This is a genomic window from Dermacoccus sp. MPR-E5 (genome assembly GCF_058809565.1).
The window spans coordinates 115,344-173,014 of record NZ_JBXASS010000001.1 but is presented as its reverse complement, the minus strand read 5'-3'; the positions used below and the strand labels follow the sequence as shown (position 1 = coordinate 173,014).

At 70.0% G+C, this 57,671-nt stretch carries 48 protein-coding genes and 2 riboswitches (2 of these 50 cut by a window edge); of the genes, 20 read left to right on the top strand and 28 right to left on the bottom strand.

Features of this window, described 5'->3' with window-relative positions:
- From tpiA to uvrA, 9 genes are all read right to left on the bottom strand, one after another.
- Positions 1-122: the 5' portion of a triose-phosphate isomerase gene (gene tpiA / locus AC1RS9_RS00705; RefSeq protein WP_006945363.1), read on the bottom strand. The gene continues 673 nt to the left of window position 1, outside the view; the window shows 122 of its 795 coding nt (coding positions 1-122); the start codon lies at positions 120-122; its stop codon lies off the left edge, out of view.
- Positions 123-211: 89 nt separating this feature from the next.
- A complete protein-coding gene (locus AC1RS9_RS00700) occupies positions 212-1,408 on the bottom strand; it encodes a phosphoglycerate kinase (RefSeq protein ID WP_006945461.1) in 1,197 nt (398 codons plus the stop codon).
- 12 nt (positions 1,409-1,420) lie between these two features.
- Positions 1,421-2,428, bottom strand: a complete 1,008-nt coding sequence (gene gap, locus AC1RS9_RS00695) for a type I glyceraldehyde-3-phosphate dehydrogenase (protein ID WP_136788391.1) — start codon at positions 2,426-2,428, stop codon at positions 1,421-1,423.
- Positions 2,429-2,583: 155 nt separating this feature from the next.
- Entirely contained in the window at positions 2,584-3,561 is a 978-nt protein-coding gene (gene whiA, locus AC1RS9_RS00690; protein WP_038570925.1) for a DNA-binding protein WhiA, read from the bottom strand.
- A gap of 85 nt (positions 3,562-3,646) precedes the next feature.
- A complete protein-coding gene (locus AC1RS9_RS00685) occupies positions 3,647-4,630 on the bottom strand; it encodes a gluconeogenesis factor YvcK family protein (RefSeq protein WP_006945440.1) in 984 nt (327 codons plus the stop codon).
- On the bottom strand, positions 4,627-5,499 hold the full coding sequence (gene rapZ, locus AC1RS9_RS00680; protein ID WP_240742494.1) for an RNase adapter RapZ: 873 nt from the start codon (positions 5,497-5,499) through the stop codon (positions 4,627-4,629). Before rapZ ends, AC1RS9_RS00685 begins: the two co-directional genes overlap by 4 nt.
- A gap of 17 nt (positions 5,500-5,516) precedes the next feature.
- On the bottom strand, positions 5,517-7,520 hold the full coding sequence (uvrC, locus tag AC1RS9_RS00675; RefSeq protein WP_136788393.1) for an excinuclease ABC subunit UvrC: 2,004 nt from the start codon (positions 7,518-7,520) through the stop codon (positions 5,517-5,519).
- The gene (locus tag AC1RS9_RS00670) at positions 7,520-7,930 is read right to left on the bottom strand and encodes a Rieske (2Fe-2S) protein (RefSeq protein WP_040014672.1); all 411 of its coding nucleotides are present in this window, start codon (positions 7,928-7,930) and stop codon (positions 7,520-7,522) included. The genes uvrC and AC1RS9_RS00670 overlap by 1 nt, the downstream gene beginning before the upstream one ends.
- Positions 7,930-11,028 (bottom strand): excinuclease ABC subunit UvrA, encoded by a 3,099-nt coding sequence (uvrA, locus tag AC1RS9_RS00665; RefSeq protein ID WP_222122261.1) that lies wholly within the window; start codon positions 11,026-11,028, stop codon positions 7,930-7,932. Before uvrA ends, AC1RS9_RS00670 begins: the two co-directional genes overlap by 1 nt.
- A 119-nt stretch (positions 11,029-11,147) precedes the next feature.
- On the opposite strand from uvrA, the gene AC1RS9_RS00660 reads away from it, so the two are divergent.
- Both AC1RS9_RS00660 and AC1RS9_RS00655 read left to right on the top strand, forming a co-directional pair.
- Positions 11,148-12,980 (top strand): glycoside hydrolase family 15 protein, encoded by a 1,833-nt coding sequence (locus AC1RS9_RS00660; protein ID WP_074039359.1) that lies wholly within the window; start codon positions 11,148-11,150, stop codon positions 12,978-12,980.
- Positions 12,981-13,156: 176 nt separating this feature from the next.
- Complete coding sequence (locus AC1RS9_RS00655; RefSeq protein ID WP_074039360.1) at positions 13,157-13,840, top strand: MBL fold metallo-hydrolase; 684 nt, start codon at positions 13,157-13,159, stop codon at positions 13,838-13,840.
- A gap of 463 nt (positions 13,841-14,303) precedes the next feature.
- On the opposite strand, the gene AC1RS9_RS00650 is transcribed toward AC1RS9_RS00655, so the two are convergent.
- A complete protein-coding gene (locus AC1RS9_RS00650) occupies positions 14,304-14,621 on the bottom strand; it encodes a DUF3817 domain-containing protein (RefSeq protein ID WP_006945470.1) in 318 nt (105 codons plus the stop codon).
- Positions 14,622-14,679: 58 nt separating this feature from the next.
- Entirely contained in the window at positions 14,680-16,284 is a 1,605-nt protein-coding gene (locus AC1RS9_RS00645; RefSeq protein WP_144707768.1) for an HNH endonuclease signature motif containing protein, read from the bottom strand.
- A gap of 215 nt (positions 16,285-16,499) precedes the next feature.
- On the opposite strand from AC1RS9_RS00645, the gene AC1RS9_RS00640 reads away from it, so the two are divergent.
- Positions 16,500-16,910, top strand: coding sequence for an NUDIX hydrolase (locus AC1RS9_RS00640; RefSeq protein WP_492920182.1), 411 nt, complete (start codon positions 16,500-16,502; stop codon positions 16,908-16,910).
- Between the two features lie 69 nt (positions 16,911-16,979).
- Positions 16,980-17,201: a hypothetical protein gene (locus AC1RS9_RS00635; RefSeq protein ID WP_038570941.1), complete on the top strand. Its 222-nt coding sequence runs from the start codon at positions 16,980-16,982 to the stop codon at positions 17,199-17,201.
- 48 nt (positions 17,202-17,249) lie between these two features.
- Here AC1RS9_RS00635 and uvrB read toward each other — a convergent pair whose 3' ends face one another.
- From uvrB to AC1RS9_RS00615, 4 genes are all read right to left on the bottom strand, one after another.
- Positions 17,250-19,355 (bottom strand): excinuclease ABC subunit UvrB, encoded by a 2,106-nt coding sequence (uvrB, locus tag AC1RS9_RS00630; protein ID WP_074039365.1) that lies wholly within the window; start codon positions 19,353-19,355, stop codon positions 17,250-17,252.
- A gap of 48 nt (positions 19,356-19,403) precedes the next feature.
- Complete coding sequence (gene coaE, locus AC1RS9_RS00625) at positions 19,404-19,991, bottom strand: dephospho-CoA kinase (protein ID WP_006945478.1); 588 nt, start codon at positions 19,989-19,991, stop codon at positions 19,404-19,406.
- 10 nt (positions 19,992-20,001) lie between these two features.
- Positions 20,002-22,365, bottom strand: coding sequence for a dephospho-CoA kinase (coaE, locus tag AC1RS9_RS00620; RefSeq protein WP_492920179.1), 2,364 nt, complete (start codon positions 22,363-22,365; stop codon positions 20,002-20,004).
- A gap of 126 nt (positions 22,366-22,491) precedes the next feature.
- The gene (locus AC1RS9_RS00615; RefSeq protein ID WP_492920177.1) at positions 22,492-23,652 is read right to left on the bottom strand and encodes an aminotransferase class I/II-fold pyridoxal phosphate-dependent enzyme; all 1,161 of its coding nucleotides are present in this window, start codon (positions 23,650-23,652) and stop codon (positions 22,492-22,494) included.
- A 98-nt stretch (positions 23,653-23,750) separates the two neighbouring features.
- On the opposite strand from AC1RS9_RS00615, the gene AC1RS9_RS00610 reads away from it, so the two are divergent.
- Complete coding sequence (locus AC1RS9_RS00610; RefSeq protein ID WP_492920175.1) at positions 23,751-25,202, top strand: cobyric acid synthase; 1,452 nt, start codon at positions 23,751-23,753, stop codon at positions 25,200-25,202.
- A 3-nt stretch (positions 25,203-25,205) separates the two neighbouring features.
- Positions 25,206-25,994 (top strand): precorrin-6A synthase (deacetylating), encoded by a 789-nt coding sequence (gene cobF, locus AC1RS9_RS00605; RefSeq protein ID WP_492920173.1) that lies wholly within the window; start codon positions 25,206-25,208, stop codon positions 25,992-25,994.
- A 97-nt stretch (positions 25,995-26,091) separates the two neighbouring features.
- Here the strand turns inward: cobF and AC1RS9_RS00600 are convergent, their stop codons facing one another.
- Genes AC1RS9_RS00600 through cobN form a run of 3 tightly spaced genes read right to left on the bottom strand, consistent with a single transcriptional unit; the run spans position 26,092 to position 32,188 of the window.
- Positions 26,092-26,451, bottom strand: coding sequence for a VOC family protein (locus tag AC1RS9_RS00600; RefSeq protein ID WP_006945370.1), 360 nt, complete (start codon positions 26,449-26,451; stop codon positions 26,092-26,094).
- Entirely contained in the window at positions 26,451-28,511 is a 2,061-nt protein-coding gene (bluB, locus tag AC1RS9_RS00595; protein WP_492920171.1) for a 5,6-dimethylbenzimidazole synthase, read from the bottom strand. The genes AC1RS9_RS00600 and bluB overlap by 1 nt, the downstream gene beginning before the upstream one ends.
- Complete coding sequence (gene cobN, locus AC1RS9_RS00590; RefSeq protein ID WP_492920169.1) at positions 28,508-32,188, bottom strand: cobaltochelatase subunit CobN; 3,681 nt, start codon at positions 32,186-32,188, stop codon at positions 28,508-28,510. The genes bluB and cobN overlap by 4 nt, the downstream gene beginning before the upstream one ends.
- A 58-nt stretch (positions 32,189-32,246) precedes the next feature.
- A riboswitch (cobalamin riboswitch) is annotated at positions 32,247-32,379 on the bottom strand.
- Here cobN and AC1RS9_RS00585 point away from each other — a divergent pair.
- The 5 genes from AC1RS9_RS00585 to AC1RS9_RS00565 all read left to right on the top strand — a co-directional run bounded on the left by AC1RS9_RS00585 (position 32,379) and on the right by AC1RS9_RS00565 (position 36,934).
- A complete protein-coding gene (locus AC1RS9_RS00585) occupies positions 32,379-33,677 on the top strand; it encodes a ferredoxin-like domain-containing protein (RefSeq protein WP_492920167.1) in 1,299 nt (432 codons plus the stop codon). It overlaps the preceding riboswitch by 1 nt.
- Positions 33,674-34,345 (top strand): precorrin-8X methylmutase, encoded by a 672-nt coding sequence (locus tag AC1RS9_RS00580; RefSeq protein WP_038568351.1) that lies wholly within the window; start codon positions 33,674-33,676, stop codon positions 34,343-34,345. The genes AC1RS9_RS00585 and AC1RS9_RS00580 overlap by 4 nt, the downstream gene beginning before the upstream one ends.
- On the top strand, positions 34,345-35,922 hold the full coding sequence (locus AC1RS9_RS00575; protein ID WP_492920165.1) for a precorrin-2 C(20)-methyltransferase: 1,578 nt from the start codon (positions 34,345-34,347) through the stop codon (positions 35,920-35,922). The genes AC1RS9_RS00580 and AC1RS9_RS00575 overlap by 1 nt, the downstream gene beginning before the upstream one ends.
- A gap of 73 nt (positions 35,923-35,995) precedes the next feature.
- On the top strand, positions 35,996-36,286 hold the full coding sequence (locus tag AC1RS9_RS00570) for a hypothetical protein (protein WP_338810782.1): 291 nt from the start codon (positions 35,996-35,998) through the stop codon (positions 36,284-36,286).
- 264 nt (positions 36,287-36,550) lie between these two features.
- Positions 36,551-36,934 (top strand): phage holin family protein, encoded by a 384-nt coding sequence (locus tag AC1RS9_RS00565; protein ID WP_492920162.1) that lies wholly within the window; start codon positions 36,551-36,553, stop codon positions 36,932-36,934.
- Between the two features lie 73 nt (positions 36,935-37,007).
- Here AC1RS9_RS00565 and cobM read toward each other — a convergent pair whose 3' ends face one another.
- A complete protein-coding gene (gene cobM, locus AC1RS9_RS00560) occupies positions 37,008-37,751 on the bottom strand; it encodes a precorrin-4 C(11)-methyltransferase (RefSeq protein ID WP_492920160.1) in 744 nt (247 codons plus the stop codon).
- On the bottom strand, positions 37,748-39,109 hold the full coding sequence (gene cbiE, locus AC1RS9_RS00555) for a precorrin-6y C5,15-methyltransferase (decarboxylating) subunit CbiE (protein ID WP_492920158.1): 1,362 nt from the start codon (positions 39,107-39,109) through the stop codon (positions 37,748-37,750). The genes cobM and cbiE overlap by 4 nt, the downstream gene beginning before the upstream one ends.
- 72 nt (positions 39,110-39,181) lie before the next feature.
- A riboswitch (cobalamin riboswitch) is annotated at positions 39,182-39,245 on the top strand.
- A 78-nt stretch (positions 39,246-39,323) separates the two neighbouring features.
- Here cbiE and AC1RS9_RS00550 point away from each other — a divergent pair.
- From AC1RS9_RS00550 to AC1RS9_RS00520, 7 genes are read left to right on the top strand one after another with little or no spacing between them, the layout of a single operon-like run.
- Positions 39,324-41,447, top strand: coding sequence for a VWA domain-containing protein (locus tag AC1RS9_RS00550; protein WP_115296184.1), 2,124 nt, complete (start codon positions 39,324-39,326; stop codon positions 41,445-41,447).
- Entirely contained in the window at positions 41,447-42,061 is a 615-nt protein-coding gene (gene cobO, locus AC1RS9_RS00545) for a cob(I)yrinic acid a,c-diamide adenosyltransferase (protein ID WP_006945423.1), read from the top strand. The genes AC1RS9_RS00550 and cobO overlap by 1 nt, the downstream gene beginning before the upstream one ends.
- A complete protein-coding gene (gene cobBC, locus AC1RS9_RS00540) occupies positions 42,058-44,574 on the top strand; it encodes a bifunctional hydrogenobyrinic acid a,c-diamide synthase/histidinol phosphate aminotransferase CobBC (RefSeq protein ID WP_492920155.1) in 2,517 nt (838 codons plus the stop codon). Before cobO ends, cobBC begins: the two co-directional genes overlap by 4 nt.
- Positions 44,571-45,656, top strand: a complete 1,086-nt coding sequence (gene cobA / locus AC1RS9_RS00535) for a uroporphyrinogen-III C-methyltransferase (protein ID WP_115296183.1) — start codon at positions 44,571-44,573, stop codon at positions 45,654-45,656. The genes cobBC and cobA overlap by 4 nt, the downstream gene beginning before the upstream one ends.
- Positions 45,656-46,477, top strand: coding sequence for an adenosylcobinamide-GDP ribazoletransferase (locus tag AC1RS9_RS00530; RefSeq protein WP_074045280.1), 822 nt, complete (start codon positions 45,656-45,658; stop codon positions 46,475-46,477). Before cobA ends, AC1RS9_RS00530 begins: the two co-directional genes overlap by 1 nt.
- On the top strand, positions 46,474-47,097 hold the full coding sequence (locus AC1RS9_RS00525; RefSeq protein ID WP_074045279.1) for a bifunctional adenosylcobinamide kinase/adenosylcobinamide-phosphate guanylyltransferase: 624 nt from the start codon (positions 46,474-46,476) through the stop codon (positions 47,095-47,097). Before AC1RS9_RS00530 ends, AC1RS9_RS00525 begins: the two co-directional genes overlap by 4 nt.
- 20 nt (positions 47,098-47,117) lie before the next feature.
- Complete coding sequence (locus tag AC1RS9_RS00520) at positions 47,118-48,167, top strand: cobalamin biosynthesis protein CobD/CbiB (RefSeq protein WP_492920152.1); 1,050 nt, start codon at positions 47,118-47,120, stop codon at positions 48,165-48,167.
- 65 nt (positions 48,168-48,232) lie between these two features.
- On the opposite strand, the gene AC1RS9_RS00515 is transcribed toward AC1RS9_RS00520, so the two are convergent.
- On the bottom strand, positions 48,233-48,976 hold the full coding sequence (locus AC1RS9_RS00515; RefSeq protein ID WP_115296181.1) for a cobalt-precorrin-6A reductase: 744 nt from the start codon (positions 48,974-48,976) through the stop codon (positions 48,233-48,235).
- 111 nt (positions 48,977-49,087) lie between these two features.
- Positions 49,088-50,587 carry a 30S ribosomal protein S1 gene (gene rpsA / locus AC1RS9_RS00510; protein ID WP_006943310.1) on the bottom strand — a complete coding sequence of 500 codons (1,500 nt, stop codon included), beginning with the start codon at positions 50,585-50,587 and terminating at the stop codon, positions 49,088-49,090.
- 220 nt (positions 50,588-50,807) lie between these two features.
- Between rpsA and AC1RS9_RS00505 the strand changes: the two genes are divergently transcribed.
- Positions 50,808-51,617, top strand: a complete 810-nt coding sequence (locus tag AC1RS9_RS00505; protein WP_492920150.1) for a class I SAM-dependent methyltransferase — start codon at positions 50,808-50,810, stop codon at positions 51,615-51,617.
- Between the two features lie 52 nt (positions 51,618-51,669).
- On the opposite strand, the gene AC1RS9_RS00500 is transcribed toward AC1RS9_RS00505, so the two are convergent.
- The 5 genes from AC1RS9_RS00500 to AC1RS9_RS00480 form a co-directional block, all read right to left on the bottom strand.
- Positions 51,670-52,653 carry a UDP-glucuronic acid decarboxylase family protein gene (locus tag AC1RS9_RS00500; RefSeq protein ID WP_006943312.1) on the bottom strand — a complete coding sequence of 328 codons (984 nt, stop codon included), beginning with the start codon at positions 52,651-52,653 and terminating at the stop codon, positions 51,670-51,672.
- Between the two features lie 2 nt (positions 52,654-52,655).
- Positions 52,656-53,729, bottom strand: coding sequence for a cell envelope lipid trafficking protein PgfA (gene pgfA, locus AC1RS9_RS00495; RefSeq protein WP_006943300.1), 1,074 nt, complete (start codon positions 53,727-53,729; stop codon positions 52,656-52,658).
- A gap of 72 nt (positions 53,730-53,801) precedes the next feature.
- Positions 53,802-54,371: a D-glycero-alpha-D-manno-heptose-1,7-bisphosphate 7-phosphatase gene (locus AC1RS9_RS00490; protein ID WP_006943304.1), complete on the bottom strand. Its 570-nt coding sequence runs from the start codon at positions 54,369-54,371 to the stop codon at positions 53,802-53,804.
- Positions 54,368-54,994, bottom strand: coding sequence for a D-sedoheptulose-7-phosphate isomerase (locus tag AC1RS9_RS00485; RefSeq protein ID WP_115296177.1), 627 nt, complete (start codon positions 54,992-54,994; stop codon positions 54,368-54,370). Before AC1RS9_RS00485 ends, AC1RS9_RS00490 begins: the two co-directional genes overlap by 4 nt.
- Entirely contained in the window at positions 54,994-56,103 is a 1,110-nt protein-coding gene (locus AC1RS9_RS00480; RefSeq protein ID WP_006943302.1) for a GHMP family kinase ATP-binding protein, read from the bottom strand. Before AC1RS9_RS00480 ends, AC1RS9_RS00485 begins: the two co-directional genes overlap by 1 nt.
- 71 nt (positions 56,104-56,174) lie before the next feature.
- Here AC1RS9_RS00480 and AC1RS9_RS00475 point away from each other — a divergent pair, with 71 nt between their 5' ends.
- Positions 56,175-57,290 carry an acyltransferase family protein gene (locus tag AC1RS9_RS00475; protein ID WP_062258378.1) on the top strand — a complete coding sequence of 372 codons (1,116 nt, stop codon included), beginning with the start codon at positions 56,175-56,177 and terminating at the stop codon, positions 57,288-57,290.
- On the opposite strand, the gene AC1RS9_RS00470 is transcribed toward AC1RS9_RS00475, so the two are convergent.
- Positions 57,229-57,671, bottom strand: the 3' end of a protein-coding gene (locus AC1RS9_RS00470; RefSeq protein WP_492920146.1) for an alpha-(1->3)-arabinofuranosyltransferase domain-containing protein. The gene runs 3,103 nt beyond the window's last position; the window shows 443 of its 3,546 coding nt (coding positions 3,104-3,546); the start codon falls outside the window, past its right edge; it ends in the stop codon at positions 57,229-57,231. The genes AC1RS9_RS00475 and AC1RS9_RS00470 overlap by 62 nt on opposite strands.

Below are 57,671 nucleotides of genomic sequence, written 5' to 3'. Positions count from 1 at the left end.
TGGCGCTTGTCCTCCAGGCCCCACGCGAGCTTCTGCACGAGGTGAGTGCCCGCGAGGTGGTCGAGGTTCATCTTCCAGTTGCCCGCCATGAGCGGCGTGCGCGTGTTCTTCGTCGAAGCCATGCCGGCTTCCCCTTTCACGTTGATCGGATACCGCGAACCCCGCCCCCGCCGAAGCGACGGAGGCGGGGCTCGCAGCTATGGAGGTCAGATCAGCCGAGCACGGAGATGCCCGGCAGTTCCTTGCCCTCGAGGTATTCGAGGCTCGCCCCACCACCGGTGGAGATGTGCCCGAACTGATCGTCGGAGAAGCCGAGCTGACGCACGGCGGCGGCCGAGTCGCCACCACCGACGACGGTGAGGGCACCGTTCTCGGTGGCCTCGACGAGCGCCTGCGCGACAGCCTTCGTCCCGGCGGCGAACGGCTCCATCTCGAACGCGCCCATCGGGCCGTTCCAGAACACCGTCTTGCAGTCCGTCAGCTTGCTCGCGTACAGCTTCGCCGACTCCGGGCCGATGTCGAGACCCATCTGGTCGGCCGGGATCGCGTCGATCGAGACGACCTCGTGGCCCTTGTCGGCCGCGAACTCCGGCGCGACGACGACGTCGCTCGGCAGCACGATCTCGACGCCCAGCTCCTTGGCCTTCGCGATGTAGCCCTTGACCGTCTCGATCTGCTCGGTGTCGAGCAGGCTCTTGCCGACCTCATGCCCCTCGGCCGCGAGGAAGGTGAACACCATCCCGCCGCCGATGAGCAGCCGATCCGCGGTCTGCATGAGGTTCTCGATGACGGCCAGCTTGTCGGCGACCTTCGCGCCACCGAGGACCACGGCGTACGGACGCTTCGGGTTCTCGGTGAGCTGCTTCAGCACCTCGACCTCGGTCTTGACGAGCCCACCCATCGCCGACGGCAGCAGCTGCGCCACGTCGTAGACGGACGCCTGCTTGCGGTGCACCACACCGAAGCCGTCGGAGACGAACACGTCCGCCAGTGACGCGAGCTGCTCGGCGAACTTCTTGCGCTCGGCCTCGTCCTTGCTCGTCTCGCCAACGTTGAAGCGCAGGTTCTCGAGCAGGGCGACGTCGCCGTCACCGAGGGATTCGACCGTGGAACGCGCCGAGTCGCCGACCGTGTCGGTGGCGAACGCCACGTCCTGACCGAGCAGTTCCGACAGGCGCCCGACGACGGGCTGCAGCGAGTACTTCGCCTCCGGCTCGCCCTTGGGGCGGCCCAGGTGCGCGACGACGACGACGCGAGCGCCGGCCTTCGTCAGCTCCTGGATCGTCGGGACCGATGCGCGGATGCGGCCGTCGTCGGTGATCGTCGAACCGTCGAGCGGGACGTTGAGGTCGCTGCGCAGCAACACTGTCTTGCCGCGCAGATCACCCAGATCGCTGATGGACTTCACGCCTGACCCCGATCAGAGGGAGGAGCCGACGAGCGTGGTCAGGTCGACGAGGCGGTTGGAGTAACCCCACTCGTTGTCGTACCAGCCGACGACCTTGACCTGGTTGCCGATGACCTTCGTCAGACCGGAGTCGAAGATGCAGGAGGCCGGGTCGGTGACGATGTCCGTCGAGACCAGCGGGTCCTCGGTGTACTGCAGGTAACCCTTGAGCGGGCCCTCGCTCGCGGCCTTCTTGACGATCTCGTTGACCTCTTCGACGGTCGTCTCGCGCGGAGCCTCGAACGTCAGGTCGGTCGCCGAGCCTGTGGGGGTCGGCACACGCAGCGCGTAACCGTCGAGCTTGCCCTTGAGCTCCGGCAGCACCAGCGCGACGGCCTTGGCGGCACCCGTCGAGGTCGGAACGATGTTGATCGCGGCGGCGCGGGCGCGACGCGGGTCGCTGTGCGGCGCGTCGTGCAGACGCTGGTCACCCGTGTAGGCGTGGATCGTCGTCATGAGGCCACGCTCGATGCCGAGGCCGTCGTTGAGAGCCTTGGCCATCGGGGCGAGGCAGTTCGTCGTGCACGAGGCGTTCGAGATGATCGTGTGCTTCGACGCGTCGTACTGGTCGTCGTTGACGCCCATGACGATCGTGATGTCCTCGTTCTTCGCCGGGGCGGAGATGATGACCTTCTTCGCGCCACCGGTGAGGTGCGCCTTGGCCTTCTCGGCGTCCGTGAAGAAACCGGTGGACTCGATGACGACGTCGGCGCCGACCGAGGCCCAGTCGAGCTTCGCCGGGTCCTTCTCGGCGAACGCGGCGATCTTCTTGCCGTCGACCGTGAGGGAGTTCTCGTCGTAGGAGACGTCGCCGGCGAAACGGCCGAGGATCGAGTCGTACTTGAGGAGGTTGGCGAGCGTCTTGTTGTCGGTGAGGTCGTTCACCGCCACGATCTCGACGTCTGCGCCCGAGGCCTTCACGGCCCGGAAGAAGTTGCGGCCGATGCGGCCAAAGCCATTGATACCAACGCGGACGGTCACTTGAGGACCCTGCCCTTCCCTAGGAATCGAGTGCTCACGCGCCCAGAAAGGCGCGAGGTCTTTCAACACCTCCACCCTATGACACGCAGGCGGGCCGCGGGGCACCGCGGGGCAGGTTACCGGTCAGTCAGGCCGCTGAACGGGGCGCGGCAGGGTCAGTCGTCCTCGAGCATGTCGGGCGTGAGGTTCGCGTCGGTGCCGGGGATGCCCTGATCGGCGGCGCGCTTGTCGGCCATCGCGAGCAGCCGGCGGATGCGTCCGGCGACGGCGTCCTTCGTCATCGGTGGGTCGGCCAGGGCGCCGAGCTCCTCGAGGCTCGCCTCCTTGTGCTCGATGCGCAACTCACCGGCCTGACGAAGATGATCGGGTACGTCCTCGCCGAGGATCTCCATCGCCCGCGCGACGCGGCTGCCCGCGGCGACGGCAGCGCGCGCCGAACGGCGCAGGTTGGCGTCGTCGAAGTTCGCGAGACGGTTCGCGGTGGCCCTCACCTCACGGCGCATGCGGCGTTCCTCCCACACGAGGCGCGCGTCCTCGGCGCCCATGTGGGTGAGCATCGCGCCGATCGCCTCGCCGTCACGGATGACGACGCGGTCGACGCCGCGCACCTCACGCGCCTTTGCGGGCACACCCAGCCGGCGCGCCGCGCCGACGAGGGCGAGGGCGACTTCGGAACCGGGACAGGTGATCTCCAGCGACGACGAACGGCCCGGCTCGGTGAGCGAACCGTGGGCGATGAACGCGCCGCGCCACGCGGCGGCGGCGTCGTCGAGGGTGCCGTTGACGATCTTCGGCGGCAGCCCGCGCACCGGGCGGCCCTTCGCATCGACGAGGCCGGTCTGCACGGCGAGCTCGGGCTTGGCGACGCGCACGAGATACGTCGTCTGACGACGGATGCCGCCGGCACTCATGACGGCGAGCTCGCTCGTGTGACCGTAGAGCTGCGTGATGTTCGTCCGCAGACGACGCGCGGCGACGCCGGTGTCGAGCTCCGCCTCGACGACGACCCGCCCGGCGACGAGGTGCAGCCCGCCGGCGAAGCGCAGCATGGCCGCGACCTCGGACTTGCGGGTCTGCTGCGGCGTCACCACCACCCGGGCCAGCTCGTCCTTGACCGCTGCCGTCATCGCCATGTCGTCGTGCACCTTCCTCGTCGATCGCCCTGCGGGACGAAGGATCTATTGTGCCGAACGCGTGGCACCCGGCCCAAACGGGTGGTCACGCGCGACGCCGCGCCTGGGCGCGGGCGGCCGATTCCATGACGTCGCGGTACGCCGTCGCGAGGCGCAGGGTGTCGTGGACGCCGGCGCTCTCCTGGTCGGCGACCGGCTTGTAGACGACGCTCGCGCCCAACGCGGCCGCCGACGACTCGAGCGCCTCGCGGGCGCGGGCGTCATCACCGACGACGCCCGGGTCGGCGAGGATCGCGTCGAGGTGAAGGGCCGGAGCATGGGCCGCGAGCACCTCGAGGTGATCGCTGGCCGAGAAACCGGAGGTCTCGCCCGTGTCCATCTGGACGTTGAGCGTCAGCATCCGCTTCGCCTTGGTCTGCACGAGCGCGTCGAGCAGGTCGGGCACGAGCAGGTGCGGCATGACGGAGGTGAACCACGAGCCCGGCCCGAGGATGACCCAGTCGGCGTCGAGCACCGCGTCGATCGCCTCGCGGCACGGCTGCGGCGGGTCGGGGAACAGGCGCAGGTTGAGCACGGTGCCCGGCGTCTGCGCGACCGCGACCTGGCCGGAGACCTCGCGCACCCCGTCCGGATCTGCGGGGTCGGCGCCGCGGACTTTGGCGTCGATGCGCAACGGCTGCAACGACATGGGCAGGACGCGCCCGCGCGCGCTGAGCAGGCGCCCGACCATGTCGAGACCCTGGATCGGGTCTCCCAGCGAATCCCACAGCCCCGCGATGAGCAGGTTGCCGAGGGCGTGCCCGCCGAGCGGGCCCTCGCCGGGGAAGCGATGCTGCAGCGCATCACGCCAGGCGATGCCCCACTGCGAGTTGTCGCACAGAGCGGCCAGCGCCATGCGCAGGTCGCCGGGCGGGAGGATGTCGTACTCCTCGCGCAGGCGCCCCGAAGAGCCCCCGTCGTCGGCGACGGTGACGATGGCGGTGATCTTGTCCGTCACGAGACGCAGGGCCTCCAGCGAGGCGAACAGGCCATGCCCCCCACCGAGGGCCGCGACCGCGGGGCGCTTCACTCCCGCCCCAGATCACGGTGGACGACGAGGGTCCCGAGCTGATCGGAGGCGAGGCGCTTCGCCAGTTCCTCGGCCATCGCGACACTGCGGTGCTTGCCGCCGGTGCAGCCGACGGCGAGCGTGACGTAGCTGCGCCCCTCGCGCAGGTAGCCCTGCGTCATCGGTTCGAGCAGCGCGAGGACGCCGTCGAGGAACTCACGGGCGCCCGGCTGACCGAGGACGAAATCACGCACGACCTCGTCCTTTCCGCTGAACGGGCGCAGCTCCGGGTTCCAGAACGGGTTCGGCAAGAAACGCATGTCGAAGACGAGGTCGGCGTCGAGCGGGATGCCGTACTTGAACCCGAAGCTCATGACGGCGACGCGCAACGCCGGCCCGCCCGTGTCGCCGACGAGCTCGTGCACCTTCGCCGACAGTTGGTGGACGTTGAGACCGCTCGTGTCGATGAGGATGTCGGCGTTCGAGCGCAGGTCGCGCAAGATCTCACGTTCGCGGATGATGCCGTCGAGCATGCGCCCCTCGCCCTGCAACGGGTGCGGTCGGCGCACCGACTCGAACCGGCGCACGAGCGCCTCGTCGGTCGCGTCCATGAACACGACCGACGGGCGCCAGCCGTCGTCACGCAGACGTTCGAGGCCCGCGCGGAAGTCGGTGAAGAACGCGCGGCTGCGGACGTCGACGACGGCGGCGAGGCGCGGGACGTCCGCCGCGCTCGCGTCGACGAGCCCGGCGAGGTCGGGCAGCAGCTGAGGCGGCAGGTTGTCGACGACGTACCAGCCCTGATCCTCGAGCACGTTCGCGGCCGTCGAGCGGCCGGCGCCGCTCATGCCGGTGACGATCATCAACTCCGCGCGCGGTGGGTGTGACATGGCTGCCTCTCGCTCGTTCATTCGACGATCTCTCCGGTCATCACGTTAACCGCTGGCTCGCTCTGCTCCTGCCCGAGCGAACGCACGATGGTCTCGGCGAGCGTCGGACCGATGCCCTTGACCTCGCACAGCGCGTCGGCGTCCGCCGCGCGGATGCGCTTGAGCGAGCCGAAGTGCGCGAGCAGCGCCTTCTGCTTGGCAGGGCCGAGCCCGGCGATGCCGTCGAGCGCGGACGTCGTCATCGACTTTGAGCGCCGCTCACGATGGAAGGTGATCGCGAAGCGGTGCGCCTCGTCGCGCACGCGCTGCAGCAGGTACAAGGCCTCGCTCGTGCGCGGCAGGATGACGGGGTAGTCGTCGTCGACGAGCCACACCTCCTCGAGACGCTTCGCGAGCCCGACGACGGGGATGTCGTCGAACCCGACGTCGGCGAGGGCCCGCGCGGCGGCGTCGACCTGCGGGCGTCCGCCGTCGACGACGAGCAACTGCGGACGGTAGGCGAAGCGCTTGATGCGGCCGTTCTCGTCACGCAGGGAGGGGCCTGCGGTCGCCGCGTCCGCCGGGATCTCGCCGGTCGTCGCGGGCGCGAGGTCGGCGCTCTCCTTCGCGAGCCGGGCGAAACGCCGCGTCAGCACCTCGTGCATCGCGGCGACGTCGTCGTTGCGCAGCGTGCCATCCTCGCCCTCGATGCCGTTGACGATGAAGCGGCGGTACTCCGACTTGCGGGGCAGACCGTCCTCGAACACGACCATCGAACCGACGACGTTCGTGCCCTGCACGTGCGAGATGTCGAAGCACTCGATGCGCAGCGGCGCCTCGGGCAGCCCGAGGTTCTCCTGCAACTCCTCGAGGGCCTGCGAGCGGGCCGTCAGGTCGGACGCGCGGCTCACCTTGTGGCGCGCGAGCGCGTGCTCGGCGTTCTTCGCGACCGTCGCGGCGAGCTCGCGCTTGTCGCCGCGCTGCGGCACGCGGACGTCGACGTTGCTGCCGCGGCGTTCGCGCAGCCACGAGCTGACCGTCTCGACATCGGGCGGCAGCGACGGCACGAGCACCTCGCGCGGGACGTCGTCGCGCCCCTGAAGGTCGCCGTAGACCTCGAGCAGCATGGCCTCGACGAGGTCGGCGGTGTTGACGCCGGCGTCGCTGCCCTTGTCGGTGACCCAGCCGCGCTGACCCCGGATGCGGCCGCCGCGCACGTGGAAGACCTGGACGGCTGCCTCGAGGTCGTCCTCGGCGACGCCGAAGACGTCGGCATCCGTCGCGTCGTCGAACACGACGGCCGACTTCTGCAGCACTTTCTCCAGGGCACCGAGGTCGTCGCGCAAGCGCGCCGCTTGTTCGAAGTCGAGGTCGGCGGCGGCAGCCTTCATGCGTCGCTCGATCTCCCGGGTGAAGCGCGCGGAATCGCCGGCCATGAAATCGCAGAAATCCTGGGCGATCTCACGGTGCTCGGCCTTGGTGACCTTGCCGACGCAGGGCGCGCTGCACTTGTCGATGTACCCGAGCAGACACGGGCGACCCGACGCCTCGGCGCGTCGGTAGACCCCGTTGCTGCACGTGCGCATCGGGAACACGCGCATGAGTTGATCGAGCGTGTCGCGGATCGCCCACGCGTGCGTGAACGGGCCGAAGTAGCGAGTGCCGGGACGCTTGCGCCCGCGCATCACCTGCGCGCGCGGAACCGCGTCGGACATCGTCACCGCGAGGTAGGGGTAGGACTTGTCGTCGCGGTACTTGACGTTGAAGCGCGGGTCGAACTCCTTGATCCAGGCGTACTCGAGCTGCAACGCCTCGACCTCGGTGCGCACGATCGTCCACTCCACCGAGGCGGCCGTCGTCACCATCGTCCGCGTGCGCGGGTGCAGCAGCCGCAGATCCTGGAAGTAGTTGCTCAGGCGCGAGCGCAGGTTCTTCGCCTTGCCGACATAGATGACGCGCCCGTCGCGGTCGCGGAAGCGGTAGACGCCGGGTTCGGTCGGGATGTCGCCCGTCTTGGGGCGGTAGGTGCGGGGGTCTGCCATCAGCCGGTCACGTGCAGCTGGCTGCCCTTGACCTCGACCTTCTTCTCGGCGAGCGGCTTGTCCGCGGGGCCGGCGAGCACGGCGCCCGTCATCGGGTCGAAGCGGCTGCCGTGGCAGGGGCAGACGATCGCCTTGTCGGTGACCTCGCCGACCTGGCAGCCCTGGTGCGGGCACACGGACGTGAACGCCTTGAAGGTGCCCTTCGTCGGCTGAGTGACGACGATGGAGTTGCCGCGGTCGACGAAGCCGCTGCCGACGCTCACCTTGCTCGCGTCGATCGTGGCGTCGACGGACTTCGTCGAGGCCTCGTCGTCGCCCCCGCCGCACGCGGCGAGCATGCCGGTGCCGGCCACGGCGATCGTCGCGGTCATCGCGCTGCGGCGGGTGAACTGTGCCTGGAGGTCGCTCATCATGCCTTCTTCCGGGTCGTCTTCTTCGCCGCACTCGGCGCGGCGCTCGTGTTCTTTGCGGTCGTCTTGCCGGCCGCGGTCTGCTTGCTCGCCGTCTTCTTCGCGGCGGTCTTCTTCATCGCCGCGCGCGGGTCGATGACGGGCTTCTGCGCCACGATCGTCGGCGTCACGCCCGCGGCTTCGAGCAGCGGACGCAGGAAGCGACCCGTGTGGCTCGCCTCGACCTGCGCGATCTGCTCTGGCGTGCCCTCGGCGACGACCTCACCGCCGCGGAAACCACCCTCGGGGCCCATGTCGATGACCCAGTCGGCGCTCTTGATGACGTCGAGGTTGTGCTCGATGACGACGACCGTGTTGCCCTTGTCGACGAGGCCCTGGATGACCTCGAGCAGCTTGCGGATGTCCTCGAAGTGCAGACCGGTCGTCGGCTCGTCGAGGACGTAGATCGTGCGGCCGGACGAGCGCTTCTGCAGCTCCGCGGCTAGCTTGACGCGCTGCGCCTCACCACCCGACAGCGTCGGCGCCGGCTGGCCGAGACGGACGTAGCCGAGACCGACGTCGACGAGCGTGCGCATGTGTCGCGCGATCGCGGGCACCGCTTCGAAGAACTCAGCGGCCTCCTCGATCGGCATGTCGAGCACCTCGGCGATCGACTTGCCCTTGAAGTGCACCTCGAGTGTCTCGCGGTTGTAGCGCGCCCCGTGGCACACCTCGCACGGCACGTACACGTCGGGCAGGAAGTTCATCTCGATCTTCAACGTGCCGTCACCCGAACATGCCTCGCAGCGTCCGCCCTTGACGTTGAATGAGAAGCGCCCCGGCTGGTAGCCGCGGATCTTCGCCTCCTGTGTCTCTGCGAAGAGCTTGCGGATGGCGTCGAACACGCCCGTGTAGGTAGCCGGGTTGCTTCGCGGTGTGCGCCCGATGGGGCTCTGGTCGACGTGGACGACCTTGTCGAGCAGTTCGGTGCCGGTGACGCGCTTGTGGCGCCCGGCGACCTGGCGGGCGCCGTTGAGGTCGTTCGCGAGCGTCGTGTAGAGGATGTCGTTGACGAGCGTCGATTTGCCCGACCCCGACACGCCGGAGACGACGACGAGGTTGCCCAGCGGGAACGCGACGTCGATGTCCTTGAGCGTGTGCTCACGCGCTCCCTCGACGACGAGGCGGCGACCGTCCTGACCGCGACGCGTCTGCGGCACCGGGATGGACAATCGGCCGCTGAGGTAACCGCCGGTGACGGACTTCTTCTCCGCGAGCAAGCCCTTGACCGGGCCGGAGTAGACGACCTCTCCCCCGTGCTCACCGGCACCGGGCCCGATGTCGACGATCCAGTCGGCCGTCGCGATCGTGTCCTCGTCGTGCTCGACGACGATGAGCGTGTTGCCGAGGTCGCGCAGGCGCGTCAGCGTCTCGATGAGGCGGTGGTTGTCGCGTTGGTGAAGACCGATCGACGGCTCGTCGAGGACGTAGAGCACGCCGACGAGACCCGAGCCGATCTGCGTCGCGAGGCGGATGCGCTGCGCCTCACCACCCGACAGCGTGCCGGCGGGCCGGTCGAGCGAGAGGTAGTCGAGGCCGACGTCGAGCAGGAAGCCGAGACGCGCCGCGATCTCCTTGATGACGCGCTCGGCGATCTGCCGCTCGCGCGAGGTGAAGTCGACGTCGTCGAGGAAGTGCGCGGACTCCGAGATCGGCAGCGCGCACACCTCGGCGATCGACTTGCCGCCGATCGTCACCGACAGCGACTCGGGCTTGAGGCGTGCGCCGTTGCACGTCGGGCATGGCACCTCGCGCATGTAGCCCTCGTAGCGCTCACGGCTCCACTCCGACTCCGTCTCCGTGTGGCGACGCTTGACGAACGGGATGACGCCCTCGAAGCCCGTCGAATAGGAGCGCTCACGCCCGAAACGGTTGCGGTAGGTGACGTGAACCTTGTGGTTCTTGCCCTCGAGCAGCATCGTCTTCGCCTTGGCCGGCAGGTCGCGCCACGGGGTGTCGAGGTCGAACCCGCTCTCCTTGCCGAGCGCGCCCATGACGCGGACGAAATAGTCGGCGGCACCGCTGCCCTGCGCCCACGGCAGGATCGCGCCCTCGCGCAGCGTCTTGTCCTCGTCGGGGATGATGAGGTCGGGGTCGACACGCAGCTCGGTGCCGAGACCGGTGCAGGCCGGGCAGGCACCGAACGGGCTGTTGAACGAGAACGAACGCGGCTCGATCGCGTCCATCGACAGCGCGTGGTCGTTCGGGCAGGCGAGCTTCTCCGAGTAACGGCGCTCGAGCGGCAGCTCGTCGTGCTCGTCCTCGGCGCCCTCGCGCACGACGCGTTCGATGACGACGAGGCCGTCCGCGAGGCCGAGGGCCGTCTCGACCGAGTCGGTGAGGCGCTGGCGGCCGCTGAGGTCGTCCGGCCCCTTCGCGACGAGACGGTCGACGACGACGTCGATCGTGTGCTTCTTCTGCTTCTCCAGCGTCGGCGGTTCGCTCAGCGTCACCGTCTCACCGTCGACACGGGCACGGGAGAAGCCCTTCGTCTGCAGTTCGGCGAACAGGTCGACGTACTCGCCCTTGCGGGCGCGCACGACGGGTGCAAGCACCTGGAAGCGGGTGCCAGACGGTAGCTCCTGGATCGAGTCGACGATCTGCTGCGGCGTCTGGCTGCCGACCGGCGCGCCGCAGACGGGGCAGTGCGGGCGACCGGCGCGGGCGAAGAGCAGACGGAAGTAGTCGTAGACCTCCGTGATCGTGCCCACCGTCGAGCGCGGATTGCGGTTCGTGCTCTTCTGATCGATGGAGACGGCGGGGCTGAGGCCTTCGATGAAGTCGACGTCCGGCTTGTCCATCTGACCGAGGAACTGACGCGCGTACGCCGACAGGGATTCGACGTAGCGGCGCTGGCCCTCGGCGAAGATCGTGTCGAACGCGAGGGACGACTTGCCCGAGCCGGACAGCCCGGTGAACACGACGAGCGCGTCACGCGGGATCTCGATCGAGACGTTCTTGAGGTTGTGCTCCCGTGCGCCGCGCACGAGAAGGTGATCGTGGCCGCGACGTGGGGCCACGGCGTTGCTGCTGCTTGGAATCTTCGGCACGTCCCCCATGCTAGGTGCGCGCACCGACAACCCCCGAACGGCGCGGGGAAACCCACCCCTGTGGGCACCCGGGACACGCCCACGACGACGGATCAGGCCATGGCGCCGGTCCGATTAGTCTGGGGCGCATGTCTGTGGATTTCACCCCTTCCGAGGTCAACACCACCCCGATCGAGGACTACGCCATCATCGGTGACACCGAGACGGCGGCGCTCGTCAGCCTCCGGGGGTCCATCGACTGGTTGTGCCTGCCCCGCTTCGACTCGTCGAGCTGCTTCACGGCGCTGCTCGGCACGCCGGATCACGGACGCTGGCTGCTCGGGCCCGCCGAGGAGGCCACGACGACGCGGGCGTACCGCGAGGACAGTTTCATCCTCGAGACGATCCACGAGACGGCGACCGGCAAGGTGAAGGTCACCGATCTCATGCCCGTCAGCGACGGCCGCGCAGACGTCCTGCGTCGCGTCGAGGGCCTCGAGGGTACCGTGACGTTGGAGCAGGAGTGGGTCGTCCGCCTCAACTACGGCAAGGTGAAGCCGTGGGTGAGCCACCACCCGGGGCACGTGCAGGACGAGGAGGTGCTCGTCGCGATCGCCGGCCCCGACATGCTCATCTTCCGCGGCGACCGGCTGCCCGTCGGCAACGAGGGGCGTCACCGTGACCTGTTCGACGTCTCCGCCGGTGAGGCGCTCGACTTCAGCATGACGTGGGTGCCGAGCTACAAGCCGATCCCGATCCCGCTCGACACCGACAAGCGCATCGCGTCGACGCTGGGGCGCTGGAACGACTGGATCGGCCACTGCACCTACGACGGGCCGCACGCCGACGTCGTGCGTCGCAGCCTGCTCGTGCTCAACCTGCTGACGGACAGCCGCCGCGGCGGCATCGTCGCGGCGCCGACGACGTCGCTGCCGGAGGACTTCGGTGGTGAACGCAACTGGGATTACCGCTACTGCTGGCTGCGCGACGCCTCGCTAGGTCTCGAGTCGCTGCTGCGCGCCGGCTACGTCGACGCGACGATCAAGTGGCGCGAGTGGCTCGTGCGTGCCCTCGCCGGTGATCCCGAGGACATGCAGATCATGTACACGATCGACGGTGGGCGCGAGCTGCCCGAGCGTGAACTCGACCATCTGCCCGGGTACGCGGATTCGCGGCCGGTGCGTGTCGGCAACGGCGCCGTCGACCAGAAGCAGACGGACGTCCTCGGCGAGGTCATGATCGCCTTTGAGCACGCGCGCGCCAAGGGTGGGTACGAGAACGAGCAGACCTGGGCGATCCAGGCCGCGCTAGTCAACCAGCTCGCCGAGCACTGGGACGAGCCGGACAACGGTTTATGGGAGATCCGCGGGCCGCTGCAGCACTTCACGCACTCGCGCGTCATGGTGTGGGCTGCGTTCAACGCGGCGATCTCCGCCGTCGAGAAGCACGGCCACCCGGGCGACGTCGAGCGGTGGCGCGAGGTGCGCGAGCTCGTGCGTGAGGAGATCCTCACGAAGGGTTTCAACGTGCAGAAGAACACGTTCACGCAGCACTACAACACGACCGAGGTCGACGCGTCGCTGCTGCTCATCCCGGCCGTCGGGTTCCTGCCCGCCGACGATCCTCGCGTCATCGGCACGGTGCGGGCCATCGAGAACGACCTCATGCGCGGCGGTTTCCTCCTGCGCTACCGCACCGAATCGGGCGTCGACGGCCTCGCCGGAGATGAGCACCCGTTCCTCGCCTGCTCGTTCTGGCTCGTCTCCGCGTACGCGAAGATCGGTGAGCTCGACAAGGCCGAGGAGCTGTTCGACCGGTTGTGCGACCTGCCGAACGACGTCGGACTGCTCGCCGAGGAGTACGACCCCGAGGAGATGACCCAGGTCGGCAACTACCCGCAGGCCTTCAGTCACCTCACTCTCATCGGCGCTGGCTACGACCTGCATGAGGCGCAGGTCGCTGCGCGCGGGGCGAACGTCTGACGCGGTGGTAGCGGGGTTTCCTGCCCCGGCGGCCCAGAGCGACGACACTGATGACGCGGCATCGGCTGCACGCTCGCGCTGTCACGGGCCCGGGCCGCCCCTGCGCGCGGCGTGCCCGGGCCACCCGGCGCCGGTACCTGTGGCACCGGTGGCTGGGTGGGTGAGATGGTAGAGGCATGAGTGCTTACCTCTCCGATGTGAAACCGGGCGACGCGCCGTCACGACTCGACCTGCCGGGGCTGACGATGTGGAAGCTGTCAGTTTCCGACATGCACAACAACGTGTATCTGCTGCGTGATGCGACGCCCGAGACGGGTGGTGCGGCGGTGCTCATCGACGCTGCGGCAGATGCCGGAGCCATCACGGCGATGCTCGACGAGGCGTGCGTCGATCGTCTCGATGCCGTCGTGACGACCCACAAGCACTGGGATCATCACCGCGCCCTGCCCGAGCTCGCCGAGCGTGCTGACGCGACGCTCGCCGGTCTCGAGGACGGACCGCACCTCCCGGTCGCGCCCGCGCGGACGCTGAGTGACGGTGACACGATTCAGTTCGGCGCGCAGACGCTCGTCGCGCACCACGTGCCAGGCCACACCCCCGGCAGCGTCGTGTTGTCGTGGACGCCACCCGCCGGCAGCGACGCTCTGCCTCAGCTGTGGACGGGCGACACGCTGTTTCCTGGCGGCGTCGGCGCGACGACGCATTCCGATGAGCAGTCGTTCGACGAGCTGTTCACCATGGTTCGCGATCGCATCTTCGGGCGTTTCGACGATGCCGACGTTCACCCGGGCCACGGCGACGACACGCGTCTGTCTGTCGAACGCCCGCACCTCGACGAGTGGCGCGAACGCGGTTGGTGAGCTGAGCGCCCGACATCATCGTCGCCCTTGACTGCATGGTCCCCTGACTGCACGATGCGGTCGTTGCGTGACCACCGCACCTGGATGCGTGGCGTGGGCAGGCCTGGCGACCTGGGCGCCCGACATCATCGCCGCCCTTGCCTGCACGACGCGGTCTTTGCGTGAATGACCGCACCTGGATGCGTGGCGCGGGCAGGCCTGGCGACTTGAGCGCCGACGACGACGCGGGTCTGCGGCGCGCCGCGGTGACCAACCGGATGGTCATGCCTCGACCAGGTGCGCGAACACCTCTGGTGCCTTGAGCGCCGGCGATGTCTCGTATCGCAGCCGCGGCTGAGTGACGCGCAGGCAGGGGCTGGCGTCGTCGGTGCGTCTCGTCGACTGGCGTGTCATGACGAACGAGCGGCGGGGCTGCGAACCCTCGCGGTTCGCGGCCCCGCCGGTCGCACGTGCAGGGGGATCGTCAGCCGGCGAGGGGCTTCTGACGCGGTTCGTCGCCGAGTTCGCCACGCGCTTCGGCGCGCTTCTCGAACCAGATCGTCGCGAACGGGATCACGGCGCAGAGCAGGCCGATGCCGATCGTCTTGTTCGGCCAGCTCTTCTCCTGCCACAGCTTGAGCGCGCACAGGACGTACCCGATGAACATGACGCCGTGGATGGGCCCGGCGATCTGCACTCCGACCTCAGTGGTCTTGAGCACCCACTTGAAGAACATGCCGATGAGAAGCAGACCCCAGGAAACAGCTTCGGCGAACGCGAAGATCTTGAAGATTCGAGACATGCGGCGATTCTACTGAGACGGCCTGAGTGCCGGCCGATGGAGCGTGCCTGCCAACAGCTCAGCTCGCGGGAGCGAGCGTGGTCGCGACCGTCTCCCCGCTCGGGAGAGTCGTCCAGCGGCGGCCGGTCGGTGACTCCCACGTGCAAACTCCGTCTGGCGTCATGGTCACGGCATAGCCGCCGAAGGTCTTGGCGCGGTGATGGTGGCGGCACAGGGCCTGCAGGTTGCCGACGCTCGTCGGCCCACCGTCGGCGTGCGGGACGACGTGGTCGAGGTCGCAGTTCGTCGAGACCCGGGTGCAGTGCGGGAAGCGGCAGTGCACGTCACGCTCACGGACAAGCCGCGCCACTCGCGCGCCGGGACGATACGTCGTCGAGCAACTCGCGAGCGTCGTCCACGCACCGTCAACGAGGTCGATCGTGAACGTGGTGTCGACGAGCGCCGCGACGCGCCGAACGGCTGCCGCGTCGACGTGGCCCAGGCCGGGGATGTGGGCCGCGCCCAATGTGTCCAGGGGTCGCGTGATGACGCCGATCGGCCCGGCCTCAGCGTGCTGACGGGGCCGACTAAGACCGTCCTCATCAAGACCGCCCTCGTCGAGACCGCAGTTGGGGACGGAGGCGAGCGACGCAGGGGGCTCCAGCGTTCCGAACCGCCGGTCGGAAGGCGCTGGTGGGCTCGCGTGGACGGGCACCTTGAGGTGCATGACGGTGTTGACCGTTGAGTTCGCGAAGACAAGGTCGAGCAGTGCGTCGACGCGAACGGCGCCGAGGGGTTCGGTGCCACTCCCTGCCACACTGACGTGGCTCGCGGCGCGCCACCGCGCGAGTTCGTCACGTGGATCTGGCGCATGGTCGTTGAGCGTCTGAGCGTGCGCTTCGATCGCGGCGCGGAGACGGGCAGCGTCCTCGGTGGCCATGATCAGACGCACCTCGGTGAGGGTGTCGAAATCGAGGTGGGGCGTGAACCATAGCCCGTGCTCACGACGGGGGTCGACGGTGTCGGCCTCGGTCTGCGCCAGCCGCCTGTCGTGCAGCAGTTTGCGCGCCCGGGAGCGGGCACCGTCGACGCTGAGGTGGTGTGCTCCCCCGCTCACGAGATCCGTGAGCACCTCTGCAGCCAACTCGTCGTCGAGGTGCGCCATCTCACGCGCCAGCGTGGCGGCCACCATGGTGCGGCAGGCTCCCCGCAGCGTCAGTTCGTGCAGAGCGGGCGCGCGGTCGCGGAGCATGCGTCCGTCGACAGCGAGGCGCGACGCGGTGGCGCTCGAACACCCGAGGGCGTTCCCGAGATCATCCCCCGCGAATTCGCCTGCGGTCGGAGGGCGTTCGCAGAGCCCATAGTTCTCCTCGTCGAGGTGAGCACGCTGGGCGACCGTGTCTTCGTGTTCGACGGCGACGGCGTGAAGCACCGCGTCGGCGGCCCTCGTCACCTCCTGCGCAGCAACGGCGATGTCTTCCAGTTGTGCTTGGAGCGTGAACGTGCGCGTGTGGCGCTCATCGAAGGTTCGCGGCAACGCGTCGCCCGAGCAGGGCGCCAATCTCTCCGGGTCGGCCAGCGCCTGCTCTGCGATCGCGCGCGTCAGCAGAACCCATGCGCCCACCAGCTCGGTGGACGGCATGGCGGCGACCGTCTCGGCCGTCACTGCCAGCGTTTGATCCATGCCACTAGTTTAGTACACATGTTCGAATCTTGGTAGGGTCAAAGGGATAGTGAGTGAACCCACTGGCCGGCCCTTCCTCCGCGCCAGGGCTGCATCACGAATCACAAGAGCACCCGCCGCGTGCAACCCTGCGATCAGGCGGCGCTGGCTTGCACCCGCTTGGTCTACCGCCTGACGGCAGACGAGGTACAGGCGACTGGTGGTTGACTCATCCCATGGCCTCAGCGACGCTGCCCACGCACATTGCCGTCGTGGCACTCGTTCGGGACGCGAGGGTGCTACTGGTTCACCGTCACCCGAACCGGATGAATTATCCGGACCTGTGGGACCTGCCCGGGGGACACGTCGAACCCGGCGAGTCCGCCGAGTGCGCTGCCCGTCGCGAGTGCGTCGAAGAGCTCGGAGTGACGGTGATCGATGCAGAGCGATTTCCGATGGCCTGCAAGGATCCAGCCCTGTTGAAGCATGCGTTCTTCGCGACGCGCTGGGTAGGGAACCCCCGCAACATCGCGCCCGACGAGCACGACGACATCGGCTGGTTCGCCGAGAGCGAACTGCCCCGGTTGGCCATGGCCGATCCTGCGGGGTGTCAGGACCTCGTCAGGCTCATGCGGGCGATCAAATGACATCAGCCCCGGCGTGGCGTGACCGTATTTCGCTTGCCGGTCGGCTGCCTCGCCCATAGCGTGTCGAGCATGCCCCAACCTGCTGGCTTCGCCTTTCTCGAACGTGATGGCGTCGTTGTCATCACTCATCACGGACGCACAGCGACGACTCTTAGGGGCGCGCGTGCTGCGGACTTCTTGGAAGACGTCGAGGACGGTGACGCTCAGGAGATCATGGCGCGCCTCACCGGCAACTATCGCCGCGGCAATGAGCGTCAGGCCCGCAACCATCCTCGCAACAAGGGGCGATGACCACGCGGCGCCGAGATCCCACCCGACGCCGCGGACGCCATCACGGCGCTACTTCTGCGCCTCCGTCATCTGGCGCAGTTCTTTCTTGAGGTCACGTAATTCGTCGCGCAGACGCGCTGCGAGTTCGAACTGCAGCTCGGAGGCCGCCTCACTCATCTGGGCCTGCAACTCCTGGATGAGGCCCGCGAGGTCGGCGGCGCTGCTCGCCTCGCGCTTCGCGCCCGCGGCGACGTTCGCGTCGGCACTCGCCGCACCGCTGCCGCCGCGACCCTTACCACGCGACATCGAACGGCCGGAACCGAGCAGTGCGTCCGTGTCGGCGGACTCGCGCTGCAGCATGTCGGTGATGTCCGCGATCTTCTTGCGCAACGGCTGTGGGTCGATGCCCTTCTCCGTGTTGTACGCGATCTGCAGCTCACGGCGGCGCGACGTCTCGTCGATCGCCTCCTGCATCGACGGCGTCACCTTGTCGGCGTACATGTGCACCTGACCGGAGACGTTTCGCGCAGCGCGACCGATGGTCTGGATCAGGCTTCGTGCGGACCGCAGGAAGCCCTCCTTGTCGGCGTCGAGGATCGCGACGAGCGACACCTCCGGTAGGTCGAGACCCTCACGGAGCAGGTTGATGCCGACGAGGACGTCGAACTCACCCATGCGCAACTCGCGCAGCAACTCGACGCGGCGCAACGTGTCGACCTCCGAGTGCAGATAGCGCACCCGCACACCCTTGTCGAGCAGATAGTCGGTGAGATCCTCGGCCATCTTCTTCGTCAAGGTCGTGACGAGGACACGCTCGTTCTTGTCCGTCCGTGTGCGGATCTCGCCGAGCAGATCGTCGATCTGCCCCTTCGTCGGCTTGAGCACGATCTCGGGATCGACGAGACCCGTCGGGCGGATGACCTGCTCGACGTAGCCGTCGCTCTTGCTCATCTCGTAGTCGCCCGGCGTCGCCGAGAGGTACACCGTCTGCCCGATGCGCTCGAGGAACTCCTCCCACTTCAACGGCCGGTTGTCCATCGCGCTCGGCAGACGGAAACCATGGTCGACGAGGGTGCGCTTGCGCGACATGTCACCCTCGTACATCGCGCCGATCTGCGGGACCGTCTGGTGCGACTCGTCGATGACGAGGAGGAAATCCTCCGGGAAGTAGTCGAGCAGCGTGTTCGGCGCGGTACCGGGGCCACGACCGTCCATGTGACGGCTGTAGTTCTCGATGCCGGCGCACGACCCGACCTGCCGCATCATCTCGATGTCGTACGTCGTCCGCATCCGCAAGCGCTGCGCCTCGAGCATCTTGCCCTCGGCCTCGAACCGCTTGAGCTGATCGCCCAGCTCGACCTCGATGCCGGCGATGGCGCGCTCCATGCGCTCGGGCCCGGCGACGTAGTGCGTCGCCGGGAAGACGTACATCTCCGACTCCTCGTTGACGATCTCCCCCGTCAACGGGTGCAACGTGTAAAGCCGGTCGATCTCGTCGCCGAAGAACTCGATACGGATCGCGAGCTCCTCGTACACGGGGATGATCTCGACCGTGTCGCCGCGCACGCGGAACGTGCCGCGCGTGAACGCGAGGTCGTTGCGCGTGTACTGCATCTCGACGAACCGGCGCAGCAACTCGTCGCGGTTGATCTCCTGGCCGACCTTGAGACGGGCCATCCGGTCGACATACTCCTGCGGCGTGCCGAGACCGTAGATGCACGACACGGACGCGACGACGACGACGTCACGCCGCGTCAGCAGCGAGTTGGTCGCCGAGTGACGCAGCCGCTCGACCTCCTCGTTGATCGAGGAATCCTTCTCGATGTACGTGTCCGTCTGCGGCACGTACGCCTCGGGCTGGTAGTAGTCGTAGTAGCTGACGAAGTACTCGACGGCGTTGTGCGGCAACAACTCTCGGAACTCGTTGGCGAGCTGCGCCGCGAGCGTCTTGTTGGGCGCCAGCACGAGCGTCGGGCGCTGCACCTGCTCGATCAGCCACGCCGTCGTTGCCGACTTTCCGGTACCCGTCGCACCGAGCAGGACGATGTCCTGCTCCCCCGCCTTGACGCGCTTCGACAACTCGGCGATGGCCTTCGGCTGATCGCCGGCGGGCTCGAACTCGGATTCGACCTTGATGGGTGCGACAGAACGCTGCAGATCGGTGACTGGACGCATGCCGCAACCCTAGACCCGCCCACTGACAACCCCGGAATCCCGCGGCCCTCAGCCCTGCAAGTGCGTGCGCCACACGTCGTCGACGCGGCGACGCAACGTGTCCTCGTCCCCCGCGTTGTCGATCCACACATCGGCGACCGCGCGGCGCTGCTCGTCGCTGGCCTGACTGCGCATGCGTGCCTCGGCGACCTCACGCGGCATCCCGCGGTGCTCCTCGAGCCGCTGCAGACGCGTCTCGACGGGCGCATCGACGACGATGACGACGTCGTAGTCGCCCTCGCGCCCCAGCTCGACGAGCAACGGAATGTCGTGCACGAGCACCTGCCCCGGTTTCGCCGCGGCGAACAACTCGAGCGTGCGCGCCGCGATGAGCGGGTGCGTGATGGCTTCGAGGTCGCGCCGCGCGCCCTCGTCCGCGAAGACGATGGCCCCCAGCGCGCCGCGATCCAGCTCGCCCCGCGCCGTCAGGACGCCGTCACCGAAGCGGTCGGCGATCTGCGCGAGCCCCGCACTGCCGGGCGCGACGACCTCGCGCGCGACGGCGTCGGCGTCGACCACCAGCGCCCCGTGCTCGACGAGCAATCGGGCCACCGCAGACTTGCCCGAACCGATCCCACCCGTCAACCCGACCTTCATCGTCGCCTCCTCAGACGCGCGTCGCGGCACTGTTCAGCGCCGGTGCGACCTCATCGTCCCAGAACGCACCGACAGCCGCGTCGAGCTCGTCGATGCTGCCCTCGTTCGAGAGGACGACGTCGGCCGCGTCGCTGCGCTCGCGCCCCTGCGTGTCGGCGTCGATCTCGGCCCAGGCCTGCTCAAGATCCAGTCCACGCTCGGCCATGAGCCGTTCGACGCGCACCTCCGCCGGCGCCTCCACGACGACGACGTGGTCGAAGTCGCGCGGCGTCGCGGCGTCCGTCAGCAGCGCGAGGTCGAGCACGAGCACCGAGTCATCGCCCACGGCCTTGGCCCGGGCGTCGGCCTCCGCACGCACGAACGGGCCGATGACGGCATACATCCGCTCGCGCGCCGCGGGGCTGCGCGTCGTGAGGTCGTCGAGCGTGTGCCAGTCGATCGTGCCGTCGGGGTGGGCGATTGTCTCGGAGAACACCTCCCGCAACCGGTCGAGGGCTTCCTCGCCCGGCACGAGCAGTTCGCGCATCACCTCGTCGAACTCGACGACGACCGCGCCGCGGCGCTCGAACGCGTCGCCGACGACCGACTTGCCCGCGGCGACCGGCCCCGTCAGCCCGAGGGAGACGGCGGCGCGCTCCGCGGCCTGCTGCTGCGTCTGCGCCGTCGTCGGGACGTGCGTCTCGAACTCCGGCTCGGTGCCCTCCTCGAACTCGGGCAGGACGACGTAGGCGTCCTCGTCGAGCACGCCCTCGGCGGCGCGCCGCTCGTACTCCTCGGCGGGCAGCACCTGCTTCCACTGGCGGGTCCGCATCGGGCGTGCCGCTCCGGCGTCCTCGCGCAGCGCCTGGAGCAACAGCCAGGCCTGCAGGACCGTCAGGACCGTGATGGGGAATCCGATGACGATGATGACCTCCTGCAGCGCCGACAGCCCGTCCTCGCCCGCCGTGAGGATGATCGCAGCACAGACGGCGCCCACCGACAGCGACCAGAACACGCGCTGACGGCGCACCGACGCGTCCTCGTGGCCGTTGACCATGGCGTCCATGACGAGCGCGCCCGAGTCGATCGAGGTGATGAAGAAGATGACGATGACGGCGAGCGCCAGCGTCGCGACGGGCAGGTAGCCGGGCAGGTCGCGCAAGAACTGGAACAGCGCCGCCTGCGGGTTGTTCTCGTCGACGATCGTGTGCGCGAGCGAACCGCCCTGTCCCGCAGCCTTCGCGCTCGCTCGGTCGCTCGTGATCGACGTGAGGCCGTACACGCCGATCCACACGATGACGAAGGCGCTGGGCAGCCCGATCGATGCCGTCACGAACGCGCGGATGGTGCGTCCGCGCGAGATCTTGGCGACGAACATCCCGACGAATGGCGCCCACGTCACCGTCCACGCCCAGTAGAAGACCGTCCACTGACCCGACCACGCGCCGTGGTGCATCGTGTCGTTGAACGTCGACAGCATCGGCAGCTGCGACAGGTAGCGACCGGCCGACTCGACGATGCCGCGCGCCACGTCGGAGGCCGACATCGCCGTCATCGCCACGAAGAGGAGCAGCGCGATCGCCATGAGGATGTTGGCGTAGGACAGGTTCTTGACGCCCTTGTCCATGCCGGCGAGCACGGACGTCAGCGCAGCCGCCGTGATGACGGCGAGGATCGCGGCCTGCACCCACCCGGCGATCGGCACGCCGAAGACATCGTTCATGCCCGAGTTGATCTGCAGCGCACCGAGACCCGTCGAGACGGCGAGACCGAAGACGGTGGAGACGACGGCGATGATGTCGATGGCCTGGCCGATGGGGCCGTGGATGCGGTCGCCGAGCAGCGGATGGAACGCAGACGACACGCGCGGCGGCAGGTTCCGCTTGTACGTGAAGTACCCGAAGCACAGGCCGGGCACGACGAGGATGGCCCACATGTGGATGCCGAAGTGGAAGTTCGCGATCGACAGCGCGTCCCACGCCGCTTCGTCCGAGTAGGGCGCCGCGCCGAGCGGCGGGCGCGCGTAGTGGTTCATCGGCTCGGCGATGCCCCAGAACATCAACGTCGCGCCGACGCCGGCCGCGAACATCATCGCGAACCACGACAGCCCCGAATAGGCGGGCTCGGCGTCGTCAGGGCCGAGCTTGACGCGCCCGTAACGGCTTGCGGCGAGCCCCAGCGAGAAGACGACGAGAAGGGTCGCGGCCGCCGTGTAGAACCAGCCGAGGTCGAAACGCAACCAGTGCGCCGCCGCACCGAAGACGGAACGCACCGGGTCGGGGAAGAGTGCCATGGACGCGGTGAACAGGACGATCAGCGCAGCGGAGCCGAAGAAGATCCGCGGTGACGTACGTAGGCCGAGACGGTCGTGCAGACGGGTGGTGAAGGAGCTCATCAACGCTTCGGGGTCGGTGGGGCCCGAGCCCGCGGACGATCGCCACGAGCCGGGTCGTGCCCTCGTGGCACGACGGCCAACCCTACGTGGTGCCCGCGGCTCGCGCCGAGCGCCCCCAGGCCGCCGTCAGTCGCCGAAGATGCTCATGCGCTCCAGGCGGTCGAAGGCCTCGTCGATCTGCTCCTCGCCGACGGTGACAGCGAGACGCAGGAACCCTTCGCCCGACGCGCCGAACGCGGTGCCGGGGATCGTCAGGATGTGGGCTTCCTCGACGATGCGCGCGGCGCACTCGAGCGACGTCAGACCGGTCTCGCGGATGTCAACCCACAGGTAGATGGTGCCTTGCGGCTCGAAGGCGTCCATGTGCGGCAGCCGCTGCACGCGCTCGTAAGCGCGCTGCAGGCGGCCGCGGTAGAGCTCCTTGACGGGCGGACGCAGCTCGGCGCGTCGTTCGAGAGCGTTGAGGGCCGCGCGCTGCGAGATCGAGGGCGCGGTGAAGACGTTGTTCTCGTTGACGTCACGCGCCGTCGAGACGAAGTCGGCCGGGGCGAGGATCCACCCGATGCGCCAGCCCGTCATGAGGTAGTCCTTGCTGAACGACCCGATCGTCAGGGTACGCTGCGCCATGCCGGGCAGCGACGCGAACGGCACGAACGGCTCGCGGTAGGTGAACAGCGTGTAGATGTCGTCCGCGACGACGACGAGGTCGTGCTCCGTCGCGACCCGCGCGACGCCTTCGAGCGTTTCGCGGCTCCACTGCACACCCGTCGGGTTGCACGGCGTGTTGACGATGACGGCGCGCGTGCGCGGCGTGATGGCGGCCTCGAGGTCGGCGATCGTCACCTGGAAGCCGTTCTCCTTCGTCGTCGGCACGAAGACGGGCACGCCGCGCGCGAGACGCACCTGGTGCGGGTACGGCGTGAAGTACGGCTCGATGACGAGCACCTCGTCACCGTCGTCGAGCAGTGTCTCCATGACGAGCCACATCGCGTGGCAGCCCGACGTCGTCACCATGACGTCGTCGATGCTGCGTTCGAGACCGTAGTCGTCGCGGTACATGTCGACGATGCCCTGGCGCAGCTCCGGGTAACCCAGGCTCGAGGTGTAGTGCGTGTGGCCGGCCTTCGCGTCGGCCGCGGCAGCCTCGATGATGCCGGCGTCGGTCGTCAGGTCGGGGTCGCCGAGGCTGAAGTTGATGACGTCGTCGAACTCGCGCGCACGGTCGGCGATGACGGACATCTGCGTCGCGGAACCCGCCTGGTAACGGGAGGAGATGAAACGAGGCACGGTGCGCCTTTCGAGCTGGTGGCCCCGCGGATCTCGCGGGGCCCGACGCAGCCATCATGCCGCAGAGCGAGACCTCGTGAAACGTTTAGGGTGGGGGCGTGAATGGCCTCCTCGTGACCGGTACCTCCTCCGATGCGGGCAAGTCGCTCGTCGTCACCGGGCTCGCGCGGGCGTGGGCGCGACGCGGGGTGCGTGTGGCCCCGTTCAAGTCGCAGAACATGTCGAACAACTCGATGGTGTGCCGTGACGGCAGCGAGATCGGGCGCGCGCAGTACCTGCAGTGCGAGGCTGCGGGCGTCGAGGCCGCGAGCGTGCACAACCCAGTCCTGCTCAAGCCGGGCAGCGACCGGGAGGCGTTCGTCGTCCTGCGTGGCCGACCGGCAGGGCGGTTGCGCGCCGGTGAGTACGCGACGGGCCGGCGTCACCTCGCGGACGCGGCGTTCACGGCCTTCGAGGAGCTGGCGGGCGACGTCGACGTCATCATCGCCGAGGGTGCCGGCTCCCCCGCCGAGATCAACCTGCGCGGCGGCGACTACGTCAACATGGGGCTCGCGCGCCGCTTCGACCTGCCCGTCGCCCTCGTCGGCGACATCGACCGCGGCGGTGTGCTCGCCGCGCTGTACGGGACGTGGGCGTTGCTCGACGACGACGATCGTCGCCATCTCGCGGCGTACGTCATCAACAAGTTTCGCGGCGACGCGTCCGTCCTCGAGCCCGGCCTCGACGAGATCACGCGACGTACCGGCCTGCCCTGCCGCGGCGTGCTGCCATGGCTCGAGGATGTGTGGCTCGACTCTGAGGATGCCTTGTCGATCGGTCGGTGGCGACCGAGTCTTGCGGGCGGCGATGCAGACGAGGCGCGTCTGAGCGTCGCCGTCGTCCGGTTTCCGCGCACGAGCAACGCGACCGACGTCGATGCTCTCGCCGCTGAACCGGGCGTCGACGTGAGGGTGACGACGGACGCCGACCTGTGCCGTGAGGCCGACCTGCTCGTCTTGCCGGGCAGTCGCGCGACCGTCAGTGATCTGGCTTGGCTGCGCGCCCGCGGGCTCGCCGACGTCGTCGCCGACCGCGTTCGGCGTGGGGCGCCGGTGCTCGGCATCTGCGGCGGCTACGAGATGCTCGTCGACCGGCTGGAGGATTCCGTGGAATCCGGTGTCGGGGCGGTCGACGGGCTCGGGCACCTGCGCGGATCGGTGAGGTTCGAGGCGGAGAAGACGTTGGCTCGGCCCGCTGGAACGTGGCGGGGCGAGGACGTCGACGGCTACGAGATCCACCACGGTGTCGTCACCGCCGAACCGAACTTTCCCGGCGGTACGTGCGCGGGGGCCGTGTGGGGCACGATCTGGCACGGCACCCTCGAGAACGACGGATTCCGGCGGGCGTGGCTGCGTGACGTCGCCCGCGCGTCGGGCTCGGCGTGGGTGCCTCGCGACGGCGCGATGGGGTTCCGTGCCCGACGTTCAGCCATGATCGACGCCCTCGCCGACGCCTGCGACGAACACCTCGACGTCGACGCGCTGCTCGACCTGGCGATGAGGAAGGGCTGAATCATGACGGACACCACGACCCCTCGCGAGGTTCGCGTCATCGGTATCGGCGCGGGCTCCCCGCGTCATCTGACGCTCGAGGCGATCGACGCGATGCGTGAGGTCGACGTCTTCCTCGTCGCCGACAAGGGCGATGAGAAGCGCGAGCTCGTCGAGGTGCGCGAGGCGCTGTGCCGCACGCATCTGGCCGAGGGCAGCTACCGGTTCGTCGCGCTCCCCGATCCGCGGCGCGGCCCCGACGCCGAGCGTGACGCGCGCCAGTACACCGACGGTGTTCTCGATTGGCACGACGCGCGCGCTCACGCGTGGGGCGAGGTGATCGACGCGCTAGAGCCGGGAATCGTCGTCGGATTTCTCGTCTGGGGTGACCCCGCGTTCTACGACTCGACGATCCGCGTCGTCGATCGACTGGCGCGCCATCGGCCGGTGAACTCGGTTGTCATTCCGGGCATCTCGGCGTTCCAGACCCTCGCCGCGGCGCACGGCATCGTGCTGCACGAGATCGGCCAACCGGTGCACGTCACGACCGGTCGACGGCTCGTGACTGAATGGTCCCCCGGCCTCGGAACGGTCGTCGTCATGCTCGACGGGCACCTCGCCTGCCGCCACCTCGTCGAGACGCACCCTGACCTCGTCATCCACTGGGGCGCGTATGTCGGCATGCCCCAGCAGACGCTGCGCGCGGGCCGCCTCGTCGACGTCATCGACGAGATCGTCGACGTTCGTGCCCGCCTGAAGCAGGAGCATGGCTGGGTCATGGACGTCTACGCGCTGAGCCTGCCGGCATCCTGACGAGTGGCCCCGCCGTCGGCCACCGCACTCCTGGGTCTCGTTCCTGAGAGGCGGGATGTCGTGAGAGCCGCGATCGCGCCATACAGGGTTTCAGCTCTCAACCGTCGAGGATGCAGAACTCGTTGCCGTCTGGGTCGGCGAGGACGGCCCAGCCGAGGTCGCTGCGGCGATCGTCGACCATCGTCGCGCCGAGGGCGAGGGCACGCTCGATCTCGGCATCACGCGTCGAGGCCTGAGCCCGCAGATCCATGTGGGCGCGATTCTTCACCTGCTTCGCATCGGGCACCCGGTAGAACAGCACGATGGTGCCGTTCGGGGCCTCGAGTGAGCACTCGTCCGAGCCGGGACGGTACGACTCCGGCTCGGCGATCTCCCATCCCATGAGTGCGCGCCAGAACTGCGCGACGGCGAACGGATCGCGCGCGTCCCAGGTCGTGTGGGACAGATACAGCCCCATCAGCTGTCTCCTGCCGCATCACCGTCGCCGAGTACGCCGCCGGCATCGGTCGTGCGCACGGAGGCGCGGCGCGCGTCCAGCGCCTGCAAGATCATCCCCGCAGCGAGACACGCACCGACGCCCTCGCCGGCGCGAAGGCGCAGGTCGAGCAGTGGTTCGAGGCCGAGTTCGTCGAGCACGAGACCGTGCGCGCTCTCCCGGCTGCGCTGACCCGCCACGAGATACGCCTGGACCGACGGCTCCATCCGTGCGGCCGCCAAAGCCGCGACAGACGTCGCCAGTCCGTCGAGGACGATCGGCGCGTGCGCCTCAGCGGCGCCGAGCACGACACCTGCGAGCACCGCGACCTCCGGCCCACCGACCTGCGTGAGTGCCAGGCGGGCACGCTCGCCCCGATTCGTGGCGACGTCACGTGAGCCTTGGCTGCGCTCCAGTGCGGCCTCGACCACGCGCTTCTTGCGCGCCATCATCGCGGCATCCGCGCCCGATCCGAGGCCGAGCACAGCGTCGGACGGAGCCTCGAGCAGCGCCGCCGCGAGAGCAGCGGCGATCGTCGTGTTGCCGACGCCGACCTCGCCGAGCACGACGAGACCGCTCACCCCGGCCCTCGCCCCGAGCCGCCGCCCGGCCGCAAGACACGCCTCGACGTCGTGCGGGGTGAGCGCGTCGGCGTCAACCAGGTCACCCCGTGGCCCCACGAGGTCCACGCGCTCGGTGGGGACGCCCGCGGGAAGCTCATCGGCACCCGATGCAGGCGCCGGCTGCCGCCCGTCCACGCCGGCATCGACGACAAGACAGGCAAGGCCGGCCGAACGCGCATGTGCCGCTCCAAGGGAAGTGCCCGCCCTGGCCGCGCGCATGACGTCGGCCGTCACGGACGAGGCGTAGGCGCTCACGCCGTGGCGGGTGACCGGGTGGTCGGCACCGGCCAGGACCAGTGTGCCGCCGGCGACGTCCGGCCCGGCGATGGCGGCGACCCGGTTGACGACGCGGTCGAGCACCCCGAGCGCCTCCGGCGGAGCGAGCAGGCGGTCGGCGTCGTCGCTGGCGACGACGAGACGGGCGCCTTCGGGGCCTGCGAGGTAGGACGGTGGCGGCCCGGTCGGACGCAAACCTGACGCGGGGGCCCCTGAACCGAACGCCGCAGGGCCGCCGTCGACACCCACGGTCTCCGGTCCGCGTGCCGTGGCATCGATCTCACCCGTCTCGGGCCAGCGTTCTGCCAGCACGACGTCGTCGAGGGCCAGCTTGGCCGACCATGCGGCGCGCTGCAGACCTGGTTCGGGCGGACGCTCGTCGGGCCAGCCGAGGCACATCCAGCCGAGGGTCTCGACGCCGTCGGGCAGGCCGAGCAGATCAGCCAGATCGGCGGGTTCGAACAGCGTCACCCACCCCATACCGAGTCCGTGGGCGCGCGCCGTCAGCCACATGTTCTCGATGGCGCACGCGCATGACCAGACGTCCGTGTCGGTGAACGTCGCCCGCCCGAGCACGCCCGCTGCGGGCACGCGCCGGTCACAGGCAACGACGACGCCGACGGGCGCCTCGCGCAGCCCTTCGAGCTTGAGGTCGAGCAACCGCGCCGCCCGCTCGGGCAGCATCTGACGCGCCTGCCGCAAGCGTGCCGTGTCCGCGAGGTGCGCAGCGCGATCCCGGGTTGCCGGATCGCTCACGACGATGAACCGCCACGGCTGTGAATGGCCGACCGACGGGCCGGCATGACCCGCAGCGAGCACCTCGCGCACGAGCTCGTCCGGCACCGCGTCGGGGCGGTAACGCCGAATGTCACGACGCGCCCCGATGACGTCGGCGAGGGCTTCCTGCACCTGCGCGCCCATGGACCAGCCAGCCGGATCATCGCGGCGTTCGCGCGCCGACGAGGCGTCACCGATGACAGGCGTCGGACGACGGAAGCCATCTCCGTCGCTCGAGTCGGCGATCCGAGAAGACTCCGCGAGCGAGGCGTCGCCGGCGTGACGCAGAATCCCCTCGACATCCGGGGACGGCGCACCCCGCGCAGGCCCTGCCGGCACTCCACGCAGCGACTCGTCGGGGCTCACTCCTCCAGCTCACCTTCGACGTCGAGGTAGACCTGCTGCATCGCGGCGACGGTCTCGGGGTTCGGTTCCGCCCACAGTCCACGCTCGGCCGCCTCGCCGAGCTTCTCGATGATGCCGCGCAGCGCCCACGGGTTCGCATGGCGCATGAACGCCTGGTTCGTCTCGTCGAGCACGTACTCGGACGCGATCGACTCGTACATCCAGTCGGGCACGACCTGGCTCGTCGCGTCGAAACCGAACAGGTAGTCGACGGTCGCGGCGAGCTCGAACGCGCCCTTGTAGCCGTGGCGCTGCATCGCCGAGATCCAGCGCGGGTTGACGACGCGGGCGCGGAAAATGCGGGCGGTCTCCTCCGTCAGCGTGCGGGTGCGCACGGCGTCAGGGCTCGTCGAATCTCCCACGTACGCCTTGGGTTCGGCACCCGTCAGTGCCTTCACCGTCGCGACCATGCCGCCGTGGTACTGGAAGTAGTCGTCGGAGTCGAGGATGTCGGATTCGCGGTTGTCGACGTTCTTCGCCGCCACCTGGATGCGTCGATAGTTGCGCTCCATGTCGTCGCGTGCTGGCGCGCCGTCGAGGTCGCGGCCGTACGCGAACCCACCCCACGCCGTGTAGACCTCCGCGAGGTCGTCGTTGCTGCGCCAGTTGCCCGACTCCATGACCTGCAGCAGGCCCGCGCCGTACGAACCCGGTTTCGAACCGAAGATGCGGGTGCGGGCGCGCCGCTCGTCGCCGTGCGTCTCGACGTCGGCGAGGGCGTGCGCGCGCGGGAAGTTCTGATCGAGCGGCTCGTCGAGGTCGACGACGAGCTTGACGGCGTCGTCGATCATCGCGACGACGTGCGGGAAGGCGTCACGGAAGAACCCCGAGATGCGGACGGTGACGTCGATGCGCGGACGCCCGAGCTCCTCGAGGCTGATCGGTTCGAGCCCGACGACGCGGCGTGACTGCTCGTCCCAGATGGGCATGATGCCCAGCAGTGCAAGGATCTCGCCGATGTCGTCGCCGCTCGTGCGCATCGCGGAGGTGCCCCACGCCGACAGCCCGACCGATTCGGGCAGCGCGCCCTCGTCCTCGCGGTAGCGGGCGATGAGCGAATCCGCCATCGCGCGGCCCGTCTCGTACGCGAGGCGGCTCGGGATCGCCTTCGGGTCGACGGAGTAGAAGTTGCGGCCCGTCGGTAGGACGTTGACGAGCCCGCGCAGCGGCGAACCGCTCGGGCCGGCGGCGACGTACCCACCGTCGAGCGCGTGCAGCACGGAGGTGATCTCCTGCGGTGTCTGCTGCAGACGCGGCACGATCTGGGTGCAGGCGAACCGCAGGGACGCCTCGACGTCGGCGCGGTCGACGCCGGCGACCTCGTCGTCCGCCAACCCCGCGAGGTGCGCCTCGACGACATCGGAGACCGACGCGGCATCCCACCCGGCAGCAGCCAATGCGGTGACGAGGGCGTGCGCGTGCCGCTCGGCGTTGTCGGTGGCGTCGCGGTCGTCACTCGTCGGGTCGAGGCCGAGCGCGGTGCGCAAGCCCGGCAGCCCGTCCTTCGCACCGCCGAAGAGCTGGTTGGAGCGCAGCATCGCGACGACGAGGTTCGTCAGGCCCTCGCCCTCGGGCGCGGCGCCGAGCACGTGCAGACCGTCACGGATCTGCACGTCCTTGATCTCGCACAGCCACCCGTCGACGTGCATGACGAACTCGTCGAACGAATCCTCGTCCGGCATGTCCTCGAGGCCGAGGTCGTGGTGCAGCTCGGCCGCGCGGATGAGCGTCCAGATCTCGCCCTGCAGCGCCGGCGCCTTCGCCGGGTCCATGACGCTGACGTTGCCGTACTCGTCGAGCAGCTGCTCGAGGCGGGCGATGTCGCCGTAGCTCTCGGCGCGCGCCATCGGCGGCACGAGGTGGTCGACGATCGTCGCGTGCGCGCGTCGTTTGGCCTCGGTGCCCTCGCCGGGGTCGTTGACGAGGAAGGGGTAGATGAGCGGCAGCGAGCCGAGCGCGGCATCGGTGCCGCACGAGGCGGACATGCCGAGGCTCTTGCCCGGCATCCACTCGAGGTTGCCGTGCTTGCCCATGTGGACGACGGCGTGGGCGCCGAACTCCTCCTCGATCCACCGGTAGGTCGCGACGTAGTGGTGCGTCGGCGGCAGGTCGGGGTCGTGGTAGATCGCGATGGGGTTCTCACCGAAGCCGCGCGGCGGCTGCACGAGGATGACGAGGTTGCCCGCCTGCAGTGCCGCGGTGACGATCTCGCCGGCCTCGTCATGGGAGCGGTCGACGAACAGCTCACCGGGCGCCTCACCCCAGTGCTCGCTCATCCCCTCGCGCAGATTCTCGGGCAGGCGGGCGAACCACTCGCGGTAGAGCGCTGCGGGGATACGTACGTGCGCGTCGGTGAGCTGCGCGTCCGTCAACCACTCCGGGTCCTGCCCGCCCGCGGCGATCAGGGCGTGGATGAGCGCGTTGCCCGCGGTCGTGTCGAGCTCCTCGCCCTCGATCGGTTCGACGTCGTCGAGACCGGGGATCGCGCCGCGTTCGCCGAGGTCGTAACCGGCCTCGCGCATGGCGCGCAGCAGCCGGATCGTCGAGACGGGCGTGTCGAGGCCAACGGCGTTGCCGATGCGCGAGTGCTTCGTCGGGTACGCCGACAGCATGACCGCGATGCGGCGCTCCGACGGGTCGAGATGACGCAGCCGCGCGTGCCCGACGACGATGCCCGCGACGCGGTCGCAGCGCTCCGGGTCGGCGACGTAGGACGGCAGGCCGTCCGAGTCGAACTCCTTGAAGCTGAACGGAACCGAGATGATGCGCCCGTCGAACTCGGGCACCGCGACCTGCGTCGCGACGTCGAGCGGCGTCATCCCGTCATCGGAGGCGGCCCACTGCTCACGGCTCCACGTCAGGCACAGCCCCTGGACGATGGGGACGTCGAGCGCGGCGAGGGCCTGGACGTCCCAGCTCTCGTCGTCCTCCCCCGCGCCCGCGGACGCCGGACGCGACCCGCCGGCCGCGAGCACCGTCGTCACGAGCGCGTCGTAACCGGCGAGGTGGTCGAGCAGTTCGGCGTCGGCCTCGCGCAGGCTGGAGACGTAGATCGGCACCCCGATGCCGCCGGCGCGGTCGATCGCGTCGGCGAGGGCATGGGCGTACGCGTCGTTGCCCGCGACGTACTGGGCACGATAGAAGAGCACCGCGACGCGGGGCTTCTTCGTGGCCGTGGCGCCGTCGGTGCTCTCGGCGTCATCGGCTATCTCGGCACGCTCGAGCACAGCCCACGACGGTGTGACGACGGGCGGTTCGAAGCCTTCGCCGGTCATGAGCAGCGTGTCGCTGAGGAACGCGTGCAGCTCCTTGAGGTTCGCCGCACCGCCCTGCGCGAGGTACTCGTGGGCCTGCGCCGCGACACCGGGCGGCGTCGTCGAACGCTCCATGAGGGCCGCGTTGGGCTCCTGCTCACCGCCGAGGACGACGACGGGACGGCCGGAGGCGGCGTACGCCGCGAAACCACTGCACAGATCCTGCGGGCCGCCGAGCAGGCGGACGACGACGATGTCGGCGCCCTCGGAGGCGTCGCCGTGCGTCGGGACGCGCCCCGGGTTGGAGACGGCGTAGTCGGCGCCGCTCGCACGGGCGCTGAGCAGGTCGGTGTCGGAGGTCGAGATGAGGGCGATGCGCGCCATGAGGGCAGCTCCTTCGCGGGTGTCCACGCCCGCGTCGTCATGAGAGGGCTCCCGTGGCACGGGAGTCGATCGTCAGGGCGTTCCTGACTCGCCGACGCACGCGTCGGACACACAGTGGCGGGACCGTCCCGGATTCGCACCGGGTTCCATCACCTGACGACCGTGCCCGAGCCTAACGGAGACGGCTCGTATGCTGCTCGCTGTGCCCGTACGAGATGTCGACGACCGCTGCCCCGGTGTGCTGCGCCCGTTCGCAGCTGCCGACGGCGCCATTGTCCGCCTGCGCGTGCCCGGTGGCCGCGTGTCAAGCCATGACCTCGTGACGGTGTGCGATCTTGCCGAACGATTCGGCCAGCCGTTCGTGCAGCTGACGTCACGCGGCAACCTGCAGCTTCGCGGCTTGGACGAGCCGCTGCCGGGCGCGTTCGTCGACGCCGTCGCGGCGCTCGGGATGCTGCCGTCAGCAACCCACGAGCGGGTGCGCAACATCGTCGCGGGGCCGGATGCGTCGCTCGATTCCCTGGTGCAGCAACTGGATTCGGCGATCGTCGACACGCCGTCGTTGGCGTCATTGTCGGGGCGATGGATCTTCGCGCTGGCCGCCGGGGACGAGACGCTGCCCGAGGTGCCGGCCGATGTCGCGTTCGCTCTCGGCGCGGACGATGACGGCTCGCGGGCCGGTGAGATGCACGTCGATCAGATGCGTGCCGGCGAAGTGCGCGTCGGTGGCCGGTCGTTCGCATGTGCTGCGCACCAGGCCGCGGCGACGCTGGTCGCTGTCGCGGAGGACTTCGTCGCGACGACGCAGCATGATGACGGGCGGTTCTGGAACGTCACCGACCTGCCCGACGATCATCCGTTCTTCGCCCGACTCGACGAGCGGGTGCGCGCCGCCGAGGTGAGCGCCGCCGATATGCCCCGCGCCGAGGCCCGGCCCGCGACCGGCACCGCGGCGGCCACGTCCAAGAGCCGCCTGGAGGTTCATCTCCCGCTCGGCCTGCTCGACGCGCCGGCCGCTCGCGCCCTGGACGAGGTGACGCAGGACGTCGTCGTCACCCCCGAGCGCAGCATCGTCGTGCGTACGCTGCGCGACGGCGCCGACCTGCCCAGCGCGACCAGGCATCTGCGCGGCGCCGGATTCGTCACCGAACCCGGTTCGGCCCGAGCGCGATTCAGCGCCTGCGTCGGCGCACCGTACTGCCGTCGCACCGACGTCTCGACGCTCGACCTCACGCGGGCCGCGGCGAGGATCTTCGACGACGGCAACTGGTGTGACACGGCGCTCGATGACAGCCGCATCGGCAGCGTCATCGCTGCGAGCACGCCCGAGCATGCCAGCGCCGATGATCGACGTGCCACCGTTTCCGCCGCACCCCGCGTCCACGTCGTCGGGTGCGAGCGTGCGTGCGGCCGCCCCGCCGGCGAGCATCATCTCGTCGTCGCCCCTCACAACCTGACCGACATCCTCGACCCGAACGGCCGCTCATGACCGACATCGCTCCCCCGACCCGCCGCTACGACTACGAGCGTGACGGGCGTGCCATCTATCGCGAGTCGTTCGCGACGATCCGTCGTGAGGTGACGCTCGACCACCTGCCCGAGGGCGTCCACCGTGCTGCGGTGCGGGTCGCGCATGCCGCAGGCGACGTCGGCGTCATCGACGAGATCGCCGGCAGCACGGACGTCGGCGAGGCCGCTCTCGCCGCGTTGCGCGCCGGCGCGCCCGTCATCACCGACTCGCACATGCTCGCCGCGGGCGTGACGCGCAGCCGACTGCCCGCCGACAACGACGTCATCTGTACGCTGCGCGAACCGCAGGTGCCGGCGCTCGCACAGGCCTGGTCGACGACTCGCTCGGCCGCCGCCGCGTCGTTGTGGGCACCGCACCTCGACGGCGCCGTCGTCGCCATCGGCAACGCCCCGACGGCCCTGTTCCACCTGCTCGAGATGCTGCTCGACGGCGCCCCGCGCCCGGCTGCGATCGTCGGGATGCCCGTCGGTTTCGTCGGCTCCGCCGAGTCCAAGGTCGCTCTCGCCGAGCATCGTCTCGACGACGGATCACAGATCCCCTGGCTGACCGTCCATGGGCGCCGGGGAGGCTCAGCCATGGCTGCGGCCGCCGTCAACGCCCTCGCGACCGAGCAGGAGATCCTGTGATGACGGGCAGCCTGTGGTGCGTCGGCGTCGGCCCCGGTGACCCCGAACTCATCACCCGCAAGGCCGCTCGGCTCATCGAGACCGCTGACGTCGTCGCCTACCACCGCGCCGGTCATCGTCCGAGCACCGCACGCGCCATCGCGGCCGATCTCATCCCGGACGGCGTCGTCGAGGAAGAGCTCGTCTACCCCGTGACGACTGGTGAGATCGACCATCCCGGCGGCTACCACGGTGCGATGGCGGCGTTCTACCTCGAGTGCGCCGAGCGCCTCGGCGCCCACCTCGAGGCCGGACGCAGCGTCGTCCTGCTCGCCGAGGGCGACCCGTTGTTCTTCGGTTCGTCGATGTACGTCCACGACCTGCTCGCCGAGCGTTTCGACGCCCATGTCGTGCCCGGGGTGACGTCGGTCTCCGCGGCGTCCGCAGGCCTGTCGACAGGGTTGTGCCGGCACGAGGACGTGCTCACCGTGCTGCCCGGCACCCTCCCCGTCACCGAGATGGCGCGCCGCCTCGCCGACACCGACGCCGCCGTCATCATGAAGCTGGGCCGCACCTTCGCGAACGTGCGCGAAGCACTCGCCCAGGCGGGCCTGCTCGAGCGCGCCTGGTACGTCGAGCGGGCGAGCCGTGACGGTGAACGCCTCCTCCCTGTCACACAGGTCGACCCGTCGCACGTGCCGTACATGTCGCTCGTCGTCGTGCCCGGGCTCGATCGACGCGCCGACGCCGCCGGCCGCGCGTCGGGAAGCGCGAGCAGTTCGAGCCGGACCGCGATGCAGCGAGTCCCCGGCGTGCTGCCCGCCGCAGCGACGTCCGAGAGGTCGGGCGAGCCCGGAACCGTGTTCGTCGTCGGGCTCGGGCCCGGCCCCGACGCCTGGCTGACGCCCGAGGCGGCTGACGTCCTGGGGCGCGTCTCGTACGTCATCGGCTATGCGCCTTACGTGGCCCGGGTCCCCACACGCGATGGCCTCGTCCGGCTCCCGAGCGGCAACACGGTCGAGGTCGATCGCGGCACCCAGGCCCTCGAACTGGCGCATGACGGGCACGATGTCGCCGTCGTCTCCGGGGGCGACGCCGGGGTGTTCGGGATGGCGTCCGCAGTCTTCGAGGCGCGCGAGCGACCCGAGAACGCCGCGCTCGCGGGGATGCCCGTGCATGTCGTTCCCGGCGTGACGGCGGCGCACGCCCCCGCCGCCCTGGCCGGCGCCGTGCTCGGAGGTGACCACGCGCTCATCTCCCTGTCCGACCGCCTCAAGCCGTGGGACGTCATCGACGCACGCCTGCGCTCCTGTGCCCGCGCCGACCTCGCGATGGCGTTCTACAACCCCCGCTCGGCGAGCCGCCCCCATCAGTTCGACCAAGCGCTCTCCGTGCTGCGTGAGGAACTACCAGGCGATCGACCCGTCGTCGTCGCACGTCATGTCGGCCGCGAGCAGGAGGCCCTCGAGGTGACGAGCGTGGCCGCGCTCGACCCCGAGACGATCGACATGGGTTGCCTCGTCATCGTCGGCTCCCAGGGCACCCGCACCACGGCGGACGGGCGCGTGTGGACGGCGCGATTCGTCCCGTCGAGGTGATCACGTCGGGCGGTCGAAAAACCGTCGGGTCGCGATGGACACAGGAGCCCCGCGGGCACGTAGCGTCAGGGGTATGAGCGACTTCACCCCCCACACCGGCTCCTCCGAGTCGCCGTCGGTCACCTACCCCGACGGCTCGACGCTCGGTGTCGAGGTGGATGGGGCCCAGGTGCATCTCGTCGCCCGCGGCGACGTCCACGACCTCATCCGCGACACCAACCTCTCGCCCGCCGAGGCCCATCACCTCGGGGAGGCGCTCGTCGAGGCCTCCGCCGAAGCCGGGGCTCCGGAGCAGCCGGGCCGACACGACCCCGCCGAGATCGACGCGCTGCTCGATCAGTTCGCGCTGGACGAGCCCGCCTGAGCCACGCGAGTCTGCCTGAGACAGATATCAGGCCGACGCGGGGTGCGGGTTCGGTTGCGGGCCGTCACGAACCCCGGTTAGATGCACGTGATACCGGAACATCACCGTTCAAGGGGGAGAACGATGCGTCGAATTCTTGTCGCCGGCGCGGCTGCCGTTTGCTTGCTCGTCGAAGGCGCGGGCCCGGCGTCCGCTGCTGAACCCACGTCGGTGACTGCCGCGTCGACCAGCGTCTCGTCTGCGTCGTCAGCACGAGCCGCAGCTGTGACCGGGGGCGTTGGGACGGCAGGCGTTGCGGCGCACGGTGCCCAGAACGTCGCGTTCGTCGACGCGTCGACGAACCATCAGTCCATCGGGCAGCAGCCCGAGCGGCGGCGCACGCCGTCCCGCAAGAAGCGTCGCAGCGGCGGGGTCGGGCGGTTCTTCGGCGGGCTCGTGTTCATGTTCATCGGGTTGCCGCTGCTCGTCGTCGCCGCGCTCGTCCTGTTCTTCATGGTGCGTCGCGGTCGCAAGCAGCGCGAGCAAGCCTTCGCGCAACAGCAGCGTCCTCAGACCCAGAACGGCCCCTACCAGGCGCAACAGGGCCCCTACCCCGGCGCGAACGGCACGAACGACGTCGACGGGCAGAACCCGACGCACCGGTTCTGAGCGACGCCGGTCAGGACACCGACCGAGCAGGCCACCCGAGAGCCACCGCCGATGACGCGGTGGCTCTCGTGCGTCACGTTCGTTCGCGGCTGCAGCTGTAGAGGTGCGACTCGGCGAAGCCGTGGGCCGCGAGCGCAGGCCCGACGAGGATGACGGCGGCCTGCCGCAGCCCCGCGTCCTCGACCTGATCGGCGATGTCGGCGAGCGTGCCGCGCAGGATGAGTTCGTCGGGGCTACTGACCTGCGAGCCCACGACGACGGGACAGTCGGTGCCGTAGTGCTCGGCCAGCTCGTGTGCCAGCCGCCGCGTGTGACGGATCGCGAGGTGGAGCACGAGTGTCGCCCCCGTCCGCGCGAAGTTCGCGAGCTCCTCACCCGCCGGCATCGGCGTCGAATCGCGCTGTGCACGCGTCAGGACGACCGACTGCGTCACCTCGGGCACCGTCAGCTCGCGTCCGACACGCGCGGCTGTGGCCGCGTAGGCCGGCACGCCCGGGCAGACGTCCCAGGCGATACCGGCTGCGTCGAGGCGACAGCCCTGTTCGGCCACGGCGCTGTAGACGGAAGGGTCGCCCGAGCACAGACGCGCGACGTCGTGCCCCAGCGCATCCGCGGCGACGATCTCGTCGATGATCTCGTCGAGGGTGAGGTGCTGTGTGTCGACGCGGCGCGCGCCCGGCGGGCAATGGGCGAGGACGGCGTCGTCGAGGTAGGTGCCGGCGTACAAGCACACCTGCGCACTCTCGATCAGGCGCACCGCGCGCAGCGTCAGCAGGTCGGCGGCGCCGGGGCCGGCACCGATGAAGTGAACGGTCATGTCAGATCCTTCGCGTAGCTCCACTGGACGACGGCGCGCGCGGGGCGCCAGCCGTGCAGTCGGCCGAGGGGTTCGAGGTGTTCGACGGCCAGGCGCGTGAGGTCGCCGCCATGCGTGCGCCAGGCGTCGAGGAGGATGCTCTCGCTCTCGAGCGTGACGGCGTGAGCGACGAGGCGGCCACCGGGGCGTAGAGCCGCGAGGGCAGCGTCCACAGCCTCAGCGCTCAGCCCGCCACCGAAGAAGACCGCATCGGGAGCGCTGTGACGGGCGTCGCTCGTGGGGCGAGCGACGCCGTCACGGCAGGGGCCGCAGGCGGTGCCATCGGGGTGCTGCGCGCCGTGGACGGCTACATCGTGGACGCTCGCCTCGACGACGTCGACGCGATGATCGACTCCGAGGGCGCGGGCGTTCTCGCGGGCGCGTTCGGCGCGTACGGCATCGCGTTCGACGGCGACGGTGCGAGCATCGGGCGCGGCGAGCGCCCATTCGATGCCGACGGCCCCCGAGCCGGCGCCGAGATCCCAGAGCAGCGCGCCGCGCGTGGGGCGCAATCGCGCGAGTGCCGCAGCCCGCACGTCGCGTTTCGTGATGAGCCCGTCATTGCCGAACCACGTCTCGGCGCGGCCCGGAACCGTCCCGACGACGTCGGCCGCGCCCAGTTCGTCGGGCACCTCGACGCAGACGAGGACGAGGTCGGGAATCGGCTCGGCGAGGTCGCGTTCCCCGTCGGGCCACCCCTGGGCGGTGGCCTGTAGCGACCCTTCCCCGGGCCCGCCGAGGTGCCACCACGCCGTCAGCCTCGCCTCCGGTGCTCCCGACTGCACGAACAGCGCGGCGAGCTCGCCCGGGCCGCGCGCGTCGGAGCACAGCACGACGAGTCGCGCTCTGGGCGTGACGAACGGGCGCACTCGCTCGATGCTGCGGCCCACCGTCGTCACGACGTCGACGCTCTCGGCCGCCCACCCCATCCGGGCGCGCGCGAGGGTTTCGCTCGACAGTGCGGGATGGACGCGAACGGCGCCCGCACCGAACTCGTCGATGAGCGTCGTCGCGACACCCGAGCGCAGCGGATCGCCGGAGGCGAGCACGACCACGCGCCCGGACGCGGCATCGTCCATCTCGTGGGCGTCGGACGACGTGGCGCGCCCATGGGCATGGTCATCGGCATGGAACAGGAGCTCGCGCAGCCCGTCGCGCAACGGGCGCGGCCACGTGCGGCGCTCCTGGCCCTCCACCTGCGGCAGCAGCTCCAGGTGCCGTCGCCCGCCGACGACGACGTCAGCGTCCGTGACGAGTTGCCGAAGGTGGGCGGGCAGCAGCGCCCACCCACCGTCCTCGATGCCGACGACCTCGATCATGGGCGACACCCTATGCCCCGCCGGGGCCTCGGGCGGCGTCGGCGTCTGTCATGATGGGGCCGTCGCGCGCGAGGAATGCCGGTGCGAATCCGGCAGCGGTCCCGCCACTGTGATCCCCGACGGGGTAAGCCAGGACGTCGCCGCGACCACTGGCGTCGTCCGGCGTCGGTGCCCCCCGAGCGGCAAGCGTGGTCACTTGCCAGGAGGCGAACTGATGCCCCGTTTTCCCTTCACCGCCGTCGTCGGCGCCGACGACCTGTCCACCGCCCTCGTCCTGACGGCCATCTCCCCCGCTATCGGCGGCGTTCTCGTCCGGGGTGAGAAGGGCACCGCGAAGTCCACGATCGTGCGTGGTCTCGTCGGCGTCCTGCCGCGGGTGGACGTCGTCGCCGGGTGCCGCTTCTCGTGCGACCCCGCCGAGCCCGCGCCGGACTGCCCGGACGGCCCGCACCCGATCGGCGCTGACGCGGCCGTCACCGCTGAGCGACGCCCGACGCGCCTCGTCGAACTTCCTGTCGGTGCGAGCGACGACCGCGTCACCGGCTCGATGGACCTCGCGCAGGCCCTCGGCGCCGGCCGCACCGAGTTCCACCCCGGTCTGCTCGCGCAGGCGCACCGCGGGCTGCTGTACGTCGACGAGGTCAATCTGCTCGCCGACCACCTCGTCGACCTGCTGCTCGACGCCTCGGCGATGGGTCGCAACACCGTCGAACGTGACGGCATGTCGGTGACGCACCCGGCCCGCTTCGTGCTCGTCGGGACGATGAACCCCGAGGAAGGCGAGCTGCGCCCGCAGCTGCTCGACCGCTTCGGGCTGTCGGTCGATGTCAATGCCTCCCGCGACCCCGACGAGCGGGCCGAGGTCGTGCGTCGACGTCTCGCCTTCGATGCCGACCCAGACGCGTTCTCTGCCCGCTACGCGGCAGCCGAGGCCGAGCTCGGGGCACGCATCGTCCGGGCGCAGGAGGCCCTCGACGGCGTCGACCTGAGCGCGTGGGCGCTACGCACCATCGCCCGTGTGTGTGCCGGATTCGACGTCGACGGCATGCGCGCCGACATCGTCATCGCCCGCGCGGCGCGCGCCCACGCCGCGTGGTGCGAGCGCGACCGAGTGACGCGTGAGGACATCCGCATCGCCGCCCGGTTCGCGCTGTCGCACCGTCGCCGACGCGGGCCGTTCGACCCGCCCGGCCTCGACGAGGAGCTGCTCGACCGGCTGCTCGACGAAGAACCCGAACCGCCGACCGACCCCGAATGCCCCGACGATCCGCAGCCCCCGTCGGGTGGTTCGGACGACGACCCGAACGGCGAACCGGGTGACGGTGACGACGCGCCTGACAACGACGACGACGGGCCTCCGCCGGCTGGCTCGCAGCAGCCACCGGCATCGAGCGATCGGGCGACTGAGTCCTCGTCGGATTCGGTTGATCCGCAGCACGATTCGCCGTCCGATGCGGAGGAGTCCTCCCAGGAGCAGCCGTCCTCCGAGCAGCGAACCGGCGCAGCCGCCGCCGTCGGCACGGCCTCGGCGGGCACGCCGTACCGTCCGCGCCGTTTCGAGGTGCGCGGTGTCGGTCGCGGTGAGGCCGGTCGGCGCAGCGCGGCCGAGACGACGCGCGGACGCGTCATCGGTGTCTCCCCGACGACGACCGGCCGCGTCCACGTCACGGCCACCATCACGAGCGCAGCGTCGCGTCGCACCGCGGGGACGCGGGGCCGCCTCGACATCGCGGCGCACGACGTCCGTCACGCCCGGCTGCGGGGGCGCGAGTCGAATCTCGTGCTGTTCTGCGTCGACGCCTCCGGTTCGATGGCGGCGCGCAAACGCATGGACGAGGTGAAGACGGCTGTACTGTCGCTGCTGCTCGATGCGTACGAGCGTCGCGACAAGGTCGGGCTGGTCGCGTTCAACGGCGCCGACGCGCACGTCCTGCTCGCCCCGACGTCGTCCGTCGATCGGGCGGCCGCGGCACTGACACAGCTACCGCACGGCGGACGCACGCCCCTCGCGGAAGGGCTCACGCTGGCCGCGAGCACCCTCGAACGTGAACGCCGCCGCGACCCGCGCCGTCGCGCGCTCGTCGTCGTCGTCACCGACGGGCGCGCCACGAGCGGGCCCGATGCCCTCGCTTGCGCCCAGCGCACCGCGTCGGCGTGGCCGGGCCTCGGCGTCGACACCGTCGTCGTCGACTGCGAGAGCGGACGCTTCCGCATGCGCCTAGCCGCCGACCTCGCCCACCGCATGGGCGCGACGCACGTGCCCCTCGAGAACGTCTCCGCCTCGGGCCTCGTCGACGCCGTCGCCGCCGCTCGCGCGCCGCACGGAAAGGCCGCCTGATGCCCCAGGGAGAAACGACCGTCACCCCGGACGACGGCCTGACGACGCGTCAGCGCCGCAACCGACCCGTCGTCGCCATCCACTACGGCGCGGGCAAGGGCAAGTCGACAGCGGCGTTCGGGCTGGCACTGCGCGGCTGGAACCAGGGGTGGTCGATCGGCGTGTTCCAATTCGTCAAGTCCGCGAAGTGGAAGATCGGCGAGCAGGAGGCGCTCATGGCGCTCGGCGAGGTGCATGAGCGCACCGGCCGGGGCGGGCCCGTCGAGTGGCACAAGATGGGTTCGGGCTGGTCGTGGTCGCGCAAGGGCGGCACCGAGGCCGACCACGCCGCGGACGCGCTCGAGGGCTGGCGCGAGATCAAGCGTCGCCTCGCGGCGGAGACGCACCAGATGTACGTGCTCGACGAGTTCACCTACCCGATCAAGTGGGGCTGGATCGACGGCGAGGAGGTCGCGCGCACCCTGGCGGAGCGACCCGGCAATCAGCACGTCATCATCACCGGGCGCGACCCGCACCCGGCGCTGCTCGAGGTGGCCGACATCGCCACCGAGATGACGAAGGTCAAGCACCCCTTCGACACCGGCCAGAAGGGCCAGCGAGGTATCGAATGGTGACGCGACTGCCGCGCGTCGTGCTCGCCGCGCCGGCGTCCGGGCAGGGCAAGACGACGGTGAGCGTCGGCGTCATGGCCGCCCTCGCCGCACGCGGCCTGCAGGTGGCGCCCGCGAAGGTCGGCCCCGACTTCATCGACCCCGGCTACCACGCGCTCGCGACAGGACGCGTCGGGCGCAACCTCGACCCGTGGCTCGTCGGCCCCGAACGCGTCGCACCGATGCTCGTGCACGGCGCGATGACGCCGTCGCCCGCTGACGTCGCAGTCATGGAGGGCGTCATGGGGCTGTTCGACGGGCGCCTCGGCACGGAGGGGTTCGCCTCGAGCGCGCACGTCGCGACGCTGACGCACTCCCCCGTCGTCCTCGTCGTCGACATCAGCTCCTCGTCGCGTTCGGTCGCCGCGAGCATCCACGGGTTGCGCACGTTCGACCCGCAGCTCGACGTCGCGGGCGTCGTGCTCAACAAGGCCGGCTCCGAACGTCACGCAGGCGAGGTGCGGCGCGCGTGCGAACGCATCGGCGTGCCGGTGCTCGGTGTGCTGCCGCGTGACGCGGGGGTGAGCGTCCCGTCACGGCATCTGGGACTCGTCCCGGCCGACGAACGGGACGCCGCACGCGCGACACTCGACCGACTGGCCGAACGCACCGCCGCTCACATCGACCTTGATGCGCTGCTCGAGATCGCCTCGGGCGCACCCGATCTCGCTGACGAACCGTGGTCGCCCGCACCCATGTCTGCGGCGCCGACGACGGCCGGGCGGGACGCCCCCGTCGTCGCCGTCGCTGGGGGTCGTGCCTTCACGTTCCGTTACGCCGAGACGCTCGAGATGATGCGCGCGCGAGGTCTCGAACCCGTCGTGTTCGACCCCGTCCGTGATCGCGCACTGCCCGCCGGCACCCGCGCGCTCTACCTCGGCGGCGGCTTCCCCGAAGTGCACGCGCGCTCGTTGGCGGCCAACACGAGCCTGCTGGCCCAGCTGCGCGACGCCGTGACGTCGGGGCTGCCGACCGTGGCCGAGTGCGCCGGGATGCTCTATCTCCTCGAGGCCGTCGACGGTCACCGCTTCTCCGGGGTACTGCCCGCGACGGCGGCGATGTCACCACGGCTGACGCTGGGCTACCGCGAGGCCGAAGCACCCGTCGACACGCTTCTCGCCGACGCGGGCACGCGGGTGCGCGGCCACGAGTTCCACCGCACGCTGACGACGCCGGCCGCCGGTGACGGCGAAGGTGGGGGCCACGCGGCCTGGCTGCTCGACGCGGGTGCCGACGGCTTCTCCGCCGCCCACGGCTCCGGCAGCGAGCCGACCGTCCACGCCTCGTACCTGCACACGCACTGGGCGGGGCACCCCGAGCTCGCAGACCGTTTCGCCGCCGCCACGCATCGCGCGGCGGGCCTGGGCCTCGTCGCGACGACGCTGCCGAGCCTGCCCCGCCCGCGTGTCGACGCGCGAGTGGACGCGGCGCTGCCGGGCGGTGCGACGCCCGGCGACGAGCATCACGGTGACGCCGAGGTCGGTGACGGGCTCGTCGACTTCGCCGTGAACGTCCGTGCGAGCACGCCCCCGGCGAACCTGCGGCACGCCCTGCGCGGCGTGCTCGACGAGGCGGCCCACTACCCCGATGCACGCACCGCCACCGACGCGGTCGCCGCGCACCATCGGCTGGCGCGTGAGCAGGTGCTCCTCACGAACGGAGCAGCCGAGGCGTTCACGCTCATCGCGCGGGCGCTGGCGCCGCGCGCACCCGTCGTCGTCCACCCGCAGTTCAGCGAGCCCGACGCCGCGCTGCGCCGCGCCGGGTGCCCGGCCCGGGCGCACGTGCTCCACGTCCGCTCCGGTGCTCACCTCGGGGACGCTGACGTCGCGGCGCTCGACGGCGCCGATCTCGTCGTCCTCGGCAACCCGACGAACCCGACGGGCGTGCTCCACCCGCGCGCGCAGCTCGAGAAGCTGCGCGGTTCCGGACGCGTGCTCGTCGTCGACGAGGCGTTCATGGATCTCGTGCCCGGTGAGAGCGAGAGCCTCATCGGTGGCGACATGACCGGGGTGCTCGTCGTGCGATCGCTGACGAAGACGTGGTCGATCGCCGGGGTGCGCGCCGGCCATGTCGTCGGCGACGCGGCCCTCATCGCGACGCTGCGCGCGCAGCAGCCGCATTGGTCGGTGAACTCACTCGCCCTCGAGGCGACGCGGTACGCGATGACGGCCCCCGCCGCGCGTCAGGTCGCCGAGTGGGCCGAGGAGACGAGCCAGTGGCGCGAGCATCTCGACCGCGGCCTGCGTTCACGCGGCGTGCCGGTGCTGGCGTCGGCCGCCCCGTTCGTACTCGCGCGCGTCGGAGCGGGCGCGCACGCCGCGTGGCGGGACGCCGGGTTCGCGACACGCCGCGCCGACACTTTTCCCGGCCTCGACGGCTCGTGGGTGCGCCTCGCCGTCCGAGACCCGCTGACGACGGATGCCCTCCTCACCGCGTTCGACGCGTTCCGCCAGAGCGGGGAGGCCGCATCGTGACGCGCGTGTTGCTCCACGGGCCGGGGGTGCTCGGCCCCAGCCTGCCCGGGATCATCGCCGAACTCGCCCGCGCGGGGGCACAGGTCGATGTCCTTCTGGATGTGGGCGAGAACGCGAGCGCCCGCGCTGCTCACCGCAGCTCTCCCCACCTCCAGGCTCCCGACCCTCATGCACCCCACCTCGACGACCTCGCCTCACGCGGGCTGTGCCGACTCGTCACGGACGCCGATCCGCTGCGCTATGACGAAGTGCGTCGCCTCACCGTCAACCAGCCGGGCGAGGAGGCTCCCCACGGACCTGCCGGTGAGGCCAAGCGTCCTGGGCGAGTGACGCTCGTCGGCGGCGGCCCGGGTGATCCGGGCCTGCTCACCGTCGCCGGGCTGGGCGCGATCGAGCGCGCCGACGTCATCGTCTGCGATCGCCTCGCTCCCCTCGACGCCCTCGTACACGCCCGAGCCGACGCGACGATCATCCACGTCGGCAAGATTCCGCGCGGCGCGTTCACGCCGCAGGAGGAGATCAACCGGTTGCTCGTCGAGCACGCGCTCTCCGGGCGTGACGTCGTGCGGTTCAAGGGCGGCGACAACTTCGTCTTCGGTCGCGGCGGCGAGGAGGTGATCGCCTGTCGAGACGCCGGTCTCAGCGTCGACGTCGTGCCGGGGGTGACATCGGCGATCGCCGTGCCGGCGCTCGCCGGCATCCCCGTGACGCACCGGACGTCATCGCAGGGGTTCACGGTCGTCTCGGGGCACGTCGCGCCCGGCGACCCGCGCTCGGATCTCGACTGGGCGGCACTGGCCCGCACCCGCACCACCCTCGTCGTCCTCATGGGCGTCGCGCACCTGCGCGCCATCGCATCGGCACTCGTCGACGGTGGCCTGCCCGCCTCGACGCCCGCCGCAACGATCGCCGACGGCGCCATGCCGAGCGAGCGACGCGTCGTGGCGACCCTTGCGACGTTGCCGGACGCCGTCGCCGACGCCGGCCTCGGCGCACCTGCCATCACCGTGATCGGCGACGTCGTCGCAGCTCTCGACGGCACCCGGCTCCATGCGTCGTCCGACGACACCGGAGCGGCGTGATGAGCGACGCTGTCGTCACCCGACCGGCATGGGAGGGGCTGCGCCTCGCGACGGGGACGTTGAGCGTCATTCCCGTCGGCGCGATCCCGCCGATCACCACGCCGGTGGCGCGCTGGGCGATGACCCTCGCGCCCCTGGCCGCCGTCCCGCTCGCTGTGGTGACGTCGCTCGTCCTGCTCGTCGGGCACTGGGTCGACGCGCCTCCGCTCGTGGCCGGTTTCTGCGCGGTCGCTGCCCTCGCGGCCGGCACGCGCGCCATGCACGTCGACGGATTGGCTGACACCGTCGACGGATTCGGCGCGGGGTGGAACCGGGAGCGCGCCCTCGAGGTGATGAAGCGTGGCGACGTCGGCCCGATGGGTGTCATCGCCGTCGTCGTGACGGCCGGCGTGCAGACGGCGTGCTTCGCGGCGCTCCTCGACGCGCCGTGGCTGGCCGGCGCCGCCGTCATCGTCTCGCGGGTGGCGTGCACGACCCTCGCCCACCGACGGTGGAGCGCTGCACGGCCTGACGGGATGGGCGCCGTCGTGCTGTCGGCCGTCCGGACCCCGGAGCTCGTCGCCGCAAGCGTCGTGGGATGGCTGGTGCTCGTCGGCGGATCTGCCCTGGCTGATGCCTCAGGTGACGATGGGTTCTCCACCGGCGCAACGCTTCTCACCGCTCCACTGGCCGCCTCGGTCGCCTCCGGCGCCGCGCTGGAATGGCTCGCTCGTCGCGCGACCCGCACCTTTGGCGGCCTGACGGGTGACGTCATGGGAGCCGGCATCGAGGTGGCCCTCACCGTCATGCTCATCGTCCTCACGCTCGGAGTCTGGCGATGAGCGCCCCGCGCCGCGTCCTCGTCACCGGCGGCGTGCGCTCGGGCAAGTCGACGTACGCCGAACGCCTGCTGTGGGAGGCGCCCGCGACGTACCTGGCCACGGGGCCGACACGTCCCGACGACGACGAGTGGCGTGCCCGCGTCGCAGCCCATCAGCAGCGGCGGCCGTCACACTGGTCGAGCCTCGAGTCGGTCGATGTTCCCTGCGCGCTCACCGAGATCCACGGTCCGTTCCTGCTCGACGACGTCGGCTCGTGGCTGACCTCCGCCCTCGAGGAATCCGGCGCCTGGGTTTCTGACACCGGCGAAGGCCCTCGCCGAGGCGACGAGGAGCCATCGACGCCCCCGCCCCCGTCGATGCCGACGTGGCACCAGCGGTACGCCGCCCGGGCCGATGCCTTCGTCGCGGCGATCACGGCGTTCGAACACGACCTCGTCATCGTGACGAACGAGGTGGGCTTCGGTCTCGTCTCTCCCTACCAGTCGGGGCGCCTCTTCACCGACGAGCTGGGGCGCCTCAACCAGCGCCTCGCGCGAGCGTGCGACGACGTCGTCCTCGTCGTGGCGGGTTGCCCCCTCGTGATCAAGGGCGAGCCCAAGAACCCATCGGGGGCATCGTGACCGGCCTTCTACTCACGCAAATGGCGCACCTCGACGGTGCGGTCTCGCGCGGCGCGACGACCACCGCCGCGCCAAGGTTCTTGACGCGGACAGGGCTTGTGACGCGGACAGCGCGCGCGAGCGCCGGCTGGGATCCGATCGCGGCCGGTGTGGCGCTCGGGTATCTCGCCGACCGGCGCTGGGGTGACCCGGCCCGGCATCACCCCGTCGCCTGGTTCGGTGGCTGGGCGGCCACCTGCGAGCACCGGCTGTGGGCGCCGCGACGCTTGCGGGGCATCGCGTATCTCGTCGTGACGCTCGCTCCGCCGGTCGCCGGTGCGCTCGTTTTCGATCGACGCCGGCCGCTGACGCGCACCCTCATCACGGCGCTGGTGACGTGGGCGGCCCTCGGCGGACGTTCGCTGGAGCGCGAGGCGATGGCGGTGCACGACCTGCTCGCTGCGGACGACCTCGACGGCGCTCGTCACCGCATTCGCTCGCTCGTCGGACGCGACACGTCGCAGGCAGGCCCCGACGAGATGGCCCGGGCCGTCGTCGAGTCGCTTGCCGAGAACCAGTCGGATGCCGTCGCGGCAACCCTCGTCTGGGGCGCGGGGTTCGGGGCGCCTGGTGTCGTGCTGCACCGCTGCGCCAACACGCTTGACGCGATGATCGGGCACCGGACCGAGCGGCTCGAGCAGTTCGGTTGGGCCGCGGCACGATTCGACGACGTCCTCAACGCCGTTCCGGCCCGTGTGAGCGTGCTCGCGACGGCGATCAGCTGTGTCGTGGCGGGCGAGCCGTCGCGCGTGCGCGACGTCGTGCGCGCCGTCCGCCGTGACGCCCCCGCGCATCCGAGCCCCAACGCCGGGCCCGTCGAGGCCGCCGCCGCGGGCGCACTCGGGGTGCGCCTCGGCGGGACGAACGTGTACGCCGGCCGCACCGAGCATCGCGGTGAACTCGGCGACGGACGCGCGGTCGACGTCACTGACATCCCGCGTGCGGTACGGCTCACCCGACGCGTCGGACGCACGGTCCTCGTCCTCGCGCTCGGCGCGCGTCTCCTCGCGCGGCGTCGCACGATGAACTGACCGGTTCGCGTGTGCGGGCACAGCCGAACCGCGCGCGTATTCGAACGCAGGAACAGCCCCGCTCGTCAGCTCCGCAGGAACGTCACGACCTCGTCGAGCGTGCTCACCTCACGCAGCCCGGCCGGTGCCGCGGGCCGTGCGACGACGACGACGGGGACGCCGAGTTCGCGTGCTGCGGTGAGCTTCGCGGCGGTGTAGCTGCCGCCGGAGTCCTTCGTCAGGACGACGTCGACGGCGTGCTCCCGCATCGTCGCGATCTCGGTGTCGACGTCGAACGGGCCGCGGGTGTGCAACACCGTCCACGCGGGCGGCGCGGGGATGTCGAGCGGTTCGACGATGCGCACGAGCGCGGCCTTGTCGTCCCAACCGCGGTAGTGCTCGAGTGTCTGACGCCCTGTGGTCACGAACGGTCGACGCCACCCTTGCGCGTCGACGAGCGCCCGCGCGCCGGCGTAGGTGCTGACCCAGTGCCAGGTGGGCGCATCCGGGTGCTCACGCCAACCGGGGCGCGCGAGGCGCACGAGCGGGACGTCGGCGGCCGCGCAGGCAGCCACCGCGTGGGAACGCATCGTGACCGCGAACGGGTGCGTCGCGTCGACGACGTGCGTGAAGCGGTCGTCGCGCAGCGTCGCCGTCAGCCCTGCGACGCCGCCGAACCCGCCGATCCTGACGTCGCCGACCGGCAGCCTTGGCCGCGACACGCGCCCGGCCAAGGAACTGACGAACGCGATCCCCAGCTCGTCGAGGCGTGCTGCGAGAGCGCGGGCTTCACTCGTTCCGCCGAGGACGAGCACCTTCGTCGATGACACGCCCGCAGCCTACCGACCCGTGCCCCGACAACGCCGTCGGCCCCCCTCACCGCAGTGAGAGGGGCCGACGTTCAGCGGGTGAGAGCCGTGGCTCTCAGCTGATCGCGTGGATCAGTTGCCCGTGAGCTTCTCGCGCAGAGCAGCCAGCGCCTCGTCGGAGGCGAGGGTGCCTTCGGCCGGAGCCGAGCTCGAGCTGGAGCTCGACGACGAGGAGGACGAACCCTGCGAGCTCGAGCCCGAGTTCGACGACGAGTACGACGTCGGGGCGGTCTCACCGGACGCCGCAGCTTCGGCGTCGTCCTTGCGGGCCTGCTCGATCTGGGCCTGGTGGGCCTCCCAGCGCGAGTGGGCCTCGGCGTACTGCTTCTCCCACTTCTCACGCTGCGCGTCGAAGCCCTCGAGCCACTCGTTCGTCTCCGGGTCGAAGCCCTCGGGGTACTTGTAGTTGCCCTGCTCGTCGTACTCCGCAGCCATGCCGTACAGCGTCGGGTCGAACTCGGAGGCGGCAGCGCCGTCCTCGTTCGCCTGCTTCAGCGACAGGGAGATGCGACGACGCTCGAGGTCGATGTCGATGACCTTGACGAAGATGTCGGAACCGACGGTGACGACCTGCTCGGGCAGCTCGACGTGACGCTCGGCGAGCTCGGAGATGTGGACGAGACCCTCGATACCGTCCTCGACGCGCACGAACGCACCGAACGGGACGAGCTTCGTGACCTTGCCCGGCACGACCTGGCCGATGGCGTGCGTGCGAGCGAAGTGCTGCCACGGGTCTTCCTGCGTCGCCTTGAGCGACAGCGAGACGCGCTCGCGGTCCATGTCGACGTCGAGCACCTCGACGGTGACTTCCTGACCGACCTCGACGACCTCGGACGGGTGGTCGATGTGCTTCCAGGACAGCTCGGAGACGTGGACGAGACCGTCGACGCCACCGAGGTCCACGAACGCACCGAAGTTGACGATCGAGGACACGACGCCGGAGCGGACCTGGCCCTTCTGCAGCTCCTTGAGGAACGTCGTGCGAACCTCGGACTGCGTCTGCTCGAGCCACGCACGACGCGACAGGACCACGTTGTTGCGGTTCTTGTCGAGCTCGATGATCTTGGCCTCGATCTCCTTGCCGACGTACGGCTGCAGGTCGCGGACACGACGCATCTCCACCAGCGACGCAGGGAGGAAGCCGCGCAGGCCGATGTCGAGGATGAGACCACCCTTGACGACCTCGATGACCGTACCGGTGACGACGCCGTCGTCTTCCTTGATCTGCTCGATCGTGCCCCAGGCGCGCTCGTACTGCGCACGCTTCTTGGACAGGATCAGGCGGCCTTCCTTGTCCTCCTTCTGGAGGACGAGAGCCTCGACGTCGTCGCCGACCTTGACGACCTCGCCCGGGTCGACGTCGTGCTTGATCGAGAGCTCCCGCGAGGGGATGACACCCTCGGTCTTGTAACCGATGTCGAGGAGAACCTCGTCACGGTCGACCTTGACGATGACACCTTCGACGATGTCGCCGTCGTTGAAGTGCTTGATCGTCGCGTCGATCGCGGCGAGCAGCTCCTCCTCCGAACCGATGTCGTTGACAGCGATCGGGGACGTGGTGGTGGAAGTCATGTGTAAGAAGTAACTTTCGGTGGGCAATTCGGGAGGCGAGACCATCGGGCACGACAACGCGCGCAGGTGGACCGCCTCTGCGGACAAATCGAACAACGTCTCGGGCGCGCCCGGCCCCGTCTGCGAGCAACGGGGAGCGTGGGCACGTACGACACGCCCTCTCATCCTAGGCACGCGGGGCGATCAGGGCCAAATGGGAAGGGCATCGTAGCGTGGGTTCATGCAGACCCCCGACCGTGCCGGACGCTTCGACGTCGACGCAGCCTCCTCCGCCCGCGGAAATCGCTCGTGGTGGGACGCCGAGGCGCGCGACTATCTCGACGAGCACGGCGCCTTCCTCGGTGACGCCGAGTTCGTCTGGGGGCCGGAGGGGTGGCGCGAGGACGAGCTCCACGTCCTCGGCGAGCCGAGCGGGCTCGCGGGCCGCGACCTCCTCGAGTTCGGTGCCGGCGCCGCGCAGGCCGGACGCTGGTGCGCCAGGCAGGGTGCACGCGTCGTCGCGACGGACCTGTCCGGCGGGATGCTGCGCACGGCCGTGCAACTCGACGCCCGCACCGGCACGTCACTGCCGCTCGTGCAGTGCGACGCGAGCCGACTGCCGTTCGCGGACGCCTCCTTCGACGTCGTCTTCTCGGCTTTCGGCGCGGTTCCGTTCATCGCCGACACCTCGGCCCTCATGCGGGAACTGGCGCGCGTCACGCGCCCAGGCGGGCTTGTCGCGTTCTCGACGACGCACCCCGTCCGCTGGAGCCTGCCCGATGTGCCCGACGCCGCCGGGCTGACGATCCAGCACTCGTACTTCGACACGACGCCCTACGCCGAGGCGGCGGGCGACGACGTCGTCTACGCCGAGCACCACCGCACTCTCGAGCAGCGCGTGCGCGAACTGCTCGACGCCGGGCTCGTACTCGAGCAGTTACGCGAACTGCCGTGGAAGGAGTCGAACGAGTCGACCTGGGGTGGCTGGAGCCCCCTGCGCGGACGGCTCGTGCCGGGCACGCTCATCCTCGCCGGCCGCAGACCTGCCTGAAGGGTGCGTCGCGCGAATACCGCCAACAGGGTCGGCCGCGGCCGGGATCGCGTCAGCGGTTGAGGATCTCCTCGGTCTGACCGGGTGTCAGGACCGGAGTCGACGCGGCCTCGGTGCGAAACCACTCGATGGTGCGCTGCAGCCCGGTCTCCACGGGCACCTGCGGTGACCAGCCGAGCAGGCGCTGCGCCTTCGTCGTGTCGGGGCGACGGACCGACGGATCGTCCGTGGGGCGCTCGATGAACTCGAGTGTCGAGGATGACCCCGCCAGCTCGATGATCCACTGCGCGAGGTCGCGCATCGAGATCTCGTGCGGGTTGCCGATGTTGACCGGGCCGGGGTCGTGCGTCTCGAGCAGCATCGCGAGGATGGCCGCGACGAGGTCGTCGACGTAGCAGATGGACCGCGTCTGATCACCGTCGCCACTGACCGTGACCGGCTCACCGGCGAGGGCCTGGCGGACGAAGTTCGGGATGGCGCGACCGTCGTTGGGCCGCATGCGCGGGCCGAACGTGTTGAAGATGCGCACGATGCCGGCATCGACCCCGCGCGCCTCGCGGTAAGCGAGCACGAGCGCTTCCGCATATCGCTTGGCCTCGTCGTAGACGCCGCGCGGGCCGACCGGGTTGACATGACCCCAGTACGTCTCGGGCTGCGGGTGCACCTGAGGGTCGCCGTACACCTCGGACGTCGAGGCGAACACGAGCCGGGCGCCCTTGCGCACCGCGAGTTCGAGCGCGTTCTGCGTGCCCTGCGAACCGACGCGCAGCGTCTCGATCGGCAGCTTCAGGTAGTCGACCGGTGAAGCCGCCGACGCGAAGTGGAGGATGCCGTCGACGTCACCGCCGACGTCGAAGGGCTCCGTCACGTCGTGCTCGATCAGCTCGAAACGACCTGAAGCCTCCAGCTGCGTGACGTTCGCGCGGCGCCCGGTCACGAGGTTGTCGACGGCGACGACCTCGTGACCGCGTGCGACGAGCGTCTCGGACAGGTGCGAGCCGAGGAAGCCCGCACCTCCCGTGATGACGATCCGCATGCTCAGTACTGGCCCCGCTCATCGGCGGAGTGCGCGCCACGCGACTGCGGGTGGTCACCGAACACGAGCGTGGAGTCGTCGTCGTGGCGCACGTCGTCTACCTCGCGCTCGTCACGGCGCTCATGGCGGGCGGCGCGACGCTCACGGCCGGCACGCAGCGAGACGAACAGGCCGAGCAGCAGCGCGAACAGACCGAGCAGACCGAGCAGCAGCGGAGCCCACAGGCGCAGGATCTTGAGCTGGCTCGACTTCGTCTTGTAGTCGTCGACGTTCTTCTTGATCGTCTCGTCGGTCATCGTCGAGGTGGTGAGCATCGCGTCGACGGGCTTCGCGTTCGGCACCTCGAGCGTCTGGTGCTGCTTCTCCTGCAGCTTCATCATGACGCCCGTCTCCGGCTCGACCCACACCGTGCGGTCGTTCGTGTAGTACCGGTCGGCGAGCTTCGAACCCTTGGGCAGACCGAAGACCTCACCCGGGACGTCCATCGTCGTGAACTTCGTCTTCGGGATCGTCTGCGTGAACTTGTACGTCTTCAGACCCTTGATGTCCTCAGAACCCGCGTACTTCATCGGGACGGCCTTGCCGAGCGTCGAGTCCCAGTAGCGGTAGGTCTTGTTCTTGTCGACCTGGAACGGGAACTTGATCGTCTGGCCCTCGTAGTTGGTGGGCTTGCCGTCGAGCATGTTGCCGCTCCACTTGACGGCCTCACCCGAGGACTTGTCGACGGCGTACTGCTGCGTCGAGGCATCCATCGGCGGCGACGCCGTCTGGCCCTTGTCGTTGACGTTGTCCGTCGTCTGCCACTGGTCGATGACGATGACGTCGCGGCCGAGCTCCTTGGAGGCCTTCTTCGTCATCTCCTTGTTGGCGACGACGGTCGCCTTCGTGATGATCTTGCCCGACCCCGGCTTGACCGTGTCGGCGTCGAAGTAGCTGGCGTGATCGTCGGTGACCGTCTGCTGGGTATTCTGATCACTCGGGATCACGGCCAGCTTCGGGTACGCGTAGAACCGCATCAGGAGCGCCAACGTCAGGAAGAACGCACCGAATCCGATCATGACTGCGGCTTTGCGCACGGGAGAGCCTCCTAGGCAGGGACTGGAACTTACGCGACGGTAACACCTGCAGCAGGGGCAATGTGACCGGTTTCACCAACGAGATGGAATTGTGCCCGTTTCGTCATCGACGAGCGAATCGACCACGCCGGCGAGCCCGATCGTCGGCTCGCATCGCATGAACGCCACCCGCGCGGCTGTGGCGGCTGCGGCATCCGTCTCGGCGTCACCGACCATGACGCTGCGCTCGCGCGACACGTGCGGATTCTCGTCGAACAGCGCGCACAGCAGGCCGGGCGCCGGCTTGCGGCACACGCAGGTGTCGGCCGCGTGCGGGCAGAGGCGGACGTCGTCGATGCGGCCGCCGGCGGCCTCGACCTCGGCGATCAGCCGGGCGTTGACGGCGCTCAGCTGCGCCCACGTCAGCCGTCCCGTCGCGAGGCCCTGCTGGTTGGTGACGACGACGATCGCGCAGCCCGCAGCACTCAGGCGCGCCACCGCGTCGACGGCCCCCGGCAGGAGCGCGAAGTCGTCGGGCGTGCGATACCCGGGGGCGAGGGCGTTGAGTGTGCCGTCACGATCGAGCAGGACGACGTCGTACGGGGCGCCGGCCCCGGGACGCGGCAGGCGCGTGTGGGTGCGTCCGCTCGGATCGGGGCTCACGCGCCGGGCTGGCTGAGATCGTCGACGGCCTCGCACCACGCGTGCGCCCACAGCATGTGGACCTCCTGGATGCGCGGCGTCTCGTGCGAGGGCACGACGAGGAGGTGGTCGACGTCGTCGCGCAGGTGCTCTCCCCCGGCGCCCGTCATCGCGATCGTCGTGATCCCGAGCTCGCGCGCTGCGGCCAGGGACGCGACGATGTTGGGGCTGCGTCCGCTCGTCGACATCGCGACGTAGACGTCGCCCGCGCGCCCGAGGCCGCGCACGCCGCGGACGAACACCTGCTCGTAGCCGTAGTCGTTGCCGATGGCCGTGACCGACGACAAGCTCTCGGCGAGGTTGATCGCCGGCAGCGGCGCACGGTCGTGGACGCACTTGCCGAGGAACTCCGCGGCGACGTGCGAGGCGATCGCCGCGGAGCCGCCGTTGCCGGCGACGAGGATCTTGTGTCCGCCGGTGAGCGCGTTCGTCACCGCCTCCCCCGCGGCGACGACCTGCGCGTGCAGCGCCGCCTCGCGCACGGCGTCGACGAGCTGCACCCACGCGGCGATACCGGCGTCGAGACGTGAGGTGAGCGCGGGCGAGGCCGCGCCGTCGGCCAGGGTGTGGATGGGGTGCTCCATCAGCTCTGCCCCCTCCACGTCGTGACGCCGTCATGGCTGAAGATCGGCTCGCTCACCGTGAGGCCGAGGTCGATGAGCTGCTGGGCGACGATGTGACGGCGCTCGAACTCGCAGATGAACACCATGTGGCCGCCGCCGCCGGCACCCGTCACCTTGCCGCCGAGCGCGCCGTGGTCGAGGGCGCGGCGCATCGCCTCGTCGATGAGCGGCGTCGTGATGCGCGACGACATCTTCTGCTTCTCGCGCCACGCCTCCCCGAGCAGCCGGCCGATCGTGTCGACCTCGCCGCGCACGAGCGCGATCTTCATCCGCTCGGCGAGTTCCTTCTGCGCCCGCAACCCCTCGAGGGCCTCGGCGTTGCCCGTCTCGTAGCGGCTGCGTTGATCCTCGATGATGTGGTCGCTCACCCGCGTCCGTCCGGTGAACGCCAACAACATGTTGTGCTCGAGCTCGTGGACGGTGGCGCTGCGCACGCGCAGCGGGTTGACGACGACCTGGTCGGCGGTGAACTCGATGAAGTTGAACCCGCCGAACGCTGCGGCGTACTGATCCTGCGAACCGCCGGGAATGCCGAGATCCTCGCGTTCGAGGCGATAGGCGAGTTCGGCGATCTCGTACTGCGTGAGGTCGAGGCCGCAGTGCTGCGCGACGAGGCCGATGACGGAGACCATGACGGCGCTCGAACTGCCCAGCCCCGAACCGGGGGGCGCCGCGGTGTGGAGGAACAGGTCGAACCCGCTGACGGGTAGCGCACCCGGCACCTCGCGGATGCGAGCTATCGCGGCCTTCGGCAGATCGAGCTCACCGTTGTACTCGACCGGGTCGTCGACGCCGAAACCGATCGAGTAACCGAAGTCGAGCGACTGCACCGTGATGCGGCCGTCTGTGCGCGGACGCAGCGTCGAGTACGCGAACTGGCTGAGGGTGCCTGACAGGACGCAGCCGCCCTCGCGTTCGGGGAAAGGCGCGACGTCCGTGCCACCCCCGGCGAAACTGACGCGCAGCGGCGCCCGCGCACGCAGCACCGGACGTCGGTAGTCGACGTACGCCCGACCCTCGGGCGAAGGCCCGGGAGAAGATTCGGGGGTGGATCGCGCCTCGTCGTTCATGGGCGGCTAGCCTCCATTCGATGATGCGTGCCGGACGCACGCTACCCGATGGTAGATGTGAGGGACGGCACATGCAGCGCATTCCATGGATCGATCCGCTGCGAGGCGTCGCTGCCGGGCTCGTCCTCGTCTCCCACGTCGCCTACTGGAGCGGCGGTTCGAGCATCGACGGCGTCGGGCGTCTGCTCGCCCGCGGTGACGTCGGCGTCGCCGTCTTCTTCGCCATATCGGCCTACCTGCTGACGCGTGGTGCGAGCGCGGGGGCGGCCCCGACGAGGCACTACTGGCGCAAGCGCGCCGCACGCATCCTGCCGGCCTATCTCGTCGCGCTCGCGGCGGTCGTCGTCGTCACGCTGGCGGTCGAACCGGGTGCGGTCGACGTGCGCTCGGTGCTGTCACACCTGACGCTGCTGCAGGGATACGCGGGCGAGTCGTTCCGTGGATTCACGCAGGCCTGGAGCATCACGACGGAGGTGACGTTCTACGCCCTCGTGCCGCTGATCTGCCGGTGGTTGCGCGGCTGTCGCCGTGATGGTCGCTCTCCGCTGCCGGTCCTGATGTTCGTCGCCGTCGCCGGTCTCGTCGTGCAGACACTCGCCGCCTCGAGCGGACGGGCGAACCTCGGGGCCGTCAGCACGAGCGTCATCGGACACGCCGCGTGGTTCGCCGTCGGTGTGGCGGCGGGGTGGGTGTTCACGGCCGACCCGACGACCGGCGGGTCAGGCCGCCGGGCGCGCATGGGGCTCGCGGTGCGTGAAGCGTCGCCGTCAGCACTGCTGGGATGGGCGGGCGTCACGTACGTCGCGGTGGCCACACCGCTCGGCGGGCCGATCCACCTCGAGACACCGACGCACGGGCAGGCGCTCGTCAAGGAACTCGCGTACGCGCTCATCGCGGCGTTGCTGCTCGGCGCGGCCGTCCGAGCGTCGGAAGACGAGACGTGGCCGACGCGCGCCGAGGCGCAGGCCCTGCTGAGCGGCGCGGGCGACGTCAGCTACGGCCTGTTCCTGTGGCATGTTCTCGTGCTGCAGGTGCTGTTCACGACCCTGCACCTGAGGCTGTTCCACGCGCCGTTCGCTCTCGTACTCATCGTGACGCTCGTCGTGTCACTCGCACTGGCGCGACTCAGTTGGCGCGTCGTCGAAGCACCCGCCATCCGCTGGGCACACTGCTTACCTCGAGGCTGAACACGACGAGCGCGAGCGCCGTCAGCACCTGGCCGGAGACCGCGCCGAGCGATCCGCGATCGACGACGCCGAGCGCCGCCATGATCGGGCCGACCGCGACCATGAGCGCGATGACGAGCACCCGCCGTCGACGCCGCGGCACGAAGCAAGCGACGAGGACGACGGGTATCGCCACCCATCCCAGGAGTGCCGCCGCGATGGCGGTGAGGACGGCAAGCGCGAGGGCGGCGCGGGGGCGCGAGGCCGGCACGGCAGATTCTGCGTGCGCTACGAGTGCCCGCGGTGTCTGCAGCGCGAAGTCGTCGGAGGCTGCCTGGCGGCGTATCGGCGCAGCGCGTCGCGATGACGCCGCGGCACACCACGTCGTGGCAATGAGCAGCA

What these genes read in the sequence shown, in the direction of transcription:
- uvrA (WP_222122261.1), bottom strand. Translation starts at nt 11,028, where the DNA reads ATGGGGGACGTGCCGAAGATTCCAAGCAGCAGCAACGCCGTGGCCCCA.
- cobM (WP_492920160.1), bottom strand. Translation starts at nt 37,751, where the DNA reads ATGACCGTTCACTTCATCGGTGCCGGCCCCGGCGCCGCCGACCTGCTG.
- cobN (WP_492920169.1), bottom strand. Translation starts at nt 32,188, where the DNA reads ATGGCGCGCATCGCCCTCATCTCGACCTCCGACACCGACCTGCTCAGC.
- rpsA (WP_006943310.1), bottom strand. Translation starts at nt 50,587, where the DNA reads ATGACTTCCACCACCACGTCCCCGATCGCTGTCAACGACATCGGTTCG.
- uvrB (WP_074039365.1), bottom strand. Translation starts at nt 19,355, where the DNA reads ATGCGTCCAGTCACCGATCTGCAGCGTTCTGTCGCACCCATCAAGGTC.
- cobO (WP_006945423.1), top strand. Translation starts at nt 41,447, where the DNA reads ATGCCCCAGGGAGAAACGACCGTCACCCCGGACGACGGCCTGACGACG.
- AC1RS9_RS00520 (WP_492920152.1), top strand. Translation starts at nt 47,118, where the DNA reads ATGGCGCACCTCGACGGTGCGGTCTCGCGCGGCGCGACGACCACCGCC.
- cobF (WP_492920173.1), top strand. Translation starts at nt 25,206, where the DNA reads ATGACGGACACCACGACCCCTCGCGAGGTTCGCGTCATCGGTATCGGC.
- AC1RS9_RS00500 (WP_006943312.1), bottom strand. Translation starts at nt 52,653, where the DNA reads ATGCGGATCGTCATCACGGGAGGTGCGGGCTTCCTCGGCTCGCACCTG.
- rapZ (WP_240742494.1), bottom strand. Translation starts at nt 5,499, where the DNA reads ATGTCACACCCACCGCGCGCGGAGTTGATGATCGTCACCGGCATGAGC.
- AC1RS9_RS00650 (WP_006945470.1), bottom strand. Translation starts at nt 14,621, where the DNA reads ATGTCTCGAATCTTCAAGATCTTCGCGTTCGCCGAAGCTGTTTCCTGG.
- AC1RS9_RS00645 (WP_144707768.1), bottom strand. Translation starts at nt 16,284, where the DNA reads ATGGATCAAACGCTGGCAGTGACGGCCGAGACGGTCGCCGCCATGCCG.
- AC1RS9_RS00655 (WP_074039360.1), top strand. Translation starts at nt 13,157, where the DNA reads ATGAGTGCTTACCTCTCCGATGTGAAACCGGGCGACGCGCCGTCACGA.
- coaE (WP_492920179.1), bottom strand. Translation starts at nt 22,365, where the DNA reads ATGAGCTCCTTCACCACCCGTCTGCACGACCGTCTCGGCCTACGTACG.
- AC1RS9_RS00670 (WP_040014672.1), bottom strand. Translation starts at nt 7,930, where the DNA reads ATGAGCGACCTCCAGGCACAGTTCACCCGCCGCAGCGCGATGACCGCG.
- AC1RS9_RS00485 (WP_115296177.1), bottom strand. Translation starts at nt 54,994, where the DNA reads ATGGAGCACCCCATCCACACCCTGGCCGACGGCGCGGCCTCGCCCGCG.
- AC1RS9_RS00475 (WP_062258378.1), top strand. Translation starts at nt 56,175, where the DNA reads ATGCAGCGCATTCCATGGATCGATCCGCTGCGAGGCGTCGCTGCCGGG.
- AC1RS9_RS00600 (WP_006945370.1), bottom strand. Translation starts at nt 26,451, where the DNA reads ATGGGGCTGTATCTGTCCCACACGACCTGGGACGCGCGCGATCCGTTC.
- AC1RS9_RS00660 (WP_074039359.1), top strand. Translation starts at nt 11,148, where the DNA reads ATGTCTGTGGATTTCACCCCTTCCGAGGTCAACACCACCCCGATCGAG.
- AC1RS9_RS00505 (WP_492920150.1), top strand. Translation starts at nt 50,808, where the DNA reads ATGCAGACCCCCGACCGTGCCGGACGCTTCGACGTCGACGCAGCCTCC.
- coaE (WP_006945478.1), bottom strand. Translation starts at nt 19,991, where the DNA reads ATGAAGGTCGGGTTGACGGGTGGGATCGGTTCGGGCAAGTCTGCGGTG.
- AC1RS9_RS00570 (WP_338810782.1), top strand. Translation starts at nt 35,996, where the DNA reads ATGAGCGACTTCACCCCCCACACCGGCTCCTCCGAGTCGCCGTCGGTC.
- uvrC (WP_136788393.1), bottom strand. Translation starts at nt 7,520, where the DNA reads ATGGCAGACCCCCGCACCTACCGCCCCAAGACGGGCGACATCCCGACC.
- AC1RS9_RS00480 (WP_006943302.1), bottom strand. Translation starts at nt 56,103, where the DNA reads ATGAACGACGAGGCGCGATCCACCCCCGAATCTTCTCCCGGGCCTTCG.
- AC1RS9_RS00530 (WP_074045280.1), top strand. Translation starts at nt 45,656, where the DNA reads ATGAGCGACGCTGTCGTCACCCGACCGGCATGGGAGGGGCTGCGCCTC.
- whiA (WP_038570925.1), bottom strand. Translation starts at nt 3,561, where the DNA reads ATGGCGATGACGGCAGCGGTCAAGGACGAGCTGGCCCGGGTGGTGGTG.
- AC1RS9_RS00580 (WP_038568351.1), top strand. Translation starts at nt 33,674, where the DNA reads ATGACCGACATCGCTCCCCCGACCCGCCGCTACGACTACGAGCGTGAC.
- AC1RS9_RS00550 (WP_115296184.1), top strand. Translation starts at nt 39,324, where the DNA reads ATGCCCCGTTTTCCCTTCACCGCCGTCGTCGGCGCCGACGACCTGTCC.
- cbiE (WP_492920158.1), bottom strand. Translation starts at nt 39,109, where the DNA reads ATGATCGAGGTCGTCGGCATCGAGGACGGTGGGTGGGCGCTGCTGCCC.
- AC1RS9_RS00585 (WP_492920167.1), top strand. Translation starts at nt 32,379, where the DNA reads ATGCTGCTCGCTGTGCCCGTACGAGATGTCGACGACCGCTGCCCCGGT.
- AC1RS9_RS00525 (WP_074045279.1), top strand. Translation starts at nt 46,474, where the DNA reads ATGAGCGCCCCGCGCCGCGTCCTCGTCACCGGCGGCGTGCGCTCGGGC.
- AC1RS9_RS00640 (WP_492920182.1), top strand. Translation starts at nt 16,500, where the DNA reads ATGGCCTCAGCGACGCTGCCCACGCACATTGCCGTCGTGGCACTCGTT.
- AC1RS9_RS00635 (WP_038570941.1), top strand. Translation starts at nt 16,980, where the DNA reads ATGCCCCAACCTGCTGGCTTCGCCTTTCTCGAACGTGATGGCGTCGTT.
- AC1RS9_RS00575 (WP_492920165.1), top strand. Translation starts at nt 34,345, where the DNA reads ATGACGGGCAGCCTGTGGTGCGTCGGCGTCGGCCCCGGTGACCCCGAA.